Annotated in this window: 53 protein-coding genes and 1 riboswitch; of the genes, 43 read left to right on the forward strand and 10 right to left on the reverse strand. The window is 73.2% G+C overall.

The window, feature by feature from the left end:
• Positions 1–99 precede the first annotated feature (99 nt).
• Positions 100–1,749 carry a hypothetical protein gene (locus ACFTWP_RS18985; RefSeq protein WP_380265749.1) on the reverse strand — a complete coding sequence of 550 codons (1,650 nt, stop codon included), beginning with the start codon at positions 1,747–1,749 and terminating at the stop codon, positions 100–102.
• Between the two features lie 194 nt (positions 1,750–1,943).
• On the opposite strand from ACFTWP_RS18985, the gene ACFTWP_RS18990 reads away from it, so the two are divergent.
• Complete coding sequence (locus ACFTWP_RS18990; RefSeq protein ID WP_380265750.1) at positions 1,944–2,384, forward strand: thiol-disulfide oxidoreductase DCC family protein; 441 nt, start codon at positions 1,944–1,946, stop codon at positions 2,382–2,384.
• Positions 2,385–2,451: 67 nt separating this feature from the next.
• Here ACFTWP_RS18990 and ACFTWP_RS18995 read toward each other — a convergent pair whose 3' ends face one another.
• Positions 2,452–4,518: an elongation factor G-like protein EF-G2 gene (locus ACFTWP_RS18995; protein WP_380265751.1), complete on the reverse strand. Its 2,067-nt coding sequence runs from the start codon at positions 4,516–4,518 to the stop codon at positions 2,452–2,454.
• Positions 4,519–4,793: 275 nt separating this feature from the next.
• Between ACFTWP_RS18995 and pgsA the strand changes: the two genes are divergently transcribed.
• From pgsA to ACFTWP_RS19075, 16 genes are all read left to right on the forward strand, one after another.
• A complete protein-coding gene (gene pgsA / locus ACFTWP_RS19000) occupies positions 4,794–5,453 on the forward strand; it encodes a phosphatidylinositol phosphate synthase (protein ID WP_380265752.1) in 660 nt (219 codons plus the stop codon).
• Positions 5,450–6,478: a phosphatidylinositol mannoside acyltransferase gene (locus ACFTWP_RS19005; RefSeq protein ID WP_380265753.1), complete on the forward strand. Its 1,029-nt coding sequence runs from the start codon at positions 5,450–5,452 to the stop codon at positions 6,476–6,478. Before pgsA ends, ACFTWP_RS19005 begins: the two co-directional genes overlap by 4 nt.
• A 20-nt stretch (positions 6,479–6,498) precedes the next feature.
• Complete coding sequence (locus ACFTWP_RS19010) at positions 6,499–7,686, forward strand: glycosyltransferase family 4 protein (protein ID WP_380265754.1); 1,188 nt, start codon at positions 6,499–6,501, stop codon at positions 7,684–7,686.
• Between the two features lie 128 nt (positions 7,687–7,814).
• Positions 7,815–8,183: a 5-carboxymethyl-2-hydroxymuconate Delta-isomerase gene (locus ACFTWP_RS19015; protein WP_380265755.1), complete on the forward strand. Its 369-nt coding sequence runs from the start codon at positions 7,815–7,817 to the stop codon at positions 8,181–8,183.
• Positions 8,184–8,316: 133 nt separating this feature from the next.
• Positions 8,317–8,817, forward strand: coding sequence for a hypothetical protein (locus tag ACFTWP_RS19020; protein ID WP_380265814.1), 501 nt, complete (start codon positions 8,317–8,319; stop codon positions 8,815–8,817).
• Positions 8,818–8,953: 136 nt separating this feature from the next.
• Positions 8,954–9,865, forward strand: a complete 912-nt coding sequence (gene pdxS, locus ACFTWP_RS19025) for a pyridoxal 5'-phosphate synthase lyase subunit PdxS (protein ID WP_073921495.1) — start codon at positions 8,954–8,956, stop codon at positions 9,863–9,865.
• An 88-nt stretch (positions 9,866–9,953) separates the two neighbouring features.
• Positions 9,954–10,583 carry a pyridoxal 5'-phosphate synthase glutaminase subunit PdxT gene (gene pdxT / locus ACFTWP_RS19030; protein WP_380265756.1) on the forward strand — a complete coding sequence of 210 codons (630 nt, stop codon included), beginning with the start codon at positions 9,954–9,956 and terminating at the stop codon, positions 10,581–10,583.
• 114 nt (positions 10,584–10,697) lie between these two features.
• The gene (locus ACFTWP_RS19035) at positions 10,698–11,456 is read left to right on the forward strand and encodes a YebC/PmpR family DNA-binding transcriptional regulator (protein ID WP_380265757.1); all 759 of its coding nucleotides are present in this window, start codon (positions 10,698–10,700) and stop codon (positions 11,454–11,456) included.
• A gap of 159 nt (positions 11,457–11,615) precedes the next feature.
• Positions 11,616–12,185 carry a crossover junction endodeoxyribonuclease RuvC gene (gene ruvC, locus ACFTWP_RS19040; protein WP_380265758.1) on the forward strand — a complete coding sequence of 190 codons (570 nt, stop codon included), beginning with the start codon at positions 11,616–11,618 and terminating at the stop codon, positions 12,183–12,185.
• Positions 12,182–12,793 (forward strand): Holliday junction branch migration protein RuvA, encoded by a 612-nt coding sequence (gene ruvA, locus ACFTWP_RS19045; protein WP_380265759.1) that lies wholly within the window; start codon positions 12,182–12,184, stop codon positions 12,791–12,793. The genes ruvC and ruvA overlap by 4 nt, the downstream gene beginning before the upstream one ends.
• Positions 12,794–12,926: 133 nt before the next feature.
• On the forward strand, positions 12,927–14,036 hold the full coding sequence (gene ruvB / locus ACFTWP_RS19050) for a Holliday junction branch migration DNA helicase RuvB (RefSeq protein ID WP_380265760.1): 1,110 nt from the start codon (positions 12,927–12,929) through the stop codon (positions 14,034–14,036).
• A gap of 167 nt (positions 14,037–14,203) precedes the next feature.
• Entirely contained in the window at positions 14,204–14,626 is a 423-nt protein-coding gene (gene yajC / locus ACFTWP_RS19055) for a preprotein translocase subunit YajC (RefSeq protein ID WP_380265761.1), read from the forward strand.
• Between the two features lie 147 nt (positions 14,627–14,773).
• Positions 14,774–16,582, forward strand: coding sequence for a protein translocase subunit SecD (gene secD / locus ACFTWP_RS19060; RefSeq protein WP_380265762.1), 1,809 nt, complete (start codon positions 14,774–14,776; stop codon positions 16,580–16,582).
• 4 nt (positions 16,583–16,586) lie between these two features.
• Complete coding sequence (gene secF / locus ACFTWP_RS19065; RefSeq protein ID WP_380265763.1) at positions 16,587–17,699, forward strand: protein translocase subunit SecF; 1,113 nt, start codon at positions 16,587–16,589, stop codon at positions 17,697–17,699.
• A gap of 25 nt (positions 17,700–17,724) precedes the next feature.
• Entirely contained in the window at positions 17,725–18,276 is a 552-nt protein-coding gene (locus tag ACFTWP_RS19070) for an adenine phosphoribosyltransferase (protein ID WP_380265764.1), read from the forward strand.
• A 118-nt stretch (positions 18,277–18,394) separates the two neighbouring features.
• The gene (locus ACFTWP_RS19075) at positions 18,395–20,890 is read left to right on the forward strand and encodes a RelA/SpoT family protein (protein ID WP_380265765.1); all 2,496 of its coding nucleotides are present in this window, start codon (positions 18,395–18,397) and stop codon (positions 20,888–20,890) included.
• Between the two features lie 67 nt (positions 20,891–20,957).
• Here the strand turns inward: ACFTWP_RS19075 and ACFTWP_RS19080 are convergent, their stop codons facing one another.
• Both ACFTWP_RS19080 and ACFTWP_RS19085 read right to left on the reverse strand, forming a co-directional pair.
• Positions 20,958–22,187 carry a DUF349 domain-containing protein gene (locus ACFTWP_RS19080; RefSeq protein WP_380265766.1) on the reverse strand — a complete coding sequence of 410 codons (1,230 nt, stop codon included), beginning with the start codon at positions 22,185–22,187 and terminating at the stop codon, positions 20,958–20,960.
• A gap of 264 nt (positions 22,188–22,451) precedes the next feature.
• The gene (locus ACFTWP_RS19085; protein WP_380265767.1) at positions 22,452–23,270 is read right to left on the reverse strand and encodes a peptidylprolyl isomerase; all 819 of its coding nucleotides are present in this window, start codon (positions 23,268–23,270) and stop codon (positions 22,452–22,454) included.
• 309 nt (positions 23,271–23,579) lie between these two features.
• On the opposite strand from ACFTWP_RS19085, the gene ACFTWP_RS19090 reads away from it, so the two are divergent.
• The 4 genes from ACFTWP_RS19090 (at position 23,580) to ACFTWP_RS19105 (ending at position 27,961) form a co-directional block, all read left to right on the forward strand.
• On the forward strand, positions 23,580–24,287 hold the full coding sequence (locus ACFTWP_RS19090) for an MBL fold metallo-hydrolase (RefSeq protein WP_380265768.1): 708 nt from the start codon (positions 23,580–23,582) through the stop codon (positions 24,285–24,287).
• Between the two features lie 11 nt (positions 24,288–24,298).
• Positions 24,299–25,561 (forward strand): histidine--tRNA ligase, encoded by a 1,263-nt coding sequence (hisS, locus tag ACFTWP_RS19095; protein ID WP_380265769.1) that lies wholly within the window; start codon positions 24,299–24,301, stop codon positions 25,559–25,561.
• On the forward strand, positions 25,558–27,354 hold the full coding sequence (aspS, locus tag ACFTWP_RS19100; RefSeq protein WP_380265770.1) for an aspartate--tRNA ligase: 1,797 nt from the start codon (positions 25,558–25,560) through the stop codon (positions 27,352–27,354). The genes hisS and aspS overlap by 4 nt, the downstream gene beginning before the upstream one ends.
• A gap of 100 nt (positions 27,355–27,454) precedes the next feature.
• Positions 27,455–27,961 (forward strand): GNAT family N-acetyltransferase, encoded by a 507-nt coding sequence (locus tag ACFTWP_RS19105; protein WP_380265771.1) that lies wholly within the window; start codon positions 27,455–27,457, stop codon positions 27,959–27,961.
• Here the strand turns inward: ACFTWP_RS19105 and ACFTWP_RS19110 are convergent.
• Positions 27,934–28,956, reverse strand: a complete 1,023-nt coding sequence (locus ACFTWP_RS19110; RefSeq protein ID WP_380265772.1) for a LysR family transcriptional regulator — start codon at positions 28,954–28,956, stop codon at positions 27,934–27,936. The two genes, ACFTWP_RS19105 and ACFTWP_RS19110, sit on opposite strands and share 28 nt — an antisense overlap.
• Before the next feature lie 305 nt (positions 28,957–29,261).
• Here ACFTWP_RS19110 and ppk2 point away from each other — a divergent pair, with 305 nt between their 5' ends.
• The 3 genes from ppk2 (at position 29,262) to rpsD (ending at position 32,594) form a co-directional block, all read left to right on the forward strand.
• Positions 29,262–30,074 (forward strand): polyphosphate kinase 2, encoded by an 813-nt coding sequence (ppk2, locus tag ACFTWP_RS19115; RefSeq protein ID WP_380265773.1) that lies wholly within the window; start codon positions 29,262–29,264, stop codon positions 30,072–30,074.
• Between the two features lie 87 nt (positions 30,075–30,161).
• Positions 30,162–31,667 (forward strand): replication-associated recombination protein A, encoded by a 1,506-nt coding sequence (locus tag ACFTWP_RS19120; RefSeq protein WP_380265774.1) that lies wholly within the window; start codon positions 30,162–30,164, stop codon positions 31,665–31,667.
• 312 nt (positions 31,668–31,979) lie between these two features.
• Positions 31,980–32,594: a 30S ribosomal protein S4 gene (rpsD, locus tag ACFTWP_RS19125; protein ID WP_190212468.1), complete on the forward strand. Its 615-nt coding sequence runs from the start codon at positions 31,980–31,982 to the stop codon at positions 32,592–32,594.
• Positions 32,595–32,700: 106 nt separating this feature from the next.
• On the opposite strand, the gene ACFTWP_RS19130 is transcribed toward rpsD, so the two are convergent.
• Positions 32,701–33,063 carry a tetratricopeptide repeat protein gene (locus ACFTWP_RS19130; protein WP_380265775.1) on the reverse strand — a complete coding sequence of 121 codons (363 nt, stop codon included), beginning with the start codon at positions 33,061–33,063 and terminating at the stop codon, positions 32,701–32,703.
• Between the two features lie 105 nt (positions 33,064–33,168).
• The gene (locus ACFTWP_RS19135) at positions 33,169–35,418 is read right to left on the reverse strand and encodes an ATP-binding protein (protein ID WP_380265776.1); all 2,250 of its coding nucleotides are present in this window, start codon (positions 35,416–35,418) and stop codon (positions 33,169–33,171) included.
• A gap of 227 nt (positions 35,419–35,645) precedes the next feature.
• On the opposite strand from ACFTWP_RS19135, the gene ACFTWP_RS19140 reads away from it, so the two are divergent.
• The 13 genes from ACFTWP_RS19140 to ACFTWP_RS19200 all read left to right on the forward strand — a co-directional run bounded on the left by ACFTWP_RS19140 (position 35,646) and on the right by ACFTWP_RS19200 (position 49,485).
• Positions 35,646–36,122: a DUF948 domain-containing protein gene (locus ACFTWP_RS19140; RefSeq protein ID WP_380265777.1), complete on the forward strand. Its 477-nt coding sequence runs from the start codon at positions 35,646–35,648 to the stop codon at positions 36,120–36,122.
• A gap of 4 nt (positions 36,123–36,126) precedes the next feature.
• Positions 36,127–36,549: a DUF6167 family protein gene (locus ACFTWP_RS19145; protein ID WP_380265778.1), complete on the forward strand. Its 423-nt coding sequence runs from the start codon at positions 36,127–36,129 to the stop codon at positions 36,547–36,549.
• The gene (gene alaS / locus ACFTWP_RS19150; RefSeq protein ID WP_380265779.1) at positions 36,549–39,218 is read left to right on the forward strand and encodes an alanine--tRNA ligase; all 2,670 of its coding nucleotides are present in this window, start codon (positions 36,549–36,551) and stop codon (positions 39,216–39,218) included. The genes ACFTWP_RS19145 and alaS overlap by 1 nt, the downstream gene beginning before the upstream one ends.
• Positions 39,218–39,739, forward strand: a complete 522-nt coding sequence (gene ruvX, locus ACFTWP_RS19155) for a Holliday junction resolvase RuvX (protein WP_380265780.1) — start codon at positions 39,218–39,220, stop codon at positions 39,737–39,739. Before alaS ends, ruvX begins: the two co-directional genes overlap by 1 nt.
• 123 nt (positions 39,740–39,862) lie before the next feature.
• A complete protein-coding gene (mltG, locus tag ACFTWP_RS19160; protein WP_380265781.1) occupies positions 39,863–41,053 on the forward strand; it encodes an endolytic transglycosylase MltG in 1,191 nt (396 codons plus the stop codon).
• 151 nt (positions 41,054–41,204) lie between these two features.
• Positions 41,205–43,133: an endolytic transglycosylase MltG gene (mltG, locus tag ACFTWP_RS19165; protein ID WP_380265782.1), complete on the forward strand. Its 1,929-nt coding sequence runs from the start codon at positions 41,205–41,207 to the stop codon at positions 43,131–43,133.
• A gap of 38 nt (positions 43,134–43,171) precedes the next feature.
• Positions 43,172–44,002 carry a shikimate dehydrogenase gene (locus ACFTWP_RS19170; protein WP_380265783.1) on the forward strand — a complete coding sequence of 277 codons (831 nt, stop codon included), beginning with the start codon at positions 43,172–43,174 and terminating at the stop codon, positions 44,000–44,002.
• Positions 44,003–44,258: 256 nt separating this feature from the next.
• A complete protein-coding gene (gene aroC / locus ACFTWP_RS19175) occupies positions 44,259–45,443 on the forward strand; it encodes a chorismate synthase (RefSeq protein WP_380265784.1) in 1,185 nt (394 codons plus the stop codon).
• Positions 45,440–45,955, forward strand: coding sequence for a shikimate kinase (locus ACFTWP_RS19180; protein WP_380265785.1), 516 nt, complete (start codon positions 45,440–45,442; stop codon positions 45,953–45,955). The genes aroC and ACFTWP_RS19180 overlap by 4 nt, the downstream gene beginning before the upstream one ends.
• A gap of 14 nt (positions 45,956–45,969) precedes the next feature.
• On the forward strand, positions 45,970–47,058 hold the full coding sequence (aroB, locus tag ACFTWP_RS19185; RefSeq protein ID WP_380265786.1) for a 3-dehydroquinate synthase: 1,089 nt from the start codon (positions 45,970–45,972) through the stop codon (positions 47,056–47,058).
• Entirely contained in the window at positions 47,055–47,495 is a 441-nt protein-coding gene (gene aroQ / locus ACFTWP_RS19190; RefSeq protein ID WP_380265787.1) for a type II 3-dehydroquinate dehydratase, read from the forward strand. The genes aroB and aroQ overlap by 4 nt, the downstream gene beginning before the upstream one ends.
• Before the next feature lie 87 nt (positions 47,496–47,582).
• The gene (locus ACFTWP_RS19195; protein ID WP_380265788.1) at positions 47,583–48,572 is read left to right on the forward strand and encodes an AAA family ATPase; all 990 of its coding nucleotides are present in this window, start codon (positions 47,583–47,585) and stop codon (positions 48,570–48,572) included.
• 103 nt (positions 48,573–48,675) lie between these two features.
• The gene (locus ACFTWP_RS19200) at positions 48,676–49,485 is read left to right on the forward strand and encodes an Fpg/Nei family DNA glycosylase (RefSeq protein ID WP_380265789.1); all 810 of its coding nucleotides are present in this window, start codon (positions 48,676–48,678) and stop codon (positions 49,483–49,485) included.
• A 24-nt stretch (positions 49,486–49,509) separates the two neighbouring features.
• Here the strand turns inward: ACFTWP_RS19200 and ACFTWP_RS19205 are convergent, their stop codons facing one another.
• Positions 49,510–49,905, reverse strand: a complete 396-nt coding sequence (locus ACFTWP_RS19205) for an ArsR/SmtB family transcription factor (RefSeq protein WP_380265790.1) — start codon at positions 49,903–49,905, stop codon at positions 49,510–49,512.
• Positions 49,906–49,988: 83 nt separating this feature from the next.
• Positions 49,989–50,206, forward strand: a riboswitch (cobalamin riboswitch).
• A 27-nt stretch (positions 50,207–50,233) separates the two neighbouring features.
• Between ACFTWP_RS19205 and ACFTWP_RS19210 the strand changes: the two genes are divergently transcribed.
• Positions 50,234–51,349 carry a HoxN/HupN/NixA family nickel/cobalt transporter gene (locus ACFTWP_RS19210; protein ID WP_380265791.1) on the forward strand — a complete coding sequence of 372 codons (1,116 nt, stop codon included), beginning with the start codon at positions 50,234–50,236 and terminating at the stop codon, positions 51,347–51,349.
• A 31-nt stretch (positions 51,350–51,380) separates the two neighbouring features.
• On the opposite strand, the gene ACFTWP_RS19215 is transcribed toward ACFTWP_RS19210, so the two are convergent.
• The gene (locus tag ACFTWP_RS19215; RefSeq protein ID WP_380265792.1) at positions 51,381–52,235 is read right to left on the reverse strand and encodes an EamA family transporter; all 855 of its coding nucleotides are present in this window, start codon (positions 52,233–52,235) and stop codon (positions 51,381–51,383) included.
• 117 nt (positions 52,236–52,352) lie between these two features.
• On the opposite strand from ACFTWP_RS19215, the gene ACFTWP_RS19220 reads away from it, so the two are divergent.
• Positions 52,353–52,937: a helix-turn-helix domain-containing protein gene (locus tag ACFTWP_RS19220; RefSeq protein WP_380265793.1), complete on the forward strand. Its 585-nt coding sequence runs from the start codon at positions 52,353–52,355 to the stop codon at positions 52,935–52,937.
• A gap of 160 nt (positions 52,938–53,097) precedes the next feature.
• Here ACFTWP_RS19220 and rpmG read toward each other — a convergent pair whose 3' ends face one another.
• Positions 53,098–53,262, reverse strand: a complete 165-nt coding sequence (gene rpmG / locus ACFTWP_RS19225; protein WP_380265794.1) for a 50S ribosomal protein L33 — start codon at positions 53,260–53,262, stop codon at positions 53,098–53,100.
• Between the two features lie 237 nt (positions 53,263–53,499).
• Between rpmG and ACFTWP_RS19230 the strand changes: the two genes are divergently transcribed.
• The 4 genes from ACFTWP_RS19230 to ACFTWP_RS19245 all read left to right on the forward strand — a co-directional run bounded on the left by ACFTWP_RS19230 (position 53,500) and on the right by ACFTWP_RS19245 (position 56,683).
• Complete coding sequence (locus ACFTWP_RS19230; RefSeq protein WP_380265795.1) at positions 53,500–54,606, forward strand: M24 family metallopeptidase; 1,107 nt, start codon at positions 53,500–53,502, stop codon at positions 54,604–54,606.
• A gap of 87 nt (positions 54,607–54,693) precedes the next feature.
• On the forward strand, positions 54,694–55,257 hold the full coding sequence (efp, locus tag ACFTWP_RS19235) for an elongation factor P (RefSeq protein WP_380265796.1): 564 nt from the start codon (positions 54,694–54,696) through the stop codon (positions 55,255–55,257).
• A 4-nt stretch (positions 55,258–55,261) separates the two neighbouring features.
• On the forward strand, positions 55,262–55,702 hold the full coding sequence (nusB, locus tag ACFTWP_RS19240) for a transcription antitermination factor NusB (protein WP_190212449.1): 441 nt from the start codon (positions 55,262–55,264) through the stop codon (positions 55,700–55,702).
• 138 nt (positions 55,703–55,840) lie between these two features.
• A complete protein-coding gene (locus tag ACFTWP_RS19245) occupies positions 55,841–56,683 on the forward strand; it encodes a thioesterase family protein (protein ID WP_380265797.1) in 843 nt (280 codons plus the stop codon).
• Positions 56,684–56,890 lie beyond the last annotated feature (207 nt).

Here is a 56,890-nt window from a genome sequence, read left to right on the forward strand (position 1 = left end):
CTTGGGGCTGCCGGGGGACGCGGCGCCCGGGCGCGCCCGGGGGGGGGGGGCCGTCCCCTCCTAGCCGGGGTCCGGGCCCCGCCGCACGTGCGCGCGGGCTCAGCCCGCGGGGTACTCGTCCGCGAGGAACGGCCGCACGCTCTGCAGCTCCGACTTGAGGATGCCCACCCGGTTGGTGAACCGGCTGGTGTCGATGTCGTGCTCGTCCAGGAAGTCCACCAGCGCGGCCGTCACCGCGGAGACGACCGGGGTGGCGCTGCGGAGCACGTCGTCGCTCATGGCCCGGCTGGCCCAGGTCCTGGTGACCCAGGTGGAGCGCAGGCCGAAGGGCTCGGGCAGGCCCATCCCGCCGCCCAGCCAGCCGAGCAGGACCGGCGCCCGCATGAACGGCGCCCGCAGGGCCTGGCGGACCACCTCGTCGTTGTCGATGAGGGGCAGCCGGATCGTCTCCTCCTCCCAGAACTTGCCGGTCTTCTGGCGGGTCAGCTCCTTGGGCTTGGGCTTGCCGGTGAAGAGTCCGTGCACCGGCCCGAGCGCGTACCCGGACACGGTGATCTGGAGGGTGTTGGAGAGGACCACCACCTCCACCAGGATGGTGGAGACGAGTTGGCCCTGGTGCAGCACGAACTGGGTGGCGACGCTGTGGCGCGGACCGCCCTGGCCGAACGTCTGCTTGTTGGCCACGGCCTGGACGGCGTGGTCGCGCATCACGAAGCCGTCGCCGTCCATCTCCGGACCGCCGGGGCGGCCGATCTCGTCCGCGCCCTCCGGGATGTGCTGGATCACCCAGTGGTTCACCGAGTACGGCGGCATGCCGCCGCCGGCCACCTCGCTGCGGCCGAGCCCGCCCAGGCGCTCGCCGATCTTCCGGGCGAGGTCCCACGGGTGGAACGTCCGGAAGTCGGGGTGCCCCTCGGCGGGTTTCAGCTCGGCGCTGACGTCCCAGGAGCCCCAGCGCCGGCCCGCGCCGAGCAGGCCCTTCGCCCCGGCGTAGTGGTGGAAGTTGGTCTCCTGCTCGGCCTCCAGGCGGCCCAGCTGGGCCTTGAGGGTGGCCGCCTTCTTGTCCATGTCGTCCCGCGGGACGGCCTTGGGGACGGTCGCCGCCGGCCCGTTGCCCTCCACCAGCGCCTGCCAGCGGGCCCGCAGGTCCTCGGTGCTGCGCAGCACGATCCGCTTGGCGAGGTACCAGCCGACCACGGGCGCGAGCATCATCACCCGGAAGTACAGCGCCCAGACGCCTCCGACCGGCGGCCGGACGGCGAGCAGGACGGCGATCAGGCCGACGCCGACCAGCACCAGGGTGCCGTAGATGTCCTGCCGGCCCGAGGCGTCCTTCTTCAGCCAGGCGCGGATCTGGAACGCGCCGAGCCAGAGCAGGGTGCCGGGGAGGAAGAGCAGGCCGCTCACCAGGGTGACGATCATGAGCTGGCGGTCGCGCGCGTCCCGCAGCTCCTGGGCGGCCAGGCAGTGCTGGACGACCATCCGGGAGTCGACGCCGAAGGACGGCACCAGCGGATTGCGCTTGGCCCCGAGGGTCCGGGAGATGACGGCCTTGCTGAACGCCTCGCCGAGGTTGGGCCGCAGCAGCTTGAACCGGCCGGCCTTGATCTTGCCGGGCTGGACGTCCTCGAAGGCCGTGAGCTCCGAGTCGCGGTAGGCGACCGAGGAGAGCGCCTGGGTGACCGCCGTCTGCGGGCCCGCATCCGTACGGGGTATCTGCGCGCCCGGGGTCATGTCGAGCTTGGTCACGGGTGGTGTGCCCTCCTCCCCTTGTCAGCGGCAGGTTACCGCGCTCCGGTGACGCCGCGCGGGTGATCGTCTGAACAGCTGTCACGCAGCGTCGAGTACCGGCCTATTCCGCATGGTTCCCCGATCCGGCGGCTTTGATCCCCGGGCGGCGGTTCTGCTGCCCGGGGAGGGGCCGGATGGGGGACGATCGGGTCATGAGCCGAGCGGTGATGAGGGATCCGGTGCTGGTCTTCGACGGGGACTGCGCGTTCTGCACGAGCTGCGTGACCGCGGCGGAGCGGTACCTGCGGCAGACCCTGGCCTCGGCCGGCTGGGACGCCGTCCCGTTCCAGTTCGCGGACCTGGCGGCACTGGACGCGCGGGCCGGCGGGCGGGGCGAGGTGTCCGGGGAGCGGGCCGGGCGGGAGCTGCTGTGGGTGACCCCGGGCGGGCGGGTGTACGGCGGCGCGCAGGCGGTGGCCCGGCTGCTGATGCGCTCCGGCGGGCTGTGGGCCTGGGCGGGTGGAGTGCTGGCGCTGGCGCCGGTGCGGCCGGTGGCGGCCGCGGTCTACCGGTGGGTGGCGGCCAACCGCGGGCGGATGCCGGGCGGGACGCCGACCTGCGCGCTGCCGCGGGGCGGGCCGGCCGGCGGGTGATCCGGGCCCCGGCGGTGCGGCCTAGCCAGCGGCCGTGACGACGGGGCGGGCCGGCCGGCCCGGGGTGCTACTCCTCGCCCCGCGCGGTCAGTTGCGCCGCGAGCGCGGGCGGCATCGGCTCGTGCCGCAGGTGGGCGCGGGAGAACTCGGCGGTGCCGTGGGTGAGGGAGCGCAGGTCCACGGGGTAGCGGGCGAGTTCGAGCTCGGGGACTTCGGCGCGCAGCAGGGTGAGGCCGGGGCCGCCGGTCTCGGTGCCGAGGACCCGGCCGCGCCGGGCGGAGAGGTCGCCGAGCACGGCGCCGAGGTAGTCGTCCGGCAGCAGGACGCTCACCGCGGCGACCGGTTCCAGTACCCGGATGACGGCGTGCCCGGCGGCGTCGCGCAGGGCGAGCGCGGCGGCGCTCTGGAAGGCCGAGTCGGAGGAGTCCACCGAGTGGGCCTTGCCGTCCACCAGGGTGACCCGGATGTCGGTCAGCGGGTGTCCGGTGCCGACGCCCTTGGCGAGCTGGGCCCGCACTCCCTTCTCGACGGAGGGGATGAAGTGCTTGGGCACGCTGCCGCCCACCACCCGGTCCTGGAACTCGAACCCGGCGCCGGTCGGGAGCGGCTCCACCTCCAGCTCGCAGATGGCGTACTGCCCGTGGCCGCCGGACTGCTTCACCAGGCGGCCGTGGCCGGCGGCGGCGCTGCCGAAGGTCTCGCGCAGCGCGACCCGGTGCGGGGTGGTGTCGACGTGCACGCCGTGCCGGCCGCGCAGCCGGTCCAGGACGACCTCGGCATGGGCCTCGCCGGTGCACCACAGGACGATCTGGTGGGTGTCGGCGTTCTGTTCCACCCGGACGGCCGGGTCCTCGGTGGTGAGCCGGGTGAGGGCCTGCGAGAGCTTGTCGTCGTCGGCCTTGCTGTGCGCCTCGACGGCGATCGGCAGCAGCGGCTCGGCCAGTGGCCACGGGTCGAGGGGTGTGCTGTGGCCGGGGTCGCCGAGGGTGTCGCCGGTGCGGGCCGTGGTGAGTTTGGCGATGCAGACGAGGTCCCCGGCCAGGGCGTGCGGTACGGGGTGGTGCTGCTTGCCGAACGGGCTGGTGAGGGCGGTGACCCGTTCGTCGGTGGGCTCGCGTCCGTCCGGGCCGGTGATCTCGACGTGGGTGTCCGGGCGCAGGGTGCCGGCCAGCATCCGGACCAGGCTGATCCGCCCGACGTAGGCGTCGCCGGTGATCCTGATCACCTGGGCGGCGAGCGGGGCGTCGGGGTCGCAGTCGGGTGCGGGCGGGCGGCGGTGCGCCGGGTCGGGGAAGGCGGCGGCGATGAGGTCGAGGAGTTCGGCGGCGCCGAGGCCGCCGTCGGTGGTGGCGAGCGCGGGGTGCAGGGCGCAGGCCAGGACTTCGCGGCGCAGGCCGTCGGTGAGGGCGGCGGTGTCGAGCTCCTCGCCGGCGAGGTAGCGCTCCATCAGGGTGTCGTCCTGGCCCGAGATGGCCTCCACCAGGCTCTCGCGGGCGGCGGCGCTCTCGGGTGTGGGCTCGGGCGCGGGGCCGTCCTCCCCGTAGCCGCGGCCGGTCAGCAGGTCGAGCGAGCCGGTGGGGCGGCCGTCGTGGTGCAGCGGGAGGTAGAGCGGGCGCAGGGTGTCGGGGCCGAGGCCGAAGGCGTCGTGGCAGGCCGTCAGGATCTCGTCGAAGCCGCTGCGGGCGATGTCGAGCTTGGCGACGGCGATCGCCCGGGGGATGCCGGCGGCGGCGCACTCGCGCCAGAGGGCGCGGGTGGGGGCGGTGACCGGGTCGGTGGCGGAGACCACGAAGACGGCGCCGTCGGCGGCGTGCAGGGCCGCGCGCAGCTCGGCGGCGAAGTCGGGGTGGCCGGGCGGGTCGAGCAGGTTGATCTTGGTGTCGCGCCACTCCAGCGGGAGGACGGCGAGCTGGACCGAGCGCTGCTGCTTGTGCTCGATCTCCTCGTGGTCCGAGACGGTGTTCCCGTCGGGGACCCGGCCGGCCCGGGTGAGGGCGCCGGCGGCGAGGGCGAGGGACTCCGCGAGGGTGGTCTTGCCGGCGCCGCTGCAGCCGATCAGGACGACGTTGCGGAGCTGTTCGGGGCGCTCGACGGGCGGCGCCTGCCCTGTTCGTACCGTGGCGCGGTCGGGCATCGGGGTTCTCCTCCCGTGGCGACGGACGGCTCCAAGTCTAGGTTCGGTACCCGTCCGGGCGCGTGCGGTGGAGTCCGTCGATCACCCCGCGTGCCCGTCGAAGAGCTTTGAGTAGTTGACAGTTGGGCCGAACGACGGCCGGCCGGTGCGGTGCGCGGGAGTGCGTGGTGGGCGTGGATACCATGGGTCAGCCGGGTGGGCTGATCCACTCGGTCGCCTGCCGCGGATCGCGGCCGTCGGCGGATGCCAGTGAGATCGGAGCGGTCCGGAAGGCCATGCTCAACAAATACGCGCGTGCCTTCTTCACACGTGTCCTGACCCCCTTCGCCGCCTTCCTGATCCGCCTGGGCGTGAGCCCCGACGCGGTGACGCTGATCGGTACGGCCGGCTCGGTGGCGGGCGCACTGGTGTTCTTCCCCCGCGGGGAGTTCTTCTGGGGCACCATCACGATCACGCTGTTCATCTTCTCCGACCTGGTCGACGGCAACATGGCGCGCCAGCTGGGCCGCACCAGCAAGTGGGGCGCGTTCCTGGACTCCACGCTCGACCGGGTCGCGGACGCGGCGATCTTCGGCGGACTGGCCATGTGGTACGCGGGCAAGGGCGACAACAACCTGCTCTGCGCGGTGGCGATCTTCTGCCTGGCGAGCGGCCTGGTGGTCTCGTACACCAAGGCCCGGGCGGAGAGCCAGGGCCTGCCCTGCGACGTGTCGGGGCTGGTGGAGCGGGCCGAGCGGCTGGTGATCAGCCTGGTCGCGGCGGGGGTCGCCGGGCTGCACACCTTCGGGGTGCCGTACGTGGAGTGGCTGCTGCCGTTCGCGCTGTGGCTGGTGGCGGCGGGGAGCCTGGTGACGGTGTTCCAGCGGATGCTGACCGTGCGCCGGGAGGCGTTCGAGGCGGACCGCCTGGAGGCGGGGAGTCGGGGGGTGGCGTGAACGAGCGGATTGTCTACTCGGCGTACGCGCTGGGCTGGGCGGCACTGAAGCACCTGCCCGAGCGGGCCGCGAAGGGCCTGTTCGACCAGATCGCCGACGCGGCCTGGCGCAAGCGCGGCAAGCGGGTGCTGCAGCTGGAGGCCAACCTGCTGCGGGTGCGTCCCGACGCGGACGAGGCCCGGCTGCGGGAGCTGTCCCGGGCCGGGATGCGCTCCTACCTGCGGTACTGGATGGAGTCGTTCCGGCTGCCGGTGTGGAGCCGGGAGCGGATCGCCCGGAGCATGGCCGTCGAGGGTCTGGAGCACCTCACCGGGGCGATGGAGTCCGGGCGCGGCGCGGTGATAGCGCTTCCGCACATGGGCAACTGGGACCTGGCCGGCGCGTGGGTCGCCTCGCACGTCGGGTACCCGTTCACCACGGTCGCGGAGCGGCTGGAGCCGGAGCGGCTGTTCGAGCGCTTCGTGGCGTACCGGGAGAGCCTCGGGATGGAGGTGCTGCCGCTGACCGGCGGCGACGTCTCGGTGGTCGGGACGCTGGCGCGCCGGCTGCGCGCCGGCAAGCTGGTCTGCCTGGTCGGTGACCGGGACCTCTCCGAGGCCGGTGTCGAGGTGACCTTCTTCGGCGAGGCCACCCGGATGCCCGCCGGCCCGGCCGCGCTGTGCCTGCGCACCGGGGCCGCGCTGCTGCCGGTGACGCTCTGGTACGACGGCCCGGTGATGCGGGCCCGGATCCACCCCGAGGTGCTGCCGCCGGCCGGGGGCGACGGGCGCGGCGCCGCCGGCCGGGCCGCCGACGGCCAGGAGGGCGACGGGAGGGGCGCCGACCGGAAGGCGCAGACCGCGGCGATGGTCCAGTCGATGGCCGACGTCTGGGCGGGCGGCATCCGCGAGCACCCCGAGGACTGGCACATGCTGCAGCGGCTCTGGCTGGCCGACCTGCCCGTCCGCGAGCAGCCGGGCGCCCCGGCGCCCGCACCGGTGGCCGCGCCCGGTACCGAGCCGGCCGCCGAGCCGGCCGGGTCCTGAAGCACTCTGAGAGGAACCTGGTGAAGATCGGCATCGTCTGCCCGTACGACTGGGACGTCCCCGGAGGCGTGCAGTTCCACATCCGGGACCTCGCCGAGCACCTGATCGCGCTCGGCCACGACGTCTCGGTGCTGGCGCCCGCCGAGGACGACGAGGCGCTGCCGCCGTACGTGGTCTCGGCCGGCCGTGCGGTGGCCGTGCCGTACAACGGCTCGGTCGCGCGGCTGAGCTTCGGCATCCTGTCGGCGGCCCGGGTCCGGCGCTGGCTGAACGACGGGCACTTCGACATCCTGCACGTGCACGAGCCGGCCTCGCCGAGCCTGTCGATGCTCGCGGCCTGGTCCGCCTCCGGCCCCATGGTGGGCACCTTCCACACCTCCAACCCGCGCTCGCGGGCGATGATCGCGGCCTCGCCGATCCTCCAGCCCGGACTGGAGAAGATGCGGGCCCGGATCGCCGTCAGCGAGTACGCCCGCCGCACCCTGGTCGAGCACCTGGGCGGTGACGCCGTGGTGATCCCCAACGGCGTCGACGTCGGCTTCTTCGCCGAAGCCGAGCCGGACGCCCGCTGGACGGGCGGCGCGGCGGACGGCGAGCCCGGCACGATCGGCTTCATCGGTCGGATCAACGAGCCGCGCAAGGGCCTGCCCACGCTGCTGGCGGCGCTGCCGAAGATCCTGGCGGAGCGCCCCGGGGTGCGGCTGCTGGTGGCCGGCAAGGGCGACGAGGAGGAGGCCCTGGCCGGCCTCGCCCCCGAGGCCCGGGCCCAGGTGGAGTTCCTCGGCATGGTCAGCGACCGGGACAAGGCCCGGCTGCTGCGCAGCGTCGACCTGTACGTCGCGCCGAACACGGGCGGCGAGAGCTTCGGGATCATCCTGGTCGAGGCGATGTCGGCGGGCGCGCCGGTGCTGGCGAGCGACCTGGACGCGTTCAAGCAGGTGCTGGACGGCGGTGACGCGGGCGAGCTGTTCCCGGTCGAGGACGCCGACGCGCTGGCCCGTGCGGCGCTGCGGCTGCTGGGCGACCCGGGCCGGCTGGAGGAGCTGCGCAAGGCGGCCTCCCGGCACGTACGGCGCTTCGACTGGTCGACGGTCGGGGCGGACATCCTGTCGGTCTACGAGACGGTCACCGACGGCACGGCCGCGGTGGTGCCGGTGGACGAGGAGCGGACGGGCTGGCGCGGCCGGCTGGGCCTGGCCAGGGACTGAGGGGCGCCGCCCCGGCATCCGGACGGGCGCCCGCCGGGGGCCGGGAGTATCCGGCCCCCGGTGCTGGTTAGGGTGGTCCGGACGGTCCGTCAGCCCGGCGGGCCGCGTCACGACGCCCGGAGGCCCCGATGCCGCAGATCTCCGTCGACTACTCCGCGAACCTGGCGGACACCTTCGACCGCCAGGCCCTCGGCCTCGCCCTGAACCAGCTCGCGGTGAAGCACCTGGACGCCGCGCCGGAGGGGTGCAAGACGCGTTTCCGCCCGGTGGACGGCACCGTCGTGGTGGGTGAGCTCGCGCAGGAGCAGGACCTCGTCCTGGCGGCCTTCCACATCTTCCCCGGGCGCAGCCCGGAGGCGAAGGCGGGCCTCAGCGAGGCGGTGCTGGAGCTGCTGGCCGAGCGGCTGACCCCGGCGCCCGGCCGGCGCCTGCACGCCGCCGTGGACGTGGTCGAGATCGACCGCGACTTCTACCGGGGCACCGTGCTCGGCGGCTAGGACGCGGGGACCGACCGGCGCGCGGCGGGCGGCGTCACGCCATGCGCCGGTCGGTCCGGTCCGACCGCACCCGGTAGCGTTGCGCCCCGTGACTACGTGGATCTGGGCGGCCGTGGCCGTGGTGCTGTGCGGGATGTACCTGAGTTGGACGGCCGGGCGGCTCGACCGGTTGCACGCCCGGATCGACGCCGCCCGCGCGGCGCTGGACGCCCAACTGGTGCGCCGCGCCTCGGTCTCCCTGGAGCTGGCCACCTCGGGTCTGCTGGACCCGGCGGCCTCGCTGGTGCTCTACGAGGCCTCGCACGCGGCCCGGCAGTCGCAGGACGAGCACCGCGAGGTGGCGGAGAGCGAGCTGAGCCTGGCACTGCGCGCGGTGTTCGCCGAACCGGAGCAGCTGGAGGTGCTGATCGCGGCGCCCGGTGGTGAAGAAGCTGTGAAGGATCTGACGGCCGCGGTGCGCCGGGTGCCGATGGCCAGGCGGTTCCACAACGATGCCGTCCGGGCCGCCCGGGCGGTGCGCGAGCACCGGCTGGTGCGCTACTTCCGCCTTGCGGGCAAGGCGCCGTTCCCGATGGCCTTCGAGATGGACGACGCCCCGCCGCTCGCGCTGACCCCCGAGGGAGCCCCCGCCTAGCACCGGCGAGGAGCTGCCTGGCTTCGGCCTGTTTGTCGTATCCCGGCAGCCGGGATGGACTTGGTGGCGCATGGGCCGGGGCTCGTGTCCGCCTAACATAAGGCGATAGCACTTTCATCTTCGAGTGAGGTCTCACGTGTCCACCACCCCCATCACCGCAGACCAGCCGCAGATCGGTACCGCCCGGGTCAAGCGCGGCATGGCCGAGCAGCTCAAGGGCGGTGTGATCATGGACGTGGTCAACGCCGAGCAGGCGAAGATCGCTGAGGACGCCGGCGCGGTGGCCGTCATGGCGCTGGAGCGCGTCCCGGCCGACATCCGCAAGGACGGCGGGGTCGCCCGGATGTCCGACCCGGACATGATCGACGGCATCATCAACGCCGTCTCCATCCCGGTCATGGCCAAGTCCCGGATCGGCCACTTCGTCGAGGCCCAGGTCCTGCAGGCGCTCGGCGTGGACTACATCGACGAGTCCGAGGTGCTCACCCCGGCCGACGAGGTCAACCACTCCGACAAGTGGGCCTTCACCACCCCCTTCGTCTGCGGCGCCACCAACCTGGGCGAGGCGCTGCGCCGCATCGCCGAGGGTGCGGCCATGATCCGCTCCAAGGGCGAGGCCGGCACCGGCAACGTGGTCGAGGCCGTCCGCCACATGCGGCAGATCCGCGCCGACATCAAGCGCCTCACCACCCTCGACGAGACCGAGCTGTTCGTCGCGGCGAAGAACCTCCAGGCCCCGTACGAGCTGGTCAAGGAGGTCGCGCAGCTGGGCAAGCTCCCGGTCGTGCTGTTCTCCGCCGGTGGCGTGGCCACCCCCGCCGACGCCGCGCTGATGATGCAGCTCGGCGCCGAGGGCGTCTTCGTCGGCTCGGGCATCTTCAAGTCCGGCGACCCGGCCAAGCGTGCCGCCGCCGTCGTGAAGGCCACCACGTTCTTCGACGACCCGAAGGTCATCGCGGACGTGTCGCGCGGTCTGGGCGAGGCCATGGTCGGCATCAACTGCGACACCCTGCCCGAGGCCGAGCGGTACGCCAACCGCGGCTGGTAGTCCCTGCCCGACGGCCCGCCGCGCGGATTCACAGGCGCGGCGGGCCGTCGTGCGTCGTCCGTCCGAGAAGTCTGAAGAGGTAGCAACCGTGTCGAGCCGTACCCCAGTCATCGGAGTCCTGGCCCTGCAGGGCGACGTCCGCGAGCACCTGATCGCGCTTGCCGAGGCCGACGCGCTGGCCCGCCCGGTGCGTCGCCCCGAGGAGCTCGCCGAGGTCGACGCGCTGGTGATCCCCGGCGGGGAGTCGACCACCATGTCCAAGCTGGCGCTGGCCTTCGGGATGATGGCGCCGCTGCGCGAGCGGGTCGCCGCCGGGATGCCGGTCTACGGCTCCTGCGCGGGCATGATCATGCTGGCCGACAAGATCCTGGACGGCCGCGACGACCAGGAGACGGTCGGGGGCATCGACATGACGGTGCGCCGCAACGCCTTCGGCCGCCAGAACGAGTCCTTCGAGTCCGCGATCGAGTTCCGCGGTCTCGCGGGCGAGCCCGTGCACGGCGTGTTCATCCGCGCCCCCTGGGTCGAGGCGGTCGGCGCCGGCGTCGAGGTGCTGGCCGAGCTGTCCGCCGCCGACGGTCCGGACAGCCGGATCGTGGCGGTCCGTCAGGGCAACCTGCTGGCCACCTCGTTCCACCCGGAGCTGACCGGCGACCACCGCGTCCACGAGTACTTCGTCCGGATGGTCGAGGCGGCCGTCCCGCAGGCCGCCGCCTAGCAGCCCGCAGGGGCTCCCGGCCCGGCGCGCGCCGCACGGGTGCCCCCGCCGCACCGCGGCACCGGTAAGATCTCTCCTGTTCATTTCCCTTTTGGCGACGTAAAGGAGCTGGCGATGTCCGGCCACTCTAAGTGGGCTACCACCAAGCACAAGAAGGCCGTGATCGACGCCAAGCGCGGCAAGCTCTTCGCCAAGATGATCAAGAACATCGAGGTGGCGGCGCGCACCGGCGGCAGCGACCCGGCCGGCAACCCGACGCTGTACGACGCCATCCAGAAGGCGAAGAAGAGCTCGGTCCCGATCGACAACATCAACCGCGCCGTCAAGCGCGGTGACGGCGCCGAGGCCGGCGGGGCCGACTACTCGACCATCATGTACGAGGGCTACGGTCCGAACGGTGTCGCGGTGCTCATCGAGTGCCTCACCGACAACCGCAACCGTGCCGCCTCCGACGTGCGGGTGGCGATGACCCGCAACGGCGGCAACATGGCCGACCCGGGCTCGGTGTCGTACATGTTCACCCGCAAGGGCGTCATCATCGTCCCCAAGGCGGACGGCGTGGACGAGGACAAGGTCTTCGAGGTCGTCCTGGAGGTCGGCGCCGAGGAGGTCAACGACCTCGGTGACACCTACGAGGTGATCAGCGCGGCGACCGACATGGTCGCGGTCCGCACCGCGCTGGTGGACGCCGGGATCGACTACGACTCGGCCGACGCCAACTTCGTGCCCAGCGTGCAGGTCGAGCTGGACGCCGACGGCGCCCGCAAGATCTTCAAGCTGATCGACGCGCTGGAGGACAGCGACGACGTCCAGAACGTCTTCGCCAACTTCGACATCCCGGACTCCGTCGGCGCCGAGCTCGACGCCGACTAGGGCCCGTCCCGGGGCCCGAGGCCCCGCACCCCCCGCGCCCGGTGGTCCCAGGGACCACCGGGCGCGGTGCGTCCGGGCCTGCTCGCAGGTGTGTTCGCGGCGTTCGTTGTCAGCGGTGCCCGATACCCTTCGGGTGGTCACGGGAGAGGCGGGCACGGCGTGCGGGTACTGGGAGTGGACCCTGGGTTGACCAGGTGCGGCGTCGGTGTGGTCGACGGGGAGCCGGGCCGTCCGCTGCGGATGGTGGGCGTCGGCGTGGTGCGCACCCCGGCCGACGCCGAGATCGGGCCCCGGCTGCTGCTCGTCGAGCAGGGCATCGAGGCCTGGCTGGAGGAGCACCGGCCGGACATGGTCGCCGTCGAGCGGGTCTTCGCCCAGCACAACGTGCGGACGGTGATGGGCACCGCCCAGGCCAGCGCGGTCGCCATGCTCTGCGCCACCCGGCGGGGCATCCCCGTCACCCTGCACACCCCCAGCGAGGTCAAGGCCGCCGTCACGGGCTCCGGCCGGGCCGACAAGGCGCAGGTCACCGCCATGGTCACCCGCCTGCTGCGGCTCGACGCCCCGCCCAAGCCGGCCGACGCCGCCGACGCCCTCGCGCTCGCCATCTGCCACATCTGGCGCGGTGCGGCCGCCGGCCGGATCGCCGCCGCGGTGGCGAAGGCGCCGGCCGCGAGGTCCGCCGCGGTGGCCGCCCGCCCCGCCGTCCGACAGGAGTACCGCCGGTGATCGCGTTCGTCCAGGGCCAGGTCGCGGCCCTCTCCACGGGTACCGCCGTGGTGGAGGTCGGCGGCGTCGGCCTCGCCCTCCAGTGCACCCCCACCACGCTCGCCGCCCTGCGGATCGGCGACCCGGCCCGGCTCGCCACCTCGCTGGTCGTCCGCGAGGACTCCCTCACCCTCTACGGCTTCGCCGACGAGGACGAGCGCGCCACCTTCGACCTGCTGCAGAACGCCAGCGGCGTCGGCCCCCGGCTCGCCCAGGCCATGCTGGGCGTGCACAGCCCGGACGCGCTGCGCCTGGCCGTCGCCACCGGTGACGAGAAGGCGCTGATGGCGGTGCCGGGGATCGGCAAGCGCGGCGCCCAGAAGCTGCTGCTGGAGTACAAGGACAAGCTGGGCGCCCCGCACGGCAGCGTGCCGGCGCAGAAGCCGCTCGCCGCCGGTCCGGCGCCGTGGAGCGAGCAGCTGCAGGCCGCCCTGGTGGGTCTCGGCTACGCTCCGCGGGAGGCGGACGACGCCGTCGCCGCCGTCACTCCGGAGGCCGAGGCGCAGTCCACGCCGGACATCGGTGTGCTGCTCAAGGCCGCGCTGCGCACCCTGAACCGCACGCGCTGACCCGCGGGCGCCCGGGCGGCCCCGCCGGTCGACGTGTCGACCTTTCGGTCGGGCCGCCCGTCCGCCCGTCCGCTGGCCTCCCGCAGCCCGCCCGCCGTCCACCACCGACCGTCCGAGACTGGAGCCCGCCCCGATGAGCCCGTACGACTCCGAACCGGCCGACCGGCTGGTGACCGCCGCCGCCGACGGCGAGGACCAGGCGGTCGAGGCGGCGCTGCGTCCGAAGCTGCTCGACGAGTTCATCGGGCAGGAGCGGGTCCGCGAGCAGCTCTCCCTGGTGCTCCAGGCCGCCCGCAAGCGCGGCCGGGCGCCGGACCACGTGCTGCTGAGCGGCCCGCCCGGGCTGGGCAAGACCACCCTGTCGATGATCATCGCGGCCGAGCTGAACGCCCCGATCCGGATCACCTCCGGCCCCGCGATCCAGCACGCGGGGGACCTCGCGGCGATCCTCTCCTCGCTCACCGAGGGGGAGGTGCTCTTCCTCGACGAGATCCACCGGATGTCCCGGCCCGCCGAGGAGATGCTCTACATGGCGATGGAGGACTACCGGGTCGACGTGATCGTCGGCAAGGGTCCGGGTGCCACCGCCATCCCGCTGGAGCTGCCGCCGTTCACCCTGGTCGGCGCCACCACCCGGGCCGGGCTGCTGCCGCCCCCGCTGCGTGACCGCTTCGGGTTCACCGGGCACATGGAGTTCTACGCCCCCGCCGAGCTGGAGCGGGTGGTGCACCGCTCGGCCGCGCTGCTCGACGTGGAGATCGACCCGGCGGGCGCCGCCGAGATCGCCGGCCGCTCCCGGGGCACGCCCCGGATCGCCAACCGGCTGCTGCGCCGGGTCCGGGACTACGCGCAGGTCAAGCACGACGGCGTGGTCGACCGGGCGATCGCGGCCCGGGCCCTGAAGGTGTACGAGGTCGACGCCCGCGGCCTGGACCGGCTGGACCGGGCGGTGCTGGACGCCCTGATCAGGCTGTTCGGCGGCGGACCGGTCGGTTTGTCGACATTGGCGGTCGCCGTGGGGGAGGAGTCCGAGACCGTGGAGGAGGTCGCCGAGCCCTTCCTGGTCCGCGAGGGCCTGCTGGCCCGCACGCCCCGGGGCCGGATCGCCACCCCGGCCGCCTGGCAGCACCTCGGTCTGGTCCCACCGGTCCAGACCACTGCGGCCCGCCCGGCGGGCGGCCCGGGTCCGCGCGGGCGGGTGCCCGCCCAGTCCGAGCTGTTCGACGCGGTGGAGGAGGACTGAAGAATCCATGCAGGCGGAGGGTCGCCACTTTCGGCGGCAGGATGCGATGCTTGGCGTTGTCCGATCAGTTCGGGTCGCCTAGACTCCGCCGGACCGCCCCTCTCACCTGACGGGCCGACCAACACCACAGGCCGCCGGGCGGCGGCCCGTAAAGGACCCTGGCTGCAGTGAACCTCATCATCCTTCTCCTCCCGATTATCGCGATCGTCCTGATGTTCCGGTCGCAGAAGAAGCGCCAGCAGCAGCAGCAGTCGATGCAGACCGCGCTGGAGCCGGGGGTCGGCGTGCGCACCATCGGCGGTCTGTACGCCCAGGTGAAGGCGGTCAACGACGAGACCGTCGAGCTGGAGATCGCGCCGGGCGTGGTCGCCCACTTCACCAAGGGCGCGATCGCCGCGGTGCTGGACCCGCAGGAGTTCGACGCGATCATCAACGGCCGTCCGCTGGAGGACGAGCTCGCCGAGCTGGCCGAGGCCGCCGAGTCCGCCGACCAGGCCGACGCGACCGAGGACGGCGACAAGCCGCTCTCGCTCTCGAAGGACGGCGCGGACAAGGGCGACGCCGACTCCGGGGCTCCCACGAGCAAGTAGTACGTTCGGGCACACCCGGCCGCCGCGGCACCGTGCCGCGCGCCCACAGGACCTCAGGGCCTTCGCTCGCCACGTCTTCCCCCCGTCCCGCCCCACGCCGGACGGGGGTGCGGCGGGCGCTGGCATGGACAGGGAGAAACGAGCAAGGTGGCAACACCCAAGTCGCGTCCGCGCGACGGTTACCCGGGACGGGCCCTGGCCCTCATCCTGGTGGTCACCGTCGGACTGGTCGCCCTCATGTTCGGGACGGGCAACACCAAGCCCCGCCTCGGGATCGACCTCGCCGGTGGCACCAGCATCACGCTGACCGCCGAGTCGGACGACCCCAAGGCGATCAACAAGTCCAACATGAACATCGCTGTCGCGATCATCCAGAAGCGTGTCAACGCCATGGGTGTCTCCGAGGCCGAGGTGCAGACCGAGGGCGACAAGAACATTGTCGTCAACATCCCCAAGGGTGGGGACAAGGAGTCTGCGGCCGACCAGGTCGGCACGACTGCGAAGCTCTTCTTCCGCCCGGTCCTGGCCTACGCCCCCAGCGGCGTGCAGGCCCAGGCGCCGACCGCGAGCCCGAGTGCCTCGGCCTCCGGCAGCGCGGCGCCCGCTCCCACGGCGACGGCCACCGGCGGCTCCACGGCCGCCGCCCCGACGCCCTCCGCGAGCGGCACCAAGGCCGGCCGCGCCCTCGGTGAGGCCCTGACCGCCGACGCCGCGTCGCCGTCCCCGACGGCCACCGCGCCGGCCGCCTCCCCGGCCGCGAGCGCACCGGCCGCGGCGCCCAGCGCCGCCGCCACCGCGCCGTCCGCCGCGGACCTCTCCGCAGCGCTGACCCAGGGCACCGTCCCGGCCGACCTGCAGGCGCAGTTCGCGGCCCTGGACTGCTCGGTCGACGCGCAGCGCAAGGACTACCAGAACGCCGACCTCACCAAGCCGACGGTCGCCTGCAGCTCCGACAAGGAGCAGGGCTACTACAACAAGTTCGCCCTCGGCCCCGTCCAGGTGAACGGCTCGGACATCTCCAAGGCCCAGGCCACCATCGACACCCAGAACGCCGCCGGCTGGCAGGTCCAGCTGCAGTTCAACGACAACGGGTCGAAGGCCTTCGCCACCACCACCGGCCAGCTGGCCACCCAGGCCCCGCCGGCCAACCAGTTCGCGGTCGTCCTGGACGGCGGCGTGGTCTCCCACCCGCAGGTCCGCGAGTCGATCCCGGGCGGCTCCGCCGTCATCTCCGGCAGCTTCACCCAGGACGAGGCCCAGGGCCTGGCCAACGTGCTGAACTTCGGCGCGCTGCCGCTCAGCTTCGCCCAGAGCGACGTGGTCACCGTCTCGCCGCAGCTCGGCGGGGACCAGCTGAAGGCGGGCCTGATCGCCGGCCTGATCGGCATGATCCTGGTGATCCTCTACTCGCTGGTCTACTACCGCGGCCTCGGCCTGGTCTCGATCGCCGGTCTGCTGGTCTCGGCCGCGCTGACCTACTCGATCATGAGCCTGCTCGGCGCCGGTATCGGGTTCGCGCTCAACCTGCCGGCCGTCTGCGGTGCGATCGTCGCGATCGGCATCACCGCCGACTCCTTCATCGTGTACTTCGAGCGCATCCGCGACGAGGTCCGCGAGGGCGCCCCGCTGCGCCCGGCCGTGCAGCGCGCCTGGCCGCGCGCCCGGCGCACCATCCTGGTGTCGGACTTCGTCTCCTTCCTCTGTGCCGCGGTCCTCTACCTGGTCTCGGTCGGCAAGGTGCAGGGCTTCGCCTTCACCCTCGGCCTGACCACCGCGCTCGACGTCGTGGTGATCTTCCTCTTCACCAAGCCGCTGATCACGCTGCTCGCCCGGAAGAAGTTCTTCTCGGACGGCCACCCGTGGTCCGGCCTGGACCCGAAGCGCCTGGGCGCCCGCCCGCCGATCCGCGGCACCCGTCGCCGGACCTCCGCTCCCGCCGCCACGAAGGAGGCCTGACGTCATGTCACGCTTCTCCAATCTGGGCCACCGGCTCTACCAGGGCGAGGTCAGCTTCGACTTCGTCGGGCGCCGCAAGCTCTGGTACAGCATCTCCGGCGTCATCGTGCTGGTCGCGGCCATCGGTCTGGCCATGGGCCTGCACCTGGGCATCGAGTTCAAGGGCGGCTCGGTCTACACCGTCCAGAAGTCCGGCCTGACCGTCGCCCAGGCGCAGACCGCCGTCAACGACGTGACCCACGGCACCACCGCCCTGGTGCAGTCCACGGACAACGGCAAGGTCCGGATCCAGATCAGCTCCGAGATCGAGCAGACCCCGGACACCATCCGCACCGGTCTCGCCAAGGAACTGAACGTTCCGGTCGCGGAGATCGACAGCCAGGTGATCGGCCCCAGCTGGGGTGAGCAGATCTCCCAGAAGGCCCTGCTCGGCCTGGTCATCTTCATGGTCCTGGTGACGGTCTACATGGCCATCGCCTTCGAGTGGCGGATGGCGGTGGCCGCCCTGGTCGCCCTCATCCACGACCTCCTGATCACCATCGGCGTGTACGCCCTGGTGGGCTTCGAGGTCACCCCCGGTACGGTGATCGGCTTCCTGACCATCCTCGGGTACTCGCTCTACGACACGGTCGTCGTCTTCGACACCGTGAAGGAGAACACCAAGGGGCTCACCAAGCAGAGCAAGCTCACCTACAGCGAGGCGGCCAACGCGGGCCTCAACCAGACCCTGGTGCGGTCCATCAACACCACCGTGGTCGCCCTGCTGCCGGTCGCCGCGCTGCTCTTCATCGGCGGTGGCCTGCTGGGCGCCGGCACCCTGAACGACATCTCGCTCGCGCTGTTCATCGGCCTCGCCGCCGGTGCCTACTCCTCGATCTGCGTCGCCACCCCGCTGCTCGCGCAGCTCAAGGAGGAGCAGCCCGAGATGAAGGCGCTGGCCAAGCGGGTCGCCCAGCGGCGCGCCTCCGAGGCCAAGGCCGCCGCCGAGGCGGCCGGGGAGGGCACCCCCGAGGGCGAGGAGTTCGCCGACGAGGACCTGCCTGCCGGTATGGTCGGTCAGCGTGGCCAGGCGGCCGGGCGCTCGCGCGCCAAGGGCCGTCCGACCGGCAAGCGCTGAACCCTCCCCTTCGTAAGGACTCCTCGTGACCTCCCCCGCCACCGACCTCGCCGGCCTGCTGAGCAGCAGGATCCGCGACGTTCCGGACTACCCGAAGCCCGGCGTGCTGTTCAAGGACATCGCGCCGCTGCTCGCCGACGCCGAGGCCTTCGCGGCCCTCACCCGGGCGCTGGCCGAGCGGGCCACGGAGCTCGGGGCGACCAAGGTGGTGGGCCTGGAGGCCCGCGGCTTCGTGCTGGCGGCCCCGGCGGCCTTCGCGGCCGGGCTCGGCTTCGTGCCGATCCGCAAGAAGGGCAAGCTGCCCGGCGAGGTGCACGCGCAGTCCTACGAGCTGGAGTACGGCTCGGCGACGCTGGAGGTCCAGTGCGACGCGTTCACCCCGGGTGAGCGGGTCCTGGTGGTCGACGACGTGCTGGCCACCGGTGGCACCATCGGCGCCTCGCTGGACCTCGTCCGGCGGGCCGGGGCCCGGCTCGCCGGTGTGGTCGTCCTGATGGAGCTCGGCTTCCTGGACGGCCGGGCGCGCCTCGCGGCGCACCTGGACGGCGCTCCGCTGGAGACGCTGGTCCGGGTCTGAGGGCAGCTGCACGGAGCATTCGGGGGCGGTGGTCGCGGTCGCGACCACCGCCTTCGTCGTCCGCCCGGCCGACACGTGCGGGGACGCGGCGGAACACCGGCCCGCCGGGCTCGGTACCATGAAGATTCATCCCTTGCCGCCTGCGCGAGGGATAGGCCCCGCGCCCCGAGGAGTGTCCTTGCCCGACGAGGTTGTGCCCACGGCCGCACCGTCCGCCCCCGAGAACGAGCCCGCGCCCGCGGGGGCAGCCCAGGCACGCCCTGCCGCACCCTCCTCGCGCCCGGCCGCCACCGCCGCCCGCCCCACCTCGCCGAGCGGCATGCGGGCCCGCCTCGCCCGGCTCGGCGGCCAGCGCGGCACGGTGCTCAACCCGGTGCTGGAGCCGCTGTTCCGCAGTATCCGGGCCAACGACCCGAAGGCCGATCCGGTCCTGCTGCGCGACATCGAGCGCGCGTACGCCGTCGCCGAGAAGTGGCACCGCGGCCAGAAGCGCAAGAGCGGCGACCCGTACATCACCCACCCGCTGGCCGTCTCCACCATCCTGGCCGAGCTGGGGATGGACGCCGCGACGCTGATGGCCGGCCTGCTGCACGACACCGTCGAGGACACCGACTACGGCCTGGAGACCCTGCGCAAGGACTTCGGCGACTCGGTGGCCCTGCTGGTCGACGGCGTGACCAAGCTGGACCGGGTGAAGTTCGGCGAGGCCGCGCAGGCCGAGACCGTCCGCAAGATGGTCGTGGCGATGGCCAAGGACCCGCGGGTCCTGGTGATCAAGCTCGCCGACCGGCTGCACAACATGCGCACCATGCGCTACCTCAAGCGGGAGAAGCAGGAGGCGAAGGCCCGCGAGACGCTGGAGATCTACGCTCCGCTGGCGCACCGCCTGGGCATGAACACCATCAAGTGGGAGCTGGAGGACCTCGCGTTCGCGATCCTCTACCCCAAGATGTACGACGAGATCGTGCGTCTGGTCGCCGAGCGCGCCCCCAAGCGGGACGAGTACCTGGCCACCGTCATCGACCAGGTGCAGGGCGACCTGCGCGGCGCGCGGATCACCGCCTCCGTCACCGGCCGGCCGAAGCACTACTACTCGGTCTACCAGAAGATGATCGTGCGGGGCCGCGACTTCGCCGAGATCTACGACCTGGTGGGCATCCGGGTCCTGGTCGACACCGTCCGCGACTGCTACGCGGCGCTGGGCACCATCCACGCGCGGTGGAACCCGGTGCCGGGGCGGTTCAAGGACTACATCGCGATGCCCAAGTTCAACATGTACCAGTCGCTGCACACCACGGTGATCGGCCCCGGCGGCAAGCCGGTCGAGCTGCAGATCCGGACCTTCGACATGCACCGCCGGGCCGAGTACGGCATCGCGGCGCACTGGAAGTACAAGCAGCGCGCGGTGGCCGGCGCCTCCAAGGTCAGGACCGACACGCCCTCGCAGACCCGCAAGGACGACAAGGCCGGCGCCGTCAACGAGATGGCCTGGCTGCGGCAGCTGCTGGACTGGCAGAAGGAGACCGAGGACCCGAGCGAGTTCCTGGAGTCGCTGCGCTTCGACCTCTCCAACAACGAGGTCTTCGTCTTCACGCCCAAGGGCGACGTGATAGCGCTGCCCGCCCAGGCCACGCCGGTGGACTTCGCCTTCGCGGTGCACACCGAGGTCGGGTACCGCTGCATAGGGGCGCGGGTCAACGGGCGGCTGGTGCCGCTGGAGTCCACCCTGGAGAACGGCGACACCGTCGAGGTGTTCACCTCCAAGGCGGAGAACGCCGGGCCGTCCCGGGACTGGCTGGGCTTCGTCAAGTCCCCGCGCGCCCGGAACAAGATCAAGGCCTGGTTCTCCAAGGAGCGCCGCGAGGAGGCGATCGAGCAGGGCAAGGAGGCCATCGCCCGCGCCATGCGCAAGCAGGGTCTGCCGATCCAGCGGATCCTCACCGGGGACTCGCTGGTCACGCTGGCCCACGAGATGCGCTACCCCGACATCTCCTCGCTGTACGCGGCGATCGGCGAGGGCCACGTCTCGGCCCAGAACATCGTCCAGAAGCTGGTGCAGGCGCTCGGCGGCGAGGAGGGCGCCACCGAGGACCTGGCCGAGACGGCCACTCCGACGCACGACGGCGGCCGCACCATGCGCCGGCGGGCCAAGGGCGACCCGGGCATCATCGTCAAGGGCGTCGAGGACCTCTGGGTCAAGCTCTCGCGCTGCTGCACCCCGGTGCCCGGCGACCCGATCGTCGGCTTCGTGACCCGCGGCAACGGCGTCTCGGTGCACCGCGCGGACTGCGTCAACGTGGAGTCGCTGAGCCAGCAGCCCGAGCGGATGATCGAGGTCGAGTGGGCGGCCACCCAGTCCTCGGTCTTCCTGGTCGCGATCCAGGTCGAGGCGCTGGACCGCTCCCGGCTGCTCTCGGACGTCACCCGGGTGCTCTCCGACCAGCACGTCAACATCCTGTCGGCGGCGGTGCAGACCTCGCGCGACCGGGTGGCGATGAGCCGCTTCACCTTCGAGATGGGCGACCCCAAGCACCTGGGGCACGTGCTCAAGGCCGTCCGCGGCGTCGAGGGCGTCTACGACGTCTACCGGGTCACCTCGGCGCGCAGCAAGTAGGCCGGAACGGGTGAGGGCCCCACCGCCGCGGCGGTGGGGCCCTCACCCGTACGAGGAGGAGCGGGGATCAGCCGCTGAACTCCTCCAGGCTCTTCTGGGCCTGGTCCAGCAGGGTCTGCAGGCCCGCCAGCTCGCCCTCCAGCTTGGCCACCCGGGAGGCGTTGCCGGCCGCGCGGGCCTTCTCCAGGTCGGCGTTCAGCTTGTCGGACTTGGCCTGGAGCAGCCCGGCCATGCCGGCCGCGCGGGCCTTGGCCTCCGGGTTGGAGCGCTGCCACTCGGCGTCCTCGGCCTCGCGGATCGCCCGCTCGACCGTGCCCAGACGCCCGTCCAGCTTCGGCCGGGCGTCCCGCGGGACGTGGCCGATGGCCTCCCAGCGCTCGCTGATGTCGCGCAGCGCCGCCTTGGCGGCCTTGAGGTCGCCGATCGGCAGCAGCGCCTCCGCCTCGGTCGCCAGCGCCTCCTTCAGCTTCTGGTTCTCGACCTGCTCGGCGTCGCGCTCGCTGAACACGGCGGAGCGGGCCTGGAAGAAGACGTCCTGCGCGCCGCGGAACCGCGCCCACAGCTCGTCCTCGACGTCGCGCTGGGCGCGGCCGGCGGCCTTCCACTGGGTCATCAGGTCGCGGTAGCGGGCCGCGGTGTCGCCCCACTCGGTCGAGCCGGACAGCGCCTCGGCCTCGGTGACCAGCTTCTCCTTGGCCGCGCGGGCCTGGTCGCGCTCGGCGTCCAGGGTCGCGAAGTGCGCCTTGCGGTGCTTGGAGAAGACCGAGCGCGCGTGCGAGAAGCGGTGCCACAGCTCGTCGTCGCTCTTGCGGTCCAGGCGCGGCAGCGCCTTCCAGGTGTCCACCAGGGCGCGCAGCCGGTCGCCGGCCTCCCGCCACTGGGTGGACTCGGCGAGCTGCTCGGCCTCGGCGACCAGCTTGTCCTTGGCCGTGCGGGTCTCGTCCTGCGCCTTGGCGCGGGCGGCCTTGCGCTCCTCGCGACGGGTCTCGATGTCGGCGCCCAGCGCGTCGAGGCGCTTGGCCAGCGCGTCCAGGTCTCCCACCGCGTGCGCCTCGACGACCTGGGTGCGCAGGTGCTCAAGCGCCGCCTGGGCGTCCTTGGCCGCGAGGTCGGTGGTCCGAACCCGCTTCTCCAGCAGGCCGATCTCGACGGCGATGCCCTGGTACTTGCGCTCGAAGTAGGCGAGGGCCTCCTCGGGCGAGCCGGCCTGCCAGGAACCGACGACGCGTTCGCCGTCCGCCGTCCTGACGTAGACCGTCCCCTGCTCGTCGACACGGCCCCACGGGTCGCTGCTCATAGCGCGTCCTCCACATGACGTCGCGCCCGCGCCGGGGCGGCACGCGTCCGTCGTCCACAGTTGATGTGCGGCGGACCGATGAGTCCGCCGTCCCGCCCGTCGTACTGCTGATGCCGAGGGTGACGGCCGACGGGTCTGGGCACCCTATACAACGCCAACATAGGCGACCGGGGCGGGTGCTGTCCGCATCCCCGGCCGGACGATTTCACCGCCGCGCCGCGCGACCGACCCCCGGACGGGGCCGGCGCGCGGCGCGGCGGAGGATCAACCCTTCGCGGTGGTCACCGAGTTGAGGGTGACGTCGGCCATCGGGGCGCCGTCCGAACCGCCGTCCAGGGTGCCCGCCGCGGCGATCTTCTGGAGAGCGTCCAGCCCGCCGGTGATCGTCCCGAACGGGGTGTAGTTCGGCGGCAGCTGGGTGTCCTTGTAGACCAGGAAGAACTGGCTGCCGTTGGTGCCCGCGCCGGCGTTGGCCATCGCCACGGTGCCCGCCGGGTAGGTGGCGCCGGTCAGGTTCTCGTCGGCGAACTTGTAGCCCGGGCCGCCGGATCCGCTGCCGGTCGGGTCGCCGCACTGCAGCACGAAGATGCCGTCCGTGGTGAGGCGGTGGCACTTCACGTGGTCGAAGTACTGCTCGCCGGAGAGGAAGGCGAAGGAGTTCACCGTGTGCGGGGCCTTGGCGGCGTCCAGCGCGATCGTCACCTTCCCGCAGTTGGTGTCCAGCGTCGCCGTGTACTTGGCCTTGGCGTCGACCGTCAGGGCCGGCTCGGCCGTCCACTGCTTGCCGTTGGGCTTGCCGTCCGCCGGGGCGGCGCAGCCCTCGACCGGCTTGCGGGTCGGGGCGGCCGTCGGATCGGCGACGGTCGGGGTGGGCGCCGCCTGGGCGCCCTTGTCCTTCTTGTCGCCCGAGTCGAACACCCCGCCGACCGCGGCACCGCCGACCGCGAGCACGACGACCGCGAGCGCGGCGCCGATCACGGTGTTGCGGCGCCTGGCCTTCTGCTGGGCCTCGGCCCGGCGCTCGGCCTGACGCTCGTACTTCTCGCGGGCGAGCTGCCGCCGCCGCTGTTCGCTGGTGACCACCGGCCGTGTCTCCTACATATGCGCTGGGGCCTCCCGTCCGCTGGCGGACGAGGAGGGGGCTTGGGTTGCTGCGTCTGAGGGTGTCGCTGCGGATCATCGCACCCATTGGCGGCCAAGTGTAGGGACCTCGCACGTAAGACCGGGGTGAGGCGCAGCCACCCGTCGTCCGTCCGCACGTCCGGGTGGTCCGTGGACGAGCCGGGGTGGCGGCGGCTATCTGGTTCGCAACCGGTGGCACGGCGCCGGTAGGCTGCATGAGGACTTGTACCGAACCACCACCCGACCGAGGGCCGACCACAGAGGACTCGCGTGTTCATCGCCGGATTCCCCGCGGGAGCCTGGGGCACCAACTGCTACCTGGTCGCACCTGCTCCCGGCGAGGAGTGCGTGATCGTCGACCCGGGCCACGAGGCCACCCAGGGCGTCGAGGACCTGATCCGCGAGCACCGGCTGAAGCCGGTCGCGGTCGTCCTCACCCACGGGCACATCGACCACGTCGCCTCCGTCGTCCCGGTCTGCGGCGCCCAGGGCGTCCCCGCCTGGATCCACCCCGAGGACCGCTACATGATGGCGGACCCGGAGCGGGCGCTCGGCCGCTCGCTCGGGCAGCAGCTGATGGGCTCGATCACCGTCGGCGAGCCGGACGACGTCCGGGAGCTCAAGGACGGCAGCGTGCTGGAGCTGGCCGGCCTGCGGCTCACCGTCGACCACGCGCCCGGCCATACCAAGGGGTCGGTGACCTTCAGGACGCCGGCGGCAGCGGACCTCCCTCCGGTGCTGTTCTCGGGCGACCTGCTCTTCGCCGGCTCCATCGGGCGCACGGACCTCCCGGGCGGCGACGGCGACGCGATCATGCGCTCGCTGGCCCGGGTCTGCCTGCCCCTCGACGACGCCACCGTGGTCCTCTCCGGCCACGGCACCCAGACCACCATCGGCCGCGAGCGCGCCACCAACCCCTACCTCCAGCAGGCGGCCGGTGCGCACGGCGCACCCGGCCTCCCGCGACGAGGAATGTGACGGAAGAGACGTTGAGCACCTTCAGCGCCCCCAAGGGCACCTACGACCTGCTGCCGCCGAGCTCCGCGACCGTCCTGGCGGTCCGCGAGCGACTGGCGGCCCCGCTGCGCCGCTCCGGCTACGGCTACATCGAGACGCCGGTCTTCGAGGACATCAAGCTCTTCTCCCGCGGTGTCGGCGAGTCCACCGACATCGTCAGCAAGGAGATGTACAACCTCACCACCAAGGGCGGCGACGAACTCGGCCTGCGGCCCGAGGGCACCGCCTCGGTGGTCCGCGCCACCCTCCAGGCCAACCTGCACAAGCTCGGCAACCTGCCGGTGAAGCTCTGGTACTCCGGCTCCTTCTACCGCTACGAGCGGGCCCAGAAGGGCCGCTACCGCCAGTTCGCCCAGGTCGGCGCGGAGGCGCTCGGCGCCGAGGACCCGGCCCTGGACGCCGAGCTGATCATCCTGGCCGACGACGCGTTCCGCTCGCTCGGCCTGCGCGACTACTCGCTGCTGCTCAACAGCCTCGGCGACGCGCAGTGCCGCCCGGTCTACCGCACCGCCCTGGTGGAGTTCCTGGCCGGCCTGGACCTCGACGAGGACACCCGCCGCCGGGCGGAGATCAACCCGCTGCGCGTCCTGGACGACAAGCGCGAGAGCGTCCAGGCCCAGCTGACCGACGCCCCCCGGCTGCGCGACTTCCTCTGCGAGGACTGCAAGGCCTACGACGAGAAGGTGCGCGAGCTGCTCACGCTCGCCGGCGTCGCCTTCGTCGACGACCCCAAGCTGGTCCGCGGGCTGGACTACTACACCCGCACCACCTTCGAGTTCGTGCACAACGGCCTCGGCGCCCAGTCCGCGATCGGCGGCGGCGGCCGGTACGACGGCCTCTCCGAGATGCTCGGCGGCCCGGCCCTGCCGTCGGTCGGCTGGGGCCTGGGCGTCGACCGCACCTGCCTCGCGCTGGAGGCCGAGGGCATCGTCCTCGACCTGCCGGCGGCCACCTCCGTCTACGCCGTCGCGCTCGGCGAGGAGGCCAAGAACGTCCTGTTCGCCAAGGTGGTGGAGCTGCGCCGGGCCGGCGTCGCCACCGACCTCGCGTTCGGCGTCAAGGGCATCAAGAACGCCATGAAGTCCGCGGACCGCTCCGGCGCCCGCTACGCCCTGGTCGCCGGCGACCGGGACCTCGCCGAAGGCGTCGTCCAGCTCAAGGACATGGCCACCGGCGAGCAGACCCCCGTCGCCCTCGACGCACTCGTCACCACCCTGAAGGAGAAGCAGCAGTGATCCGCACGCACGACGCGGGCACGCTCCGCGCGGAGCACGCCGGCACCACCATCACCCTGGCCGGCTGGGTCGCCCGCCGCCGCGACCACGGCGGCGTCGCCTTCATCGACCTGCGCGACGCCTCCGGCACCGTGCAGATCGTAGTGCGCGACCTGGACTCCGTGCACGGCCTGCGCGCCGAGTACTGCGTCAAGGTCATCGGCGACGTCCGGGTCCGCCCCGAGGGCAACGAGAACCCGGACATTCCGACCGGCGCCGTCGAGGTCGTCGTCAGCGAGATCGAGGTGCTCTCCGAGGCCGCCCCGCTGCCCTTCCCGGTCGCCGAGTACGAGCCCGGCACGGTCAACGAGGAGGTCCGGCTGCGCTACCGCTACCTGGACCTGCGCCGTGAGGGCCCGGCCAAGGGCCTGCGCCTGCGCTCCAAGGTGAACAACATCATCCGCCGGGTGATGGAGGAGAACGACTACCTCGACATCGAGACGCCGTACCTCACCCGCTCCACCCCCGAGGGCGCCCGCGACTTCCTCGTCCCGGTCCGCCTGCAGCCGGGCCACTGGTACGCCCTGCCGCAGTCCCCGCAGCTGTTCAAGCAGCTGCTGATGGTCGCCGGCATGGAGCGGTACTACCAGATCGCCCGCTGCTTCCGCGACGAGGACTTCCGCGCCGACCGCCAGCCGGAGTTCACCCAGCTGGACATCGAGGCCTCCTTCGTCGACCAGGAGGACATCCTGGCCCTCGGCGAGAAGGTCGTCGGCTCCATCTGGCGCGAGGTGCACGGGTACGAGCTGCCGAACCCGCTGCCCCGGATGACCTACGCGGACGCCATGAGCCGCTACGGCTCCGACAAGCCGGACGTCCGCTTCGGCCAGGAGCTCACCGACCTCACCGAGTACTTCAAGGGCACCGAGTTCCGGGTCTTCCAGGCCCCGTACGTCGGCGCGGTCGTCATGCCCGGCGGCGCCTCGCAGCCGCGCAAGCAGCTCGACGCCTGGCAGGACTGGGCGAAGGCGCGCGGTGCCCGCGGCCTGGCCTACGTCGTCATCGACGCCGAGACCGGCGAGCTGCGCGGCCCGGTCGCCAAGAACCTCAACGAGGAGCACCTGGCCGGCCTCGCCGCCGCCGCGGGCGCCAAGAACGGCGACGCGATCTTCTTCGCGGCCGGCAAGAAGACCCCCTCGCAGGAGCTGCTCGGCGCGGCCCGGCTGGAGATCGGCCGCCGCTGCGACCTGATCGACGAGTCGCAGTGGGCCTTCCTCTGGGTGGTCGACTTCCCGATGTTCGAGCCGATCGAGGACGACAAGGGCGAGTTCCAGGGCTGGCACGCCGTCCACCACCCCTTCACCGCGCCGACCGCCGAGTCGCTGGCCACCTTCGACACCGACCCGGGCAACGCGCTCTCCAACGCGTACGACCTGGTGCTCAACGGTTCGGAGCTGGGCGGCGGTTCGATCCGTATCCACCAGCGCGACGTCCAGAAGCGGGCGTTCGACGCGATCGGCCTGTCCGAGGAGGAGGCGCAGTCGCAGTTCGGCTTCCTGCTGGACGCCTTCAACTACGGCCCGCCGCCGCACGGCGGGGTCGCGTTCGGCCTCGACCGCATCGTCACGCTGCTCGGCGGGTACGACACCATCCGGGACGTCATCGCGTTCCCGAAGACGTCCACCGGCGGCGACCCGCTGACCGGTGCCCCCACTCCGATCACCCCGGCGCAGCGCCGCGAGGCGGGCGTCGACGCGCAGCCCAAGGTTCGCGAAGAGGCGAAGCCCAAGGGCGAGACCGGGCAGCAGGCCTGACGCCCGGTCTGGTATACCTTCACGGCCCCGGAACGGACGCTGACCACGCGTCCGGGCCGGGGCCGGTCCACAATGGCGTGCGACACCGAAGGAGCGGGGAATGACCCTGCGTACGAGAGTTGAGACCCCTGAGGACGCCCCGGCCACCCGCCGCGTCCACATGGCGGCCTTCCCGGGCCCGGACGAGGCGGACCTGGTCGACGCCCTGCGGCGTGACCCGGCCTGGCTGCCGGAGCTGTCCCTGGTGGCGGTCGACCGGAGCGGGCTCGTGATCGGGCACGCGCTGCTGACCCGCCTCCGGATCGGCGACGGTGACGGGCTGGCGCTCGCCCCCGTGGCGGTGGCGCCCGAGTGGCAGCGCAAGGGGGTCGGCGAGCTGGTGGTCCGGGCCGCGCTGACGGCCGCCGACGAGGCGGGGGAGCGGGTCGTCGTCGTGCTCGGCGACCCCGACTACTACGCCAGGTTCGGCTTCGCGCCGGCCGTCGACCACGAACTGTCCGGCCCGTTCGAGGTGCCCGACAGCTACTTCCAGGCGCTCCCCCTCAGCGCCTACGACGGCGGCCCGCGCGGCCTGTGCCGCTACCCGGAGCCCTTCGCCGCGGTCTGATTCCGGACGCCGTCGGGGGAGCTGCGCTGGCCGGGGACGGCCGGGGCGGCTGCGCCCCCGGCGCCGTCCCGGGCCGGCCGGCGGCAGGGGGCGTCCAGCACGCCGATCTCCACGGTGGCCAGGCAGCTGCGGATGAAGGCGGTCATCGCGGGCGTGCAGGGCCGCTCCCTGGGCCAGTACAGCCCCAGCCGGCCCGGGCTCAGGCCCCGGAGCGGGCGGAACACCACGCCCGGCCGGACGCTCAGGCGGCTGATGGTCTCCGGGGCGAGGCCGATGCCCTGCCCGCAGGCCACCGCCGCCAGCCACTCGTCCGCGTTGTGCGCCACCGCGCCGATCCGGGTCGGGTGCCCGCCGCGCTCCTGCATCCCCAGCCAGTAGTCGCGCCAGTGGCCCGACTCCTCGGGCATCGCCACGAAGGGCTCGTCGAGCAGGTCGGCGAAGTCGACGGTGGCGGCCCCGGCCAGCCGGTGGCCGACGGAGAGCGCCAGACAGCGCCGGTCGATCCCGAGCAGCTGCATCTGGTAGTGCTCGGCCATCCACGGCGGTGCGTGCCACAGGGCGAGGTCCACCTCGCCGGCGGTCAGTCCGGCCGCCGGGTCGAACCAGCTGTTCTGCCGTATCTCGACCTGCCAGCCGGGCATCCGGGCGGTGAAGTCCGTCAGGGTCGGCCGGCCGATGAGGTTGATCGTGCCGCCCTCGAAGCCCACCCGGAGGGTGGCGCCGCCGCCGGCCGCCGCCTCCCGGGTGGCGCGCAGCGCGCGGTCCCAGGAGCCCAGCAGGTCGCCGGTGTGCGCGGCGAGCGCGTTGCCGGCGGCCGTGGGGGTCATCCCGGCCCGGGAGCGCCGGAACAGCTCTGCGCCCACCCGTTCCTCCAGCTGCCGGATCTGCTTGGTGAGGGCCGGCTGGGACATCCGCAGCCGGGCGGCCGCGGCGGTGAGCTGGCCCTCCTCGCAGACCGCGGCGAAGGAGCGCAGCAGCCGGGTGTCGATTTCCATTCCGCCAGGTTATGGAACCGGGAATTGGACCCGTCGGGCAGGTCTGCGCCAGAGTTGACCGGCCGGACGGGGGACGGCGGCACCAGGGGGGATCTTGGGGTCGCCGGGCCGGCTGCGCGGGGCGTCGCGGGGGAGTGCGCCGCGCACACGGGGGCGGTGCGTTGGGAGTCGGACGGGGGGCCGGTTTCCAACGCCCGGTCCCGCCCCGCCGCCCGGGCGCCCGACGCCGCGCGCTGATCCGACGCGAATCGTCGGACACCGCCTAGCGTGAGTGCTCATAGGCACCGGCGTACGGAGGGCCCCAGATGGCAGGCAAGGCCGGACACGATCGGCTCGCGAGGAAGCCCTACGAGCGGGAACTGCTGCGGCTGCAGGGCGAGCTGGTCAAGATCCAGGAGTGGGTGCGCGCCGAGGGCGCCCGGCTGGTGGTCGTCTTCGAGGGCCGCGACGCCGCCGGCAAGGGCGGCGCGATCAAGCGGGTGACGGAGTACCTGAACCCCCGCATCGCCCGGGTCGCCGCCCTCCCCACCCCGACCGAGCGCCAGCGCACCCAGTGGTACTTCCAGCGGTACGTGGAGCACCTGCCGGCGGCCGGCGAGATCGTCCTGTTCGACCGCAGCTGGTACAACCGGGCCGGGGTCGAGAAGGTCATGGGCTTCTGCACCGAGGAGGAGTACTGGCAGTTCCTGCACCAGTGCCCGACCTTCGAGCGGATGCTGATCGAGTCGGGCGTCCTGCTGCACAAGTACTGGTTCTCGGTCAGCGACACCGAGCAGGAGCGCCGGTTCCGCGGCCGCCTGGAGGACCCGATGCGGCGCTGGAAGCTCTCCCCGATGGACACCGAGTCGATCACCCGCTGGGAGGACTACTCCCGGGCCAAGGACACGATGTTCGTCCACACGGACACCCCCGAGTCGCCCTGGCACGTGGTGGAGAGCGACGACAAGCGCCGGGCCCGGATCAACATGATCGCCCACCTGCTGTTGGTCGTCCCGTACCGCGACGTGGTCCGGCCCGAGACCGTGCTGCCCGTCCGGCCGCCGTCCGAGGGCTACCGGCGCCCGCCGCGCGACCTGCAGAGGTACGTCCCCGACCACGCGGCCACGCTGGCGGACTGACCCGCGGCCCGCGCGGACGGGCCCCGCGCCGCAGGTCGCGCCGTCGCGCGGCCCCGGGCTGTCGGCGCCCTCGCATAGGCTGCTCATGTGGACGAACCGGACCTCTTCACCGCAGCCGCCGAGGAACGCCAGGCCAGGGAGCCCGGGCGGGCCCCGCTCGCCGTACGGATGCGCCCGCGCACCCTGGACGAGGTCGCGGGCCAGCGGCAGCTGCTCAAGGACGGCTCACCGCTGCGCCGCCTGGTCAGCGGCTCGCGCGGCCCGGCCGCGACCAGCTCGGTGATCCTCTGGGGGCCGCCGGGGACGGGCAAGACCACCCTGGCGCACGTGATCAGCCAGGCGGTGGAGGGCCGATTCGTGGAGCTGTCCGCGATCACCGCCGGGGTGAAGGAGGTGCGGGCCGTCATCGAGGGGGCCCGCCGGGCGGTCGGCATGAGCGGCCGGGAGACGGTGCTCTTCCTGGACGAGATCCACCGCTTCTCCAAGGCCCAGCAGGACTCCCTGCTGCCCGCCGTGGAGAACCGCTGGGTCACCCTGATCGCCGCCACCACCGAGAACCCGTACTTCTCGGTGATCTCCCCGCTGCTGTCGCGCTCCCTGCTGCTGACCCTGGAGTCGCTGACCGACGACGACGTCCGGGCGCTGCTGCACCGCGCGGTCGCCGACGAGCGCGGGCTCGGCGGCGCCGTGGAGCTCGACCCGGAGGCCGAGGAGCACCTCGTGCGGCTGGCCGGCGGCGACGCGCGGCGGGCGCTGACCACCCTGGAGGCGGCGGCCGGCGCGGCGCTGGAGAAGTCCGAGCACGTCATCACCCTGGCGACCACCGAGACGGCCGTCAACAAGGCCGCGGTGCGCTACGACAAGGACGGCGACCAGCACTACGACGTGGCCAGCGCGCTGATCAAGTCGATCCGGGGCAGTGACGTGGACGCCACCCTGCACTACCTGGCCAGGATGATCGAGGCGGGGGAGGACCCGCGGTTCATCGCCCGGCGGCTGATGATCTCCGCCAGCGAGGACATCGGCCTGGCCGACCCGACCGCCCTGCAGACGGCCGTGGCGGCGGCGCAGGCGGTCGCGCTGATCGGGTTCCCGGAGGCGCGGATCATCCTCTCCCAGGCGGCCATCGCGCTGGCCCTGGCGCCGAAGTCCAACGCCGCCTACCTGGCGATCGACGCGGCGCTGGCCGACGTCCGGCAGGGGCTGGCCGGCGCCGTGCCGCCGCACCTGCGGGACGCGCACTACGGCGGCGCCGGCAAGCTCGGGCACGGCCGCGGCTACCAGTACCCGCACGACCTGCCGGGCGGCATCGCGGCCCAGCAGTACGCGCCGGACTCGGTGCACGGCACGGTCTACTACCGGCCGACCCGGCACGGCGGTGAGGCCCGCTACGCCGACGTGGTCGAGTGGACCAGGGGCCGGCTCGCCGGGGCGGCGGCCGGTCCGGCCCGCGGGAAGTCGGCGCCCCGGGAGCCCGCGGGGGCGCGGGGGAGTGCCGAGGGGCCGGGCGGGGCCGCCGTCGCGAACGGCGCGGCGCAGCCGGGCGGGGCCGAGGGCGGCGGCGGGGACGACGGCGGGGAAAAGACCGGGTGATCGCCGGGTATACTCGGTCGGAGTGCCATGTCCCGGGACGGCAGCAGGGGTGACCCTGATCTGACCGGCCGCACCAGCGGGGCATCGGCCCGAGGCTCCCCCGCGGAGCCTCCAGGAGCGTCGCGCACCGTTTCGGTGTCGCGGGCAGCCCACCACGTACGCGTCGGTGGGCCGCTCGTGTGCAAGCACATCCGTGCCCGGCTCCGGAGAGCGGCTGATCACCCCTCGGGGTGGTTTTTCTCCGGGTCGCGAGGAGCGACCTCCGTCAACACCTGGTGAAGCCGTATTGGAAGAGCAAGGAAGGTTTGGTTCATGGCGAACCAGAAGCGTCCCAAGGTCAAGATTGCCCGTGCGCTGGGTATCCCGCTGACCCCGAAGTCCGTCAAGTACTTCGAGGCCCGCCCGTACCCGCCCGGCCAGCACGGCCGCGGCCGCAAGCAGAACTCGGACTACAAGGTCCGTCTGCTCGAGAAGCAGCGTCTGCGCGCGCAGTACGACCTGAGCGAGACCCAGATGGCCCGCGCGTTCGACCGCGCGAAGAAGGCCGAGGGCAAGACCGGTGAGGCGCTCGTCGCCGACCTGGAGGTGCGCCTCGACTCCCTGGTGCTGCGTTCGGGCATCGCCCGCACCATCTACCAGGCCCGCCAGATGGTCGTTCACGGCCACATCGAGGTCAACGGCCGCAAGGTCAACAAGCCCTCGTTCCAGCTGAAGCCGGGCTACGTCGTGACCGTTCGCGACCGTAGCAAGGAGAAGGTCCCGTTCCAGGTCGCCCGTGAGGGTGGCTACGCGGGCGAGGGCCAGACCCCGAAGTACCTCGAGGTCAACCTCAAGGCCCTGGCCTTCCGCCTGGACCGCGCCCCGCAGCGTCGTGAGATCCCCGTGATCTGCGACGAGCAGCTGGTCGTCGAGTACTACTCGCGCTGATCCGCGAGCGGTACCAGCAGGACCCGACGAGCCCCCACCGCCTTTCGAGGCGGTGGGGGCTCGTTCCTTTAGCCCGTGCTTCCGGTCGGGGCGGGCGGGCCGGCGGTCAGAGCTCGGTGCCCATCGCCGCGGCCAGCCGCAGCTGGGCCCGGGCCTCCTCGGGCCGGCCCTGCCGCTGGAGGGTACGGCCGAGCAGCAGCCGGGCGTAGTCCTCGGCCGGGTCCTGCTCCAGGATGCGGCGCAGCTCGGCGGCGGCCCGCGACAGCTGCGCGGAGTGGTAGAGGCTGCGGGCCAGCAGCAGCCGGACCGACAGGTTCGCCGGCTCGGCGGCCACCACGGTCTCCAGCAGGCGGGCGGCGTCGGTGTACGCCTTCGCCTCGAAGTGGAACCGGGCCAGGGCGTACTCCCTGGAGCCGTCGGGGCCGGTGGTCGTGATCGGGGCCGTGGTCGGGGTGGTCACCGCTGTCATGGCGGGTGCTCCTCTCGGGTTCTGCCGCCGACAGCAATGATGAAGGTTCAACTATTCCCGGGGTCGGCCCGGCCCCGGCCCGGCCCCGGCCCGGGAGTCGTCGGCTCAGGGGTTGCGGGCCGGCGAGGGCGCCGGCCAGCGCGGCGCGGGGTGGGGGCCCGGCAGCGGCCCGGTGTCGTCCGGCCGCTCCTCGTCGCCGAGCGCCCGGCCGACCGCCGCGTCCAGGTCCAGGACGGCGCCGAGCTCGAAGGCCGCCAGGAACTCCTGCTCGGTCAGCCCGGCCCGGGCCCGGGCCTCGCACTCCCGGTGCGCGCCGTTGAACGTCCGCGAGCCGAAGAACGGCTTGCCGACGCCCTGCCAGATCCGGTGCGCGGCGCCCTGCAGCACCCGGGCCTCGACCAGGTCGCAGTCCTCGCCGGGTGCCTCCGGCTCGGTCTCCAGCAGGGCGAGCACCTCCATCCCCAGCACGATTCCCAGCAGGTCCCGGAAGAGGTAGTTCAGCCGGACGCACTCGCGCGCGTAGGCCCGGGCGAGCCGGACGTCCCCGGTCAGCCACTGCGAGTAGGCCATCGCGTAGAGCCCGTAGGCGTACGCCCACTGCTCGCCGTGCTCCTCGCAGAGCTCGCGGACCCGGCCGATCCAGAGTTCGCCGTTCTCCGTGTCGCCCTGGAAGAGGTGGGCGATGCCCAGCTCGAACATGGCCATCAGGACGTTGCTGTTGAGTTCGCCGAGCGTGTTGTAGTGCCACAGCGCCTCCTCGAACAGCTCGGCCGCGCGCCGGGGTTCGTCGCCGATGAGGGCGGCGCAGCCCTGCCGGTGGACGGCGTAGGCGAGCGCGCGGTCGTCGCCGGTCGCCAGCGCCTGGCGGCGGCACTCCTCCAGGGCGGGCCCGGCCCGGTTGAGGTCGCCCTGCAGGGTGGCCATGTAGCCGGTGACCCAGAGCGCCTTGGCGCGGGCCTCGGTGGGCTCCGGGGCGAGCGCGAGGGCGCGGTCCAGCCAGTGCCGGCCCTCGCCCAGGTGGCCGCTGCCCACCCAGTAGAACCACAGGGTGCCGGCCAGCAGCAGGGCGGTCTGCTCCTCGCCGGGCTCGGCCAGGCAGAACTCCAGCGCCGCACGGAGGTTGGGGTGGGCCAGCTGGGTGCGCTCGGCGGTCTGCGCCTGCCGGGGGCCGAACCACTCGACCTCGCCCCAGGTGGCCACGCCCAGGTACCAGTCGCGGTGGCGGCGCAGCAGTCGCTGCTCGTCCCCGGTGGCCCGCAGCCACTGGCCGCCGTACTCGCGCAGGGTGTCGAGCATCCGGTAGCGCACGGCGCCGGCGTCGTCCTCCGACCGGTCCGCCTGCTGGGCGCCCGCCTGTCCGGCCGGTCGGTCGGCGGGGGCGCCGACGCGCAGCAGCACGGACTTGTTGATCAGATCGCCGACGAGGTCGAGCATCTCGTCCGCCTCGATGCCGTCCCCGGCGCAGACGTACTCGGCGGCCTCCAGCTCGAAGCTGCCCGCGAAGACCGAGAGCCGGGCCCAGAGTAAACGTTCCTGCACCGTGCAGAGTTCATGACTCCAGCCGATGGTCGTGCGCAGGGTCTGGTGGCGCGGCAGCGCGCTGCGGGAGCCTCCGGTGAGCAGCTTGAACCGGTCGTCCAGCCGCGCGGTGATCTGCTCGACCGACAGCACGCGCAGCCGTCCGGCGGCCAGCTCCACCGCCAGCGGGATGCCGTCCAGCCGGCGGCAGAGGTGGGTGATCTCCGCCTCGTTGGCCGGAGTGAGGGCGAAACCCGGCAGCATCGCCCGGGCGCGGTCGGTGAACAGGGCCACCGCGTCCGCGCGTGCGGCCGGCGCGGACTCCACCGGCAGCGGGGCGACGGGCAGCAGGTGCTCGCCCGCCGACTGCAGGGACTCCCGGCTGGTCGCCAGCACCCGCAGCCCCGGCAGTGCCCGCAGCAGGGTGTCGGCCAGCTCGGCGCAGGCGGCCACCAGGTGCTCGCAGCCGTCCAGCACCAGCAGCAGCCGGCGCCCGGCCAGCTGCTCGACCAGCACGTCCAGCGGCGGGCGGGCCGTCGAGTCGGTGAGCCGCAGGGCCTCCAGCACGGCGTGGCCGAGCAGCAGGGCGTCCTGGACCTCGGCCACCTCGACCAGCCAGACGCCGTCCGGGAAGCCCCGGGCGGCCTGCGCCGCGGCGCGCACCGCCAGCCGGCTCTTGCCCACCCCGCCGGGGCCGGTCACCGTCACCAGCCGGGCCTGGGCGAGCAGTGCCGCCAGGGCGGCCAGCTCCTCCCGGCGGCCGACGAAGCTGGTGACCTCGGCCGGGAGACGGCCCGCCGCCGCACCCCGCCGCCCTGCTGCCGACTCGCTGGACAACCCGCCGCTCCTCGGATCCGTTCGGTTCGCGCGCCCACCGGCAGGGGAGCCCGCGCGGGCCGCCGCCTACCGGCCCGACAGCCCAACGAGGTGACCGGCCGGTAGGTTACGCGCCGCGGACGGGCCGCCGGCGACGCGCGCCGGCCGGTAACCCGGTCCGGAAACCGGCCACGATCGCGATAGGGTTCCCCCCTGAGGGGAAGCAGCAAGGCGAGGGAGCGCGCAAGGTGTCCGTGGGAGAGCTGGCCGGCCTGCTCGTCGCCGTGTTCTGGGCGGTCCTGGTCACCCTGCTCGCGGTCGTCCTGGTCCGGCTCTCACGGGTGCTCAGGGAGGCCGCCGCGCTGGTGTCCGCCGTCACCGAGCAGGCCGTTCCGCTCCTGGTCGACGCCGGCAGCGCCGTCCGCAGCGCCAACGAGCAGTTGGAGCGCGTGGACGAGATCACCGCCAACGTGCAGGACGCCGCCGCCAACGCCAACGCGCTCTCCTCCACCGTCGCCGCCACGCTGGGCGGCCCGCTCGTCAAGGTGGCGGCCTTCAGCTACGGCGTCCGCAAGGCCGTCGCCAAGCAGAACGGCACGCCGCCGCTGCCGCAGCAGCCGGGCGAGCGCGAGGCGCTGGCCCGGCTGGTCCGGGCCGAGGTGCGCGCCGCGACCGCGCCGCGCGGCGGCCTGCTCTCCAGGGTCCGGCGCGCGGTGAGGGGCTGACGGCATGGTTCGGCGCATCTTCTGGATGGCGGTCGGCGCCGGCGCCACCGTCTGGGCCATGAACAAGGCCAACGAGGCCGTCCACCGGCTCACCCCCGACAGCCTCTCCGGCACCGCCGCGCGCGGCGCGCTGCACCTGGGCGACGCGGCCAGGCGGTTCGCCGGCGACGTCCGCGCGGGCATGGCCGAGCGCGAGGAGCAGCTGCGCGCCGACCTCGGCCTGGACGGCACCGCCGTGGTCGAGCCGCGCCGGCCGCGGGCGCTGCGCGGCGAGCCCGAGTACCGAGCTATCTCGGCGGCGCCCGGTAGCCCGGCCGCCGCCCTGCCTCCGTCCAGCAGTGCCCGCACCACCCCCAGAGCCATCGAACCGACGCCCCGGCGGCCGCAATCGCCGCGGGGCGGTACCCCGAACCGGAAGGACCAATAATGGAGTCGGCAGAGATCCGCCGCCGCTGGCTGCGCTTCTTCGAGGAGCGCGGACACACCGTCGTTCCGTCGGCGTCCCTGGTCGCCGACGACCCCACCCTGCTGCTGGTCAACGCCGGCATGGTGCCCTTCAAGCCGTACTTCCTCGGCGAGGTGAAGCCGCAGTTCTCGCGCGCGACCAGCGTGCAGAAGTGCGTGCGCACCCTGGACATCGAAGAGGTCGGCAAGACCACCCGCCACGGCTCGTTCTTCCAGATGTGCGGCAACTTCTCCTTCGGCGACTACTTCAAGGAAGGCGCCATCAAGTTCGCCTGGGAGCTGCTCACCGGCTCCGTCGCGGACGGCGGCTACGGCCTGGAGAAGGAGAAGCTCTGGATCACCGTCTACCAGGACGACGACGAGGCCGAGCAGATCTGGCGCGACGTCATCGGCGTGCCGTCCGAGCGCATCCAGCGCCTCGGCATGAAGGACAACTTCTGGTCGATGGGCGTCCCCGGCCCGTGCGGCCCGTGCTCGGAGATCAACTACGACCGCGGCCCCGCCTACGGCGAGGAGGGCGGCCCGGCCGTCAACGGCGAGCGCTACCTGGAGATCTGGAACCTGGTCTTCATGCAGTACGAGCGCGGCCACGGCGACGGCAAGGACGGCTTCGAGATCCTCGGCGACCTGCCGAGCAAGAACATCGACACCGGCCTCGGCCTTGAGCGCCTCGCGGCCATCCTGCAGGACGTCGACAACCTCTTCGAGATCGACACCAGCCGGATGATCCTGGACCGGGCCGCCGAGCTGACCGGCCACACCTACGGCGCCGACCACAAGTCGGACGTCTCGCTGCGCGTGGTCACCGACCACTTCCGCACCGCGGTGATGCTGGTCGGCGACGGTGTGACCCCCGGCAACGAGGGCCGCGGCTACGTGCTGCGCCGCATCCTGCGCCGCGCCATCCGGAACATGCGCCTGCTCGGCGCCACCGAGCCGGTGGCCAAGGAGCTCACGGACATCACCATCAAGGCGATGGCCCCGCAGTACGCGGAGCTGGAGAGCGACCGCAAGCGCATCGAGACGGTCGTCACCTCCGAGGAGACGGCCTTCCTGCAGACCCTGCGCAGCGGCACCAACCTGCTGGACGCCGCGGTCACCGAGACCAAGCAGTCCGGCGGCGCGGTGCTCTCCGGCGACCAGGCGTTCAAGCTGCACGACACCTACGGGTTCCCGATCGACCTGACCCTGGAGATGGCCGAGGAGCAGGGCCTCCAGGTCGACGAGGCCGGCTTCCGCCGCCTGATGCAGGAGCAGCGGGACCGCGCCAAGGCCGACGCCAAGGCCAAGAAGATGGGCCACGCCGACGTCGCCGCGTACCGCGCGGTGGCCGACCAGGCCGGCGCGTCCGTGTTCACCGGCTACACCGCCACCGAGGGCGAGGCCACCGTGGTGGGCCTGCTGGTGGACGGCGTGCCGGCGCCGGCCGCGAGCGAGGGCGACGAGGTCGAGATCATCCTCGACCGCACCCCGTTCTACGCCGAGGGCGGCGGCCAGCTCGCCGACCACGGCCGGATCCGGCTGGACTCCGGCGCGGTCGTCGAGATCCGCGACGTGCAGCAGCCGGTACCGGGCGTGACCGTGCACTCGGGCGGCGTGCTGTTCGGCGAGGTCGTGCTCGGCGCCTCCGCGTACGCCAGCATCGACGTGGACCGCCGCCGGGCCGTCTCGCGCGCCCACTCGGCCACCCACCTCACCCACCAGGCGCTGCGCGACGCGCTCGGCCCGACCGCCGCCCAGGCCGGTTCGGAGAACGCGCCGGGCCGCTTCCGCTTCGACTTCGGTTCGCCCGCCGCCGTTCCCGGCTCGGTGCTGACCGACGTGGAGCAGAAGATCAACGAGGTGCTGGTCCGCGAGCTGGACGTCACCGCCGAGGTCATGACGATGGACCAGGCCCGCAAGGCCGGCGCCATCGCGATGTTCGGCGAGAAGTACGGCGACGCCGTCCGGGTCGTCACCATCGGCGACTTCTCCAAGGAGCTGTGCGGCGGCACGCACGTCGGCAACACCGCCCAGCTGGGCCTGGTGAAGCTGCTCGGCGAGTCCTCGATCGGCTCCGGCGTGCGCCGGGTCGAGGCGCTGGTCGGCGTGGACGCGTACAAGTTCCTGGCCCGTGAGCACACGGTCGTCGCCCAGCTCACCGAGCTGGTCAAGGGCCGTCCGGAGGAGCTGCCGGAGAAGATCTCCGGGATGCTCGCCAAGCTCAAGGACGCCGAGAAGGAGATCGAGCGGTTCCGCGCCGAGAAGGTGCTGGCCGCCGCCGCGGGTCTGGCCGAGGCGGCCGAGGACGTCCGGGGCGTGGCCCTGGTCGCCGCCCGGGTCGCCGACGGCGTGGGCGCGGACGAGCTGCGCAAGCTGGTGCTGGACGTCCGCAACCGGCTGGGTTCGCGCCCGGCCGTGGTCGCGGCCTTCACCGTGGTCAACGATCGCCCGCTGACGGTGATCGCCACCAACGAGGAGGCCCGCACGCGCGGCGTCAAGGCCGGCGAGCTGGTCCGCACCGCGGCCAAGACCCTCGGTGGCGGCGGCGGTGGCAAGGACGACGTCGCCCAGGGTGGCGGCACCAACCCGGCCGCCGTGGACGAGGCCGTCGCCGCGGTCCGGTCCCTGGTCGCGGAGCGCGCCTCCTGATGTCCGACCGGTACCGGGACGTTTCGCACGAGGGCGAGCCGCAGCCGGCCGAGCGCCCGGCCTGGCGCCGGGGCCGGCGGATCGCCGTCGACGTCGGCGACGCCCGGATCGGGGTCGCGTCCTGCGACCCCGACGGGATGATCGCAACGCCCGTGGAGACCGTCCCGGCCGGCGGGCGCTCGCAGGCCCGGATCGTCGCCATCGCCGAGGAGTACGAGGCGATCGAGGTGATCGTCGGCCTGCCGCGCTCGCTCAGCGGCAAGGAGGGCCCGGCCGCCGCCAAGGTCCGGCTGTACGCCGGGCAGCTGGCGGGGCGGCTCGCGCCGGTGCCGGTGCGGCTGGTGGACGAGCGGATGTCCACCGTCACGGCGACGCACGGGCTGCGCGCCTCGGGCGTGAAGGCGAAGAAGGGCCGTTCGGTGGTCGACCAGGCCGCCGCCGTGGTGATCCTGCAGAGCGCGCTGGAGGCCGAACGGGTGAGCGGCAGGCCGCCCGGCGAGAGCGTCGGACCGGTCATCTGATCGGGCTGGACTAGCGTCCCTGACGAGGGGCCCGTGCGGACGCGTCCGCACGGGCCCCTCGTTCCTTTCCCAGCACGTGCGGGCGCCTTCGAGCCCGTCCGGGACAGCCGAGGGGGCAGCGCCATGACCGACCAGGACTTCACGCCCGGGCTCACCCCGGGCCATCTCGGAGCTCCCCCGAGCGAGCCGGAGGGGCGCCCGCCCGGCCAGGGCCCGCTGCACGAGCCGCCGGACCCGGAGCGCCTGCGCACCCGTCTGGCCTGCGCCCTGACCGCGCTGGCGCTGGTCGCGGTGTTCGGCGGGGTGGGCCTGACCGGCTACTCCTGGTGGCAGGGCCAGCACGGGCACCCCATGGAGGACTACGCGGGCAACGGCACGGATGTGGTGGAGATCTCGGTGCCGCAGGGCGCCGGCCTGATCCAGATCGCCGGGGTGCTGGTCCGCAAGGGGGTGGTGGCCAGCTCGCAGGCCTTCACCAGGGCCGCGGCGGGGACGGGGGCCGCGGCGGGGCGGATCCAGGCCGGCACCTACACCCTGCACCTGAAGATGTCGGCGGCCTCCGCGCTGGCCGTCCTGATCGACCCGGCGAACGCCAACGGCCTGACCATCCCCGAGGGTTGGCGCGGTACCCAGGTGTTCGCGGCGATCGACGAGAAGCTCAAGCTGCCCAAGGGCAGCACCGAGCGCACCGCGCAGGAGCAGGCCGCCGAGCTCGGCCTGCCGGAGGTCACCAACGGCCGGCCCGAGGGCTACCTCTTCCCGGCGACCTACTCCGTCACCGGCGACACCACCGCGATCGAGCTGCTCAAGGAGATGGTCCAGCAGGCCGGCAAGGACTTCGCCAGCGAGGACGTCGAGACCGTCGCGACGAACCTGGGCCAGACCCCGTACGGCGTGCTGACGGTGGCCAGTCTCGTCCAGGGGGAGGCGGACAACTCCGAGGACATGGCGAAGGTGGCCCGGGTGATCTACAACCGGCTGGCGCGCAAGATGCCGCTGCAGCTCGACTCCACCATCAACTACGCGCTCGGCCGCAGCACCCTCGACACCACCGTCACCGACACCCAGCTGGACTCCCCGTACAACACCTACCTGCACCAGGGGCTGCCGCCGACGCCGATCTCCAATCCCGGGCGGCAGGCGATCCGGGCGGCCGCCGAACCGGCGGCGGGGGACTGGCTCTACTTCGTGACGGTCAAGCCCGGCGACACCCGTTTCACCGACAGCCTTGAGCAACACGGCCGCAACGTAGCCGAGTTCAACGCGCTGCGGGCTGCCCAGGGCAGCCCCTCGGCGGGCGCGGACAAGCACTGACGGGGCCCGGGCCGAGCCGATCGGCGTGCTGCGGTACGGTAACGTCTCCCTTCAGGCGCTGCGGTAGCACGCCGGTTCGAGTATTTGCCGGGACGCCGTCCCGGACGGCCGATCGGATCCGTCGGTCGTCTCCGTCGGCATAAGGGGATCGATGACTGATCTGGGTCGGGGCTACGGCTCCCAGGGCTCCGAGCCGTGGCGCCCTGGCGATCCGGTGTACGGCGGTCAGCAGCAGCCGGTCCCCGGCCAGGAGGACGGCGGCTGGCAGCAGCAGAGCCCGGCCCAGCAGCCCGACCCCTTCAACCAGGGCGGGCAGCAGTACGGCCAGCACGGCTACCCGCAGCAGGGCCAGCCGCAGTACGGCCAGGGCCAGCAGCAGTACGGGCAGCAGGGCCAGCCGTACGGCCAGGGCCAGCAGCAGTTCGGCCAGCAGGGGTACCAGCAGCAGCCGAACCCGATGCAGCCGAACCCGGTGCAGCAGGGCCAGCAGTACGTCCAGGGTCAGCAGCAGTACGGGCAGCAGGGGTACCAGCAGCAGCCCGACCCGATGCAGCCGAACCCGGTGCAGCAGGGCCAGCAGTACGGCCAGGGCCAGCAGCAGGGTCAGCAGCAGTACGGCCAGCAGGCCTACCCGCAGCAGGGCCGGCCGCAGGCACCGGGCCAGCTGCCGCCGCAGCAGGGCCAGCCGCAGCAGGGATTCCCCGGCCAGCAGCAGCCGCCGTTCGACCAGCAGCCGCGGCCCGTCCAGCAGGCCCGGCGCCCGCAGCAGGCGGAGCCCGTCGGTCCCGGCCCGGACGGCATCGACTGGGAGGCGGAGGCCGCGGCCCTGGAGGCCGGCGGCGCCGCCCCGGCCGAGGCCGAGCCGGACGCCGAGCAGTGGGACGCCGCGGAGGACGAGTACCAGGACGAGCCCGAGGAGGAGCAGGGCTCCTTCCTCGGAGCGGAGGACGACTCCCGCGAGGGCAAGCGCAAGCGCAAGGAGAGCGGCAAGAAGTCCGGCCGCCGCAACGGCGGCGCCTGCCTGCTGGTGGCGCTGGTGCTGCTCGGCGGCGTGGCCGGTGGCGGCTGGTGGGGCTACGGCTTCTACCAGAGCCACTTCGGGCCGCCGCCGGACTACAAGGGCGAGGGCACCGGCACGGTCAGCGTGGAGATCAAGCCCGGCTCCCTCGGCCAGATGGGCCTCGCGCTGAAGAACGCCGGCGTGGTGAAGAGCGTCGACGCCTTCACCGCCGCCACCGAGAAGGACCCGGTCAAGGCCAAGAGCATCCAGCCGGGCTTCTACACGCTGCACCGGGAGATGTCCGCCGAGGCGGCGATGAAGATCCTGGTGGACTCGGCCGGTGGCGACACGCTGATCCTGCAGGAGGGGCTCAGCTCCGCCGAGATCTACGCCAAGATCGACGACAAGCTGAAGCAGGCGAAGGGCACCACGGCCGGCGTCGCCAAGGCCCAGGTCGCCGACCTCGGCCTGCCCGCGTACGCCAACGGCAACCCCGAGGGCTTCCTCTGGCCGGCCCGCTACGCGGTCGGCGAGGGCATGAAGCCGGTGGACCTGCTCAAGCAGATGGTCGCCAAGTCCGCCGAGGAGTACCAGAGCATGAACCTGGACGCGGCGGCGCAGAAGATCGGCCTCAAGAACGCCTACGAGGTCGTCATCGAGGCGAGCATCCTCCAGAAGGAGGGCAACAACTCGGCGGACTTCGCCAAGATGGCCCGCACCATCCAGAACCGGCTGGCCGACCAGGCCCAGACCCAGCACCGGCTCGGGATGGACACCACGCTGCAGTACTCGCTCGGCCGCAAGAACCTGACCACCAAGGACATGGACGACGCGTCGAACAAGTACAACACCTACCTCAACGCGGGCCTGCCGCCGACGCCGATCTCCAACCCCGGCGAGGACGCCATCAAGGCGGTGCTCAACCCGGCGGAGGGCAAGTGGCTGTTCTTCATCGCCATGTCGCCGACCGAGACCAGGTTCGCGGACACCTACACCGAGCACCTGGTCAACGTGCAGAAGTACTGCACCGACGCCGGCCAGGGCTTCGACAAGGCCCGCGGCCACTGCACCACCAAGTAGCACCACCCGTCGGGACCAGCGGAGACAGCAGGACGAACGTGACGACCAAGCACAGGGCGGCCGTACTCGGCTCGCCGATCGCGCACTCGCTCTCACCCGACCTGCACCGGGCGGCCTTCGCGGCGCTCGGCCTGGAGCGGTGGAGCTACGAGCGCTTCGAGGTGGACGAGGCCGGGCTGCCCGGCTTCGTCGCCGGGCTGGACGAGCCGCAGTGGGCGGGTCTCTCGCTCACCATGCCGTTGAAGCGGGCGATCATCCCGCTGCTCGACGAGGTGAGCGACACCGCCCGCTCGGTGGACGCCGTCAACACGGTGGTGTTCCACCCCGACGGTCGTCGTACCGGTGACAACACGGACGTCCCCGGCCTGGTGAACGCCCTGCGCGAGCGCGGTGTCGAGAGCGTCCCGGCGGCCGCCGTGCTGGGGGCCGGCGCCACCGCCTCCTCGGCGCTGGCCGCACTGGCCCAGATCTGCACCGGCGAGGTGACGGTCTACGTCCGGAGCCCCGAGCGGGCCCGCGAGATGGCCGAACTCGGCGAGCGGCTCGGGCTGCGGTTGCGCACGGCCGAGTGGGAGCGCGGCGCCGAGGCCCTGGAGCGTCCGCTGACCGTCTCCACCACCCCGGCGGGCGCCACCGACGCGTTCGCCGCGGGGCTGCCGGCCGCGCCCGGCGCGCTGTTCGACGTGCTCTACCACCCGTGGCCGACCAGGCTGGTCGCGGCCTGCGCCGAGCGCGGCGCCACCGTGCTGGGCGGGCTGGACCTCCTGGTGCACCAGGCCGTGCTGCAGAGCGAGGCGTTCACCGGGATCACGCCGGGGCCGCTGGTCGCGATGCGGGCGGCGGGCGAGGCCGCCCTCGCCGGGCACTGAACCCGCCGCCGCGACCCGGCCGCGGCCGTCCGGGCGACGGCCGCCGCCCTGCTCGTGTGCCGAGCGGGTCGGTCGGCCGGCCGTCCCGGCTGGTGGCGAGCACTGTCCGCAACGCGGACCGTGCGTCCGGTGGCCGCCCGGGCATGAAAGGATTCGGGGGAGAGATGCGGGCCGGCACGACCTGGGCCCGCGGTAGGAACGCCCGGTCGGCCCGCGCGGTGCGCGCCGCGGCCGGTCCGCTGACGAAGGAGCTCCGTTGGGTACGTTGCGCTGGCTGACCGCGGGGGAGTCGCACGGCCCCGCACTCGTCGCGACGCTGGAGGGCCTGCCCGCCGGCGTACCGGTGACCACCGAGATCGTGGCCGACGCGCTGGCCCGCCGCCGGCTCGGCTACGGGCGCGGCGCCCGGATGAAGTTCGAGCAGGACGAGGTGACCTTCCTCGGCGGCGTCCGGCACGGCCTGACCATGGGCAGCCCGGTGGCGATCATGGTGGGCAACACCGAGTGGCCCAAGTGGGAGCAGGTCATGTCGGCCGACCCGGTCGACCCCGAGGTCCTGGCCGGCCTGGGCCGCAACGAGGCGCTCACCCGCCCCCGCCCCGGCCACGCCGACCTCGCGGGCATGCAGAAGTACTCCATCGACGAGGCCCGGCCGATCCTGGAGCGCGCCAGCGCCCGCGAGACGGCCGCCCGGGTGGCGCTGGGCGCGGTCGCCCGCTCGTACCTGAAGGAGACCTGCGGCATCGAGCTGGTCTCGCACGTGGTCGAGCTGGCCGCCGCCAAGGCCCCGGCCGGCGTGCTGCCGCTGCCCTCCGACGAGGCCCGCCTCGACGAGGACCCGGTGCGCTGCCTGGACGCCGACGCCTCCAAGCGGATGGTCGCCGAGATCGACCAGGCCCACAAGGACGGTGACACCCTCGGCGGCGTCGTCGAGGTGCTGGCCTACGGCCTGCCGCCGGGCCTGGGCTCGCACGTGCACTGGGACCGCCGCCTGGACGCCCGGCTCGCCGCCGCGCTGATGGGCATCCAGGCGATCAAGGGCGTCGAGGTCGGCGACGGCTTCGAGCTGGCCCGGATCCCCGGATCGCAGGCGCACGACGAGATCATCCCGACCCCCGAGGGCGTCAAGCGCGCCACCGGCCGCTCCGGCGGCACCGAGGGCGGGCTGTCCACCGGTGAGCTGCTGCGGGTGCGCGCCGCGATGAAGCCGATCGCGACCGTCCCGCGGGCGCTGCAGACCCTGGACGTGCGCACCGGCGAGCCCGCCAAGGCGCACCACCAGCGCTCCGACGTCTGTGCCGTGCCGGCGGCGGGCATCGTCGCCGAGGCGATGGTGGCGCTGGTGCTGGCGGACGCGGTGAGCGAGAAGTTCGGCGGCGACAACGTCTCCGAGACCCGCCGCAACGTGCAGGGCTACCTCGACAACCTGATCGTCCGATGACCGCACCGGTCCTCGTGCTGGTCGGCCCGCCCGGCAGTGGCAAGACCACCGTCGGGCGGGAGCTGGCCGCGCGCCTCGGCGTGGAGTTCCGCGACACCGACGCCGACGTCGAGGCGCTGGCGGGCAAGCCGATCGCGGAGATCTTCATCGACGAGGGCGAGCCGCACTTCCGTGAGCTGGAGGCCCGCGCCGTGCGCGAGGCCGCCGAGGGCCACCCCGGCGTGCTCGCACTGGGCGGCGGCGCGGTGCTGGCCGAGGCCACCCGCGCCGTCCTCGCCGACCTGCCCGTGGTGTTCCTGGAGGTGCCGCTCGGCGACGCCGTGAAGCGCGTCGGCCTGGACGCGCCGCGCCCGCTGCTCGCGGTCAACCCGCGGGCCCGCTGGCGCGAGCTGATGGAGGCCAGGCGCCCTCTCTACCTGGAGGTGGCGACCGCCGTGGTCACCACCGAGGGGCGCTCCCCGGAGCAGGTCGCCGACGCCGTACTCGAAGCACTGGAGCTGCAACCGAAATGAACGAGCAGGGGCCCATGACCGACACCGTGACCATCCACGTCGGTGGCAGCGCCGGCCACGACCCGTACGACGTGCTGATCGGCCGCCAGCTGCTCGGCGAGCTGGGCCGGCTGATCGGGACCCAGGCGCGTCGGGTCGCGATCATCCACCCGGAGGCCCTGGAGGCCACCGGCGAGGCGATCCGCGAGGACCTCGCGGCCGAGGGCTACGAGGCGATCGCCCTCCAGGTGCCCAACGCCGAGGAGGCCAAGAGCGCCGAGGTCGCCGCGTACTGCTGGTCGGTGCTCGGCCAGACCGGCTTCACCCGCAGCGACGTGATCGTCGGCCTCGGCGGCGGCGCCACCACCGACCTGGCCGGCTTCGTCGCCGCGACCTGGCTGCGCGGGGTGCGCTGGGTCTCCATGCCCACCACCCTGCTCGGCATGGTCGACGCGGCCGTCGGCGGCAAGACCGGCATCAACATCGCCGAGGGCAAGAACATGGTCGGCGCGTTCCACCCGCCGGCCGGTGTGCTCGCCGACCTGGACACCCTGGAGACGGTGCCCAGGCACGACTACGTCTCCGGTCTCGCCGAGGTCATCAAGGCCGGCTTCATCGCCGACCCGGTGATCCTCGACCTGGTCGAGGCCGACCCCGAGGGCGCCAAGAGCCCGGCCGGCCCGCACACCCTGGAGCTCATCCAGCGGGCCATCCAGGTCAAGGCCGACGTGGTCTCCGGCGACCTCAAGGAGGCCGGGCGCCGCGAGATCCTCAACTACGGGCACACCCTCGCGCACGCCATCGAGCGCAACGAGCGCTACAAGTGGCGGCACGGCGCGGCCGTCTCGGTCGGCATGGTCTTCGCCGCCGAACTCGGCCGGCTCGCCGGGCGCCTCGACGACGAGACCGCCGACCGGCACCGCACCGTGCTCGCCTCGGTCGGCCTGCCGCTCACCTACCGCGGTGACGCCTGGCCCAAGCTGCTGGACGCCATGAAGATCGACAAGAAGTCGCGCGGCGACCTGCTGCGCTTCATCGTCCTCGACGGCCTGGCCAGGACCTCCGTACTGGAGGGCCCCGACCCGTCGCTGCTGGTCGCCGCCTACGCGGAGGTCTCCGCGTGAGCCGCGTGCTGGTGCTCAACGGGCCCAACCTCGGCCGCCTCGGCAGCCGCGAGCCCGACGTCTACGGCGCCACCTCGTACGCCGGGCTGGTCGAGCGCTGCGCCGTGCTCGGCAAGGAGCTGGGCTTCGAGGTCGAGGTCAAGGAGACCAACTCCGAGCAGCAGATGATCGAGTGGCTGCACTGGGCCGCCGACGAGCGGACCCCGGTGGTGATCAACCCCGGGGCGTTCACCCACTACTCGTACGCGATCCGCGACGCCGCCGCCCAGCGGACGGCGCCGCTCATCGAGGTGCACATCTCCAACCCGTACGCGCGCGAGGAGTTCCGGCACACCTCGGTGATCGCCGCGGTGGCCTCCGGGACCATCGCGGGCTTCGGCCTCGGCTCGTACGAACTGGCCCTGCGCGCCCTCGCGGAGCAGCTCACCACACGCTGAAGCAAGATCAACGGCCCGGTGGCGGACTGTGCCCGCCGCCGGGCCGGCGTGTAGTGTCCCCGTCGAAGACGGTGTCGGGAGGTGACCGTGACGCAGTACCCAGGGGGAGGACAGCTGCCTCCACGGCCGGTGACCCCGCCGGCGACACCCACCGCACCGGCCCCGCAGACCGGGCCCGTACCGGCGGCCGGACCGCTCGGCGCACCGCAGCCCGCAGCCGGCCCGCAGTCCGTCGCTGCCGTCGGCCCCGGCCCGCAGCCCGCACCGGCGCCAGCTCCGCTCGTGCCCCCGGCCGCCGCACCCGCGCGCGGCGCCGGGCCGCTCTTCGCGGCGCCGACCGCGGCCGGCCCGCCCGGCGGCCACCCCGCACCCCGGCACCCCTACGGTGACCCGGCGCTGCGTGCACGGAGCGCCCCCGGCCCGGCCGGCCCACCGGCGCCGGCCGGCGCCACGGGGCACTTCCTGCTGCCGTCCGGGGCACCGGTCCAGCTGCCCGCGCATCCGCAGCCGCACGCTCCCACCGGCCCGATCGCCGTCCTGCTGATCGGCCCGGCCGGCGCCGGCAAGACCACCGTCGCGCGGCACTGGGCCGAACGCCGCCCCTCCCCGACCGCGCACATCAGCCTGGACGACGTCCGGGAGTGGGTGCAGTCCGGCTTCGCCAACCCGCAGTCCGGCTGGAACAACGCCTCCGAGGCCCAGTACCGGCTGGCCCGCCGCACCTGCGGCTTCGCCTGCCGCAACTACCTCGCCAACGGCATCTCCTGCATCATCGACGACGCGGTGTTCCCGGACCGCCCGGCGATCGGTCTCGGCGGCTGGAAGCGCCACATCGGCCCCGGCATGATCCCGGTGGTGCTGCTCCCCGGGCTGGACTCCGTCCTCGCCCGCAACGCCCGCCGCAGCGGCAATCGGCGCCTCAGCGACGAGGAGGTCGCCCGGATCCACGGCCGGATGGCCGGCTGGTACAACTCCGGGCTGCCGATCATCGACAACTCCCAACTGGACGTCGGCGCCACCGCCGCCGCCCTGGACCAGGTCATCCTGGCCCGCCTGCTCGGGCGCCCCGTACGCTGACCAGGGCCTTCCCGCCGCCGCCCGCCGATCGCCGCCACACCGGGCTGTCAGTGCCGGCTGGGATGATGGACCCGTCCTGCTGATCCACCGGGGGAGCCGTTCCGTGCCCGAAGGCCACATCATCCACCGCCTGGCCGCCCAGAACTTCCAGGCCTTCGGCGACCGCCCCGTCCGGGTCTCCAGCCCGCAGGGGCGCTTCGCCGACGGCGCCGAGCTGATCGACGGCCAGGCACTCGTCTCGGCCGAGGCCACCGGCAAGCACCTCTTCCTCGGGTTCGAGGAGGGCGCCTGGCTGCACGTCCACCTCGGCCTGTACGGCGGCTTCACCTTCGGCGAGGGCCCGGCCCCGCGGGCGGTCGGCCTGGTGCGGCTGCGGCTGGAGAACGACGACGCGTACGCCGACCTGCGCGGCCCCACCACCTGCGAGCTGCTCACCCCGGGCGAGAAGGCGGCCGTCGCCGCCCGGCTGGGGCCGGACCCGCTGCGCGCGGACGCCGACCCGGTGCTGGCCTGGCGGCGGATCTCCGCCAGCCGGACGACGGTCGCGGCCCTGCTGATGGACCAGAAGGTGCTGGCGGGCGTCGGCAACGTCTACCGCGCCGAGGTGCTCTTCCGGCTCGGCATCAGCCCGCACCGGGCCGGCCGCGACCTGACGCGTGCGCAGTGGGACGCCATCTGGGCCGACCTGGTCACCCTGATGCAGGAGGGGGTGGACGCGGGCCGGATCGACACCGTCCGCCCCGAGCACACCCCCGAGGCGATGAACCGCCCGCCGCGGGTCGACGACCACGGCGGCGAGGTCTACGTCTACCGCCGTGCGGCGATGCCCTGCCTGGTCTGCGGCACGGCCGTCCGCACCGAGGAGCACGCGGCCCGCAACCTCTTCTGGTGCCCGAGCTGCCAGCGGGTCTGACCGGCCGTCACCCGGCGCGGGCGGTCACGCGGGGGCGGTCACCTCGTGCGGCTGCGGCTCGGCATGGTCGTCCGCCGCGCAGTGGGCCAGCAGCGGGCCGAGGTCCTCGTCGACGATCCGGTAGCGCACCACCCGGCCGTCCCTGTCGCCGGCCACCACGGCGGCGGTGCGCAGCAGCCGCAGCGCCTGGGAGACGGCCGGGTCGCGCATGCCGGTGGCGACCGCGAGGTCGCTGACGGCGAGCGGGCCGGCCCGGTGCAGGGCGAGCAGCAGGGCGAGGCGTCCCGGGTCGGCGAGCAGGGCGAAGCGTTCGGCCCGGGCGCGCACCCGGGCGGGGTCGCCGATCGCCGCGATGGCCTCGCAGACCCGGTGGCCGTCGATGGTCCGGTGGTCCGCGCGCTCGGCCGGTACGAGATGCATGCGGGCCATTCTCGCAGCCCACGGGGTGTGATCCTGAACACCTGCGCAGGTGCGCAGCCTTGCATGGACGACCTGACGCCCCGTACGGTGTGGCCCGCCGTGGTGTTCGGGAAGACCGGTGACGGACCTTCAGAGGTCCCAGACCGGAGCGGCCCTCGCCACTGTGATCGGGAAGCATCCGCGCCATGTCCCGCCCCCTGACCGGGGCGGGTGGTCACTGGACGTCCAGGCGTCCGGGAAGGCCGGCGCGGGAGCGTTCGACCCGTCAGCCAGGAGACCGGCCACGGCATCTCACGAAGTGATCCACGAGGTGCTGGAGCGTGACCGCATGACCCTGCCCGAAATCGGTGCCGCCCCGGCCGCGCCGCCCACCGCCCCCGCCCTGCCGGCCTTCCGCTGGCGGCGCGAGGACACCGTCCGCACGGCCGGGCTGATGGCGGTGATCCTGGCGATGCACGTGGCGGCGTTCGGGACGCTCTTCTTCCTGGTGGCACCGCACGAGTACGCGGTCGGCACCCAGGTCTTCGGGGTCGGCCTGGGCATCACCGCGTACACGCTGGGGATGCGCCACGCCTTCGACGCGGACCACATCGCCGTGATCGACAACACCACCCGCAAGCTGATGGCGGACGGCCGGCGGCCGGTGTCGGTGGGCTTCTGGTTCGCCCTGGGCCACTCCTCCATGGTCGTCCTGATGGCGGCGCTGGTGGCGGGCGGCGCGCAGCTGGCGAACACCCTGATGGACGAGGACTCGACGGCCCACCAGTGGCTCGGCGTGCTGGGCACCAGTGCCTCGGGGGCCTTCCTGTACCTGATCGGCGCGCTGAACCTGGCGGCGCTGTTCGGCATCCTGCGGGTCTTCCGGGCGATGCGGGCCGGTCGGTTCGACGAGGCGGAGCTGGAGGGGCACCTGAACTCCCGCGGCCTGTTCAACCGGGTGCTGAACCGGGCCACCCGTTCGATCACCCGGCCCGGGCAGATGTTCCCGGTCGGGATGGTGCTCGGGCTCGGCTTCGACACGGCGACCGAGGTGACCCTGATGGTGATGGCGGGCAGCGGCGCGGCCGCCGGGCTGCCCTGGTACGCGATCGTCTGCCTGCCGCTGCTGTTCGCGGCGGGGATGAGCCTGTTCGACACGCTGGACGGGACCTTCATGAACTTCGCCTACCAGTGGGCCTTCTCCAACCCGGTGCGCAAGGTGTACTACAACCTGACCATCACCGGGCTGTCGATCGCGGTCGCCTTCATCATCGGCACGATCGAGCTGGTCAGCGTGCTGCACGAGAAGCTGGACCTGACCGATCCGGTCAGCGGCTGGATCGCCGGCCTCTCGCTCGACAACGTGGGCTATGTGATCGTCGGGCTCTTCGTGGTGGTCTGGGCGGCGGCCGTCGCCTACTGGCGGCTGGGCAGGGTGGAGCAGCGCTGGGCCGCCGCGCCGTGAGCGGGTTTGCCCGGCCGGGCGGACCGGTGGTTCAGGCGGCGGCGAGCAGCAGGGTCCCGGCCACCGCCAGGCCCGCACCGAGCACCTGTATCCGGCGCAGCCGCTCGTCGAGCACACCGCGTGCCATCAGCGCGGTGACGACGGGGTAGAGCGAGGCCAGCACGGCCGCCGCGGCCGCCGACCCGCTGTGCGAGGCCGTCGCGTAGGCGCCGTTCGCCGCCACGTCGGCCAGGCCCACGGCGGTGAGGGCGGGCAGCCGCCCCCGCAGCTCCCGGCCGAGACCGGTGCCGGTGCCGGTCCGCCGCAGGGTCAGGGCCAGGGCGGCGCCGCCGACCGCGATGTTGCACAGCCGCTGGACGCAGAGGGTCAGGAGCAGGCCGCCGCCGGCGGAGGCCTGCGCGACCAGGGCCATCACGGCGCCGAAGCCGAACGCGGCGCCCAGGGTGAGCAGCAGGACCCGGGGCCCGGCCGCCGGCCCGCCCCGCTGCGGGCCGGCGGCCAGCACGACCCCGGCCAGCGCGACCGCGATCCCGGCGGCCTGCCCGAGGCCGGGCCGCTCGCCCAGTGCGAGTCCGACCCCGACCGGGACGGCCACCCCGACGGTGGCCAGCGGTGACACCACCCCCATCGGCCCCATTGCCAGCGCCCGGTAGAAGGCCAGCATGGCGAACGGCCCGATCACCCCGGCGGCGACGGCGTACCAGAGCATCGGCGTGGCGTCGCCGATCCCGCCGGTGGCGAGGACGGCCGCCACCAGGACGACGGCGGCGGTCAGCTGTGAGGCGACCACCACCGCGAGGGCGGGAAGTCTCCTGGTCAGGGCGCCGCCGCCGAAGTCGGCCAGGCCCCAGAGCAGGCTGGCGGTGAGGGCGAGCAGGGCGCTCACCGCGGTCTGGCCGCGGGGGTGGTGGGGGACAGCACGATGGCCTCCGCAGTACATTCGACCGGACGCCTGTCCGGATCGCAGCGTAGTACAGCAGAATGAACCAGCCGAATCAATTTATTGGACTATCTCGTGCCGGATCCCGATCTCGTCTCCCAGGCGCTCGCCCGGAACCTCAAGCGGCTGCGCGCCGAACGCGGCCACACCCTCGACGCGCTGGCCGCCCGGGCCGGCGTCAGTCGCGGGATGATCGTGCAGATCGAGCAGGTCAGGACCAATCCCAGCGTCGCCACGGTGGTGCGGCTGGCCGACGCGCTCGGGGTCTCGGTCGCCCGGCTGCTGGACTACGACGAGAGCGCCGCGGTGCGGATCGTCACGCCCGACCAGGCCGTCCCGCTCTGGACCGGCCCGCAGGGCGGCAGCGGCACGCTGCTGAGCGGCGTGGAGGCCCCGGGGCCGCTCGAACTCTGGGCCTGGCACCTCGAACCCGGCGAGGGCTACGGCTCCGAGGCGCACCCCGCGGGGACGGTCGAGATCGTCCGGGTGGAGACCGGTGAGCTGACCCTCTCCCACGGTGACCGCGACCACCGGGTGCCGGCGGGCAGCACCGCCTCCTTCGACGCCTCCCAGCCGCACGGCTACCGCAACGAGGGCGACGCGCCCGTGCGGCTGACCATGGTCGTCTCGGTGCCGCCCCCGCGCTGAGCGGGCCCCCGCCCGCCCCTGCGTCCACCGGCTGCGCCTGCCGCCGATCGCCCGGGTTGCTCCCGGCCGGCCGGGGCTCGCCCCGAACGCGAACGGCGGGCGGCGCCACCCGTGCGGTGGCGTCGCCCGCCGTTCATCCCGGACCGGTCCGGGCCCGGCGTCAGCGCTCCTCGCGGAACGCCACGTGGCGGTGCGCCACCGGGTCGTACTTGCGCAGGGTCATCCGGTCGGGGTCGTTGCGGCGGTTCTTGCGGGTCACGTACGTGAAGCCGGTGCCGGCCGTGGAGCGGAGTCGGACGACGGGGCGCAGCTCGCTGCGGGCCATGGTCTCCCCTTCCGTGGAGCGGTGGCGGGCGGGTCCGGTCGACCCACCCGGGAAACGGTTGTCGTTTTCATCCGCTCCCAACACGGCCGGCGCCGCGTCCATTCCCGTCCGGCCCTAGCCCCCGACCCGCGCCCCGGCCCGCCCTCGCCGCGCGCCGGGGCACCCGCGAGCACCGCCGGTGCCGCCGTCCGGGCCGCTCACCGGGCGAACCGCCGCCGCTCTCCGTACGCTCGACCCATGTCTGATGCGTACGCGGGTCGGCGGGAGCGTCTGAGGGAGAACTGCAGCGCGACGGGAGCGGATGCGGCGCTGATCACCAGACCGGCGAACGTCCGCTACCTCACCGGGTGCGGGCCGTGCGGTGCCACCCTGCTGCTCACCCGGGAGCGCGCCCTGCTGGCGCTGCCGGACGACCTGCCACCGGACGACACCGGCGAGCACCTGCTCGGCGAGGACCTCACCCAGCTGCCGGTGACGGCCGGTACCGACACCGCGCTCGCCGCCGCCGAGGCGGCCGTCCGGCTGCGGGTGGGCGACCTCGCGGTCGAGGAGCACGACCTGACCGTCACCCGGCACCGCGCGGTCGCCGGCCTGGCCCGGGGAGTCCGCCTGGCGGACCTGGACCGGGCGGTCGAGCGGATGCGGGTGATCAAGGACGAGCACGAGATCGCCGATCTGCGGATCGCGGCGGAGATCGCCGACCAGGCCCTGAGCGAGCTGCTCGAATCGATCCTGGTGGGCCGGACCGAACGGCACCTGGCGATGGAGCTGGAGCGCCGCATGATCGACCACGGCGCGGACCGGGCGGCCTTCCCGGTGTCGGTCGGCACCGGCAGCCACTCGGGGCAGCAGAACCACCAGCCCACCGACCGGCGGGTGGAGGAGGGCGACTTCCTGACCGTCGTGCTCGGTGCCCAGTACCGCGGCTACGGCGTGTCCACCGCCCGGACCTTCGTCATCGGGGCCTCCCCGGCGCCCTGGCAGGTGGAGCTGCACCGGCTGGTCTTCCGCGCCCAGCGGGCCGGTCGCGAGGCGCTCGGGCCGGGCGTCGAAAGCTGCGTACCCGACCTGGCGGCGCGCGAGATCCTGCAGGCGGCCGGCCACACCGAGGCCTCCCCGCACCCGCTCGGCCACGGCATCGGGCTGGAGATCCGGGAGGCGCCGCGACTCGGTCCCGCAGACATGGGTAAACTGGACAGTCGCGTGCCGGTCACCGTCGGTCCGGGGGTCCATCTCCCGGGCAAGGGCGGGGTCCGGATCGAGGACACGCTCGTGGTGCGCCCCCTCGAAGAGGGCGGGCCCGAGCTGCTCACCATCACCACCAAGGAGCTCCTCGCCCTGTAGTCCCGTTGCCGCGGCGTGTCGCCGCGGCGGGGGCCAGGACGCGTCCCCTTGGTTCCTTGACAGCTATATCCAGGAGTAAGTGCGCCCGTGGCTTCCACGAACGATCTCAAGAACGGCATGGTCCTCAAGCTCGACGGTGGCAAGCTCTGGTCCGTCGTAGAGTTCCAGCACGTCAAGCCGGGCAAGGGCCCCGCCTTCGTGCGCACCAAGCTCAAGGAGGTCCTGACCGGCAAGGTCGTCGACAAGACCTTCAACGCGGGCACCAAGGTCGAGACCGCCAGCGTCGACAAGCGCGGCATGCAGTTCTCGTACAAGGACGGCTCGAACTTCGTGTTCATGGACACGGACACCTACGACCAGGTGACCATCGAGCCCGCCGTCGTCGGCGACGCCGCCAAGTACCTGCTCGAGGGCTTCGAGGCCGTCGTCGCGATGTACGAGGGCGCGCCGCTGTACATCGAGCTCCCGGCCTCGGTCGAGCTGCTCATCCAGCACACCGAGCCGGGCGTCCAGGGCGACCGCTCCACCGGTGGCTCGAAGCCGGCCACGCTGGAGACCGGCGCCGAGATCGCCGTCCCGCTCTTCATCGTCACCGGCGAGAAGATCAAGGTCGACACCCGCGACGGCAGCTACCTCGGCCGGGTGAAGTAAGTCCGTGTCGGCCGCCCGTAGCAAGGCTCGTACGCGAGCCTTCCAGATCCTCTTCGAGGCCGACCACCGGGACGTCGACCCGCAGCGCGTCCTCGCCGACTGGGTCGCCCGCGCCCGGGAGCCCAAGCCGGACGAGGGCACCCCGCAGATCGGCGAGTACACGATGCAGCTGATCGAGGGGTACGTCCAGCACGCGCGTCGGATCGACGAGCTGATCTCCACCTACTCGGTGGGCTGGACCCTCGACCGGATGCCGATCGCGGACCGCAACGTCCTGCGGCTCGGTGCCTACGAGCTGATCTGGGAGGACGGCGTCCCGGACGCGGTCGTCCTGGACGAGGCCGTCGAGATCGCCAAGGAGTTCTCCACCGACGACTCCCCGGCGTTCGTCAACGGCCTGCTCGCGCGGTTCATGGAGCTGAAGCCCACGATCCGCCGCGACTGACCGTTCGCCGCAGCCCGCCGCGAAGGCCGCCGGACCGACCTGGTCCGGCGGCCTTCGCGCGTTCACCGCCGTGGAGTAGGGTCTGCTACTGGTGAGTAACCCACGATCGGCCACTCAGTAGCGGAGGGCGCAGCACCCATGACCACGGCGATTCGCAGCGAGTTCGACCAGGGCATCGCCCTGACCCCGCGCCCGGGCGGGACCGGTCTGTACGACGCCGAGCTGGGCGCCGGCTGGCAGATCGGCGGCGGCATCAACGGCGGCCTGCTGCTGGCGGTGGCGGGTCACGCACTCTCCCTGCGGCACCCCGAGCACCCCGACCCGATGTCGATCAGCGGCTACTACCTCTCCGCCTCGCGGCCCGGCGCGGCCACCGTCGGGACCGAGGTGATCCGCAGCGGGCGCAGCCTCTCCACCGGCACCGCCTCGCTGAGCCAGGCCGACGAGGACGGCCGCCCGGTCGAGCGGCTGCGGGTGCTCGCCAGCTACGGCGACCTGGGCGCGGCCGAGGGGGAGGTGCACACCAGTGCCAAGCCGCCGCAGCTCCCGCCGCCGGACCAGTGCATCGGCATGGAGCACGCCCCGCCGCAGCTGATCGAGCAGGCCGCCCTGCTGGAGCGCTTCGACCTGCGGCTCGACCCGTCCACCGTCGGCTGGGCGCTCGGCCGGCCGTCGAAGAACGGCCGGATCCAGGGCTGGTTCAGACTCGCCGACGGCCGCGACCCGGACCCGCTGCTGCTCCTGCTGGTCGCCGACGCCCTGCCGCCGGTCACCTTCGACCTCGGCCTGCCGGGGTGGGCGCCGACCATCGAGCTGACCGTCCACCTGCGGGCCCGGCCCGTCCCCGGCTGGCTGCGGGTCAGCCACTCGACCCGGAACCTGGCCGGCGGCTACTTCGAGGAGGACGCCGAGATCTGGGACGAGTCCGGCCGGCTGGTGGCGCAGTCCCGGCAGCTCGCCCGCGCCCCGCGCCCCGCGTAGTCGCCCGCACGCCCCCGACGGACGTGCGCCCGCGGCACCGCCCGCCCCCTGCGGGCCCCGCACTCCCGCGCGCGGCCCGGCGCGGGTGTGGGGACGCCGCGCGTGGGGAGTCGGTGCACGGGGAGTCGGCGCCCGGTGCCGCCGGCGCGCCGGCTCCGGGGGCCGGGCTCGCCGGGCAACTCACTCGTGGTTACAGGGCTGTGACAC

Source organism: Kitasatospora sp. NPDC057015 (genome assembly GCF_042673745.1).
Lineage (GTDB): Bacteria > Actinomycetota > Actinomycetes > Streptomycetales > Streptomycetaceae > Kitasatospora.

Bases quoted from the DNA above. Each gene is read 5' to 3' on its own strand.
- ACFTWP_RS18990 (WP_380265750.1), top strand. From the start codon at position 1,944: ATGAGCCGAGCGGTGATGAGGGATCCGGTGCTGGTCTTCGACGGGGAC.
- ACFTWP_RS18995 (WP_380265751.1), bottom strand. From the start codon at position 4,518: ATGCCCGACCGCGCCACGGTACGAACAGGGCAGGCGCCGCCCGTCGAG.
- pgsA (WP_380265752.1), top strand. From the start codon at position 4,794: ATGCTCAACAAATACGCGCGTGCCTTCTTCACACGTGTCCTGACCCCC.
- ACFTWP_RS19015 (WP_380265755.1), top strand. From the start codon at position 7,815: ATGCCGCAGATCTCCGTCGACTACTCCGCGAACCTGGCGGACACCTTC.
- ACFTWP_RS19020 (WP_380265814.1), top strand. From the start codon at position 8,317: ATGTACCTGAGTTGGACGGCCGGGCGGCTCGACCGGTTGCACGCCCGG.
- ACFTWP_RS19035 (WP_380265757.1), top strand. From the start codon at position 10,698: ATGTCCGGCCACTCTAAGTGGGCTACCACCAAGCACAAGAAGGCCGTG.
- ruvB (WP_380265760.1), top strand. From the start codon at position 12,927: ATGAGCCCGTACGACTCCGAACCGGCCGACCGGCTGGTGACCGCCGCC.
- secF (WP_380265763.1), top strand. From the start codon at position 16,587: ATGTCACGCTTCTCCAATCTGGGCCACCGGCTCTACCAGGGCGAGGTC.
- ACFTWP_RS19075 (WP_380265765.1), top strand. From the start codon at position 18,395: ATGAAGATTCATCCCTTGCCGCCTGCGCGAGGGATAGGCCCCGCGCCC.
- ACFTWP_RS19080 (WP_380265766.1), bottom strand. From the start codon at position 22,187: ATGAGCAGCGACCCGTGGGGCCGTGTCGACGAGCAGGGGACGGTCTAC.
- ACFTWP_RS19105 (WP_380265771.1), top strand. From the start codon at position 27,455: ATGACCCTGCGTACGAGAGTTGAGACCCCTGAGGACGCCCCGGCCACC.
- ACFTWP_RS19110 (WP_380265772.1), bottom strand. From the start codon at position 28,956: ATGGAAATCGACACCCGGCTGCTGCGCTCCTTCGCCGCGGTCTGCGAG.
- ppk2 (WP_380265773.1), top strand. From the start codon at position 29,262: ATGGCAGGCAAGGCCGGACACGATCGGCTCGCGAGGAAGCCCTACGAG.
- rpsD (WP_190212468.1), top strand. From the start codon at position 31,980: ATGGCGAACCAGAAGCGTCCCAAGGTCAAGATTGCCCGTGCGCTGGGT.
- ACFTWP_RS19130 (WP_380265775.1), bottom strand. From the start codon at position 33,063: ATGACAGCGGTGACCACCCCGACCACGGCCCCGATCACGACCACCGGC.
- ACFTWP_RS19145 (WP_380265778.1), top strand. From the start codon at position 36,127: ATGGTTCGGCGCATCTTCTGGATGGCGGTCGGCGCCGGCGCCACCGTC.
- alaS (WP_380265779.1), top strand. From the start codon at position 36,549: ATGGAGTCGGCAGAGATCCGCCGCCGCTGGCTGCGCTTCTTCGAGGAG.
- ruvX (WP_380265780.1), top strand. From the start codon at position 39,218: ATGTCCGACCGGTACCGGGACGTTTCGCACGAGGGCGAGCCGCAGCCG.
- mltG (WP_380265781.1), top strand. From the start codon at position 39,863: ATGACCGACCAGGACTTCACGCCCGGGCTCACCCCGGGCCATCTCGGA.
- mltG (WP_380265782.1), top strand. From the start codon at position 41,205: ATGACTGATCTGGGTCGGGGCTACGGCTCCCAGGGCTCCGAGCCGTGG.
- ACFTWP_RS19180 (WP_380265785.1), top strand. From the start codon at position 45,440: ATGACCGCACCGGTCCTCGTGCTGGTCGGCCCGCCCGGCAGTGGCAAG.
- aroB (WP_380265786.1), top strand. From the start codon at position 45,970: ATGACCGACACCGTGACCATCCACGTCGGTGGCAGCGCCGGCCACGAC.
- ACFTWP_RS19205 (WP_380265790.1), bottom strand. From the start codon at position 49,905: ATGCATCTCGTACCGGCCGAGCGCGCGGACCACCGGACCATCGACGGC.
- ACFTWP_RS19210 (WP_380265791.1), top strand. From the start codon at position 50,234: ATGACCCTGCCCGAAATCGGTGCCGCCCCGGCCGCGCCGCCCACCGCC.
- rpmG (WP_380265794.1), bottom strand. From the start codon at position 53,262: ATGGCCCGCAGCGAGCTGCGCCCCGTCGTCCGACTCCGCTCCACGGCC.
- ACFTWP_RS19230 (WP_380265795.1), top strand. From the start codon at position 53,500: ATGTCTGATGCGTACGCGGGTCGGCGGGAGCGTCTGAGGGAGAACTGC.
- ACFTWP_RS19245 (WP_380265797.1), top strand. From the start codon at position 55,841: ATGACCACGGCGATTCGCAGCGAGTTCGACCAGGGCATCGCCCTGACC.